General features: G+C 41.4%; 56 protein-coding genes (1 of these 56 running past the window's edge). 48 read left to right on the plus strand and 8 right to left on the minus strand.

The annotated features are described in order from the left end of the window. The first annotated feature begins 111 nt into the window (after window positions 1-111). Window positions 112-615: an aldo/keto reductase gene (locus ACTQXY_RS01290; protein WP_441658030.1), complete on the plus strand. Its 504-nt coding sequence runs from the start codon at window positions 112-114 to the stop codon at window positions 613-615. Here the strand turns inward: ACTQXY_RS01290 and ACTQXY_RS01295 are convergent. Further along, complete coding sequence (locus tag ACTQXY_RS01295) at window positions 612-1994, minus strand: MATE family efflux transporter (RefSeq protein WP_441657949.1); 1383 nt, start codon at window positions 1992-1994, stop codon at window positions 612-614. The two genes, ACTQXY_RS01290 and ACTQXY_RS01295, sit on opposite strands and share 4 nt — an antisense overlap. A 206-nt stretch (window positions 1995-2200) precedes the next feature. On the opposite strand from ACTQXY_RS01295, the gene ACTQXY_RS01300 reads away from it, so the two are divergent. After that, on the plus strand, window positions 2201-2692 hold the full coding sequence (locus tag ACTQXY_RS01300; RefSeq protein WP_441657950.1) for a YbaK/EbsC family protein: 492 nt from the start codon (window positions 2201-2203) through the stop codon (window positions 2690-2692). A gap of 105 nt (window positions 2693-2797) precedes the next feature. Here ACTQXY_RS01300 and ACTQXY_RS01305 read toward each other — a convergent pair whose 3' ends face one another. Further along, window positions 2798-3838: an FAD:protein FMN transferase gene (locus ACTQXY_RS01305; RefSeq protein ID WP_441657951.1), complete on the minus strand. Its 1041-nt coding sequence runs from the start codon at window positions 3836-3838 to the stop codon at window positions 2798-2800. Between the two features lie 59 nt (window positions 3839-3897). On the opposite strand from ACTQXY_RS01305, the gene ACTQXY_RS01310 reads away from it, so the two are divergent. From ACTQXY_RS01310 to ACTQXY_RS01350, 9 genes are all read left to right on the plus strand, one after another. Further along, the gene (locus tag ACTQXY_RS01310; protein WP_071143854.1) at window positions 3898-4329 is read left to right on the plus strand and encodes a putative signal transducing protein; all 432 of its coding nucleotides are present in this window, start codon (window positions 3898-3900) and stop codon (window positions 4327-4329) included. Window positions 4330-4487: 158 nt separating this feature from the next. Next, window positions 4488-5348, plus strand: coding sequence for an ATP-binding cassette domain-containing protein (locus ACTQXY_RS01315; RefSeq protein WP_441657952.1), 861 nt, complete (start codon window positions 4488-4490; stop codon window positions 5346-5348). After that, the gene (locus ACTQXY_RS01320; RefSeq protein WP_441657953.1) at window positions 5341-6111 is read left to right on the plus strand and encodes a hypothetical protein; all 771 of its coding nucleotides are present in this window, start codon (window positions 5341-5343) and stop codon (window positions 6109-6111) included. Before ACTQXY_RS01315 ends, ACTQXY_RS01320 begins: the two co-directional genes overlap by 8 nt. A 20-nt stretch (window positions 6112-6131) precedes the next feature. Further along, a complete protein-coding gene (locus tag ACTQXY_RS01325) occupies window positions 6132-6509 on the plus strand; it encodes a GntR family transcriptional regulator (protein WP_441657954.1) in 378 nt (125 codons plus the stop codon). A gap of 1 nt (window position 6510) precedes the next feature. Next, window positions 6511-7239, plus strand: coding sequence for an ATP-binding cassette domain-containing protein (locus tag ACTQXY_RS01330; RefSeq protein ID WP_441657955.1), 729 nt, complete (start codon window positions 6511-6513; stop codon window positions 7237-7239). 1 nt (window position 7240) lies between these two features. Further along, window positions 7241-7756: a hypothetical protein gene (locus ACTQXY_RS01335; protein ID WP_441657956.1), complete on the plus strand. Its 516-nt coding sequence runs from the start codon at window positions 7241-7243 to the stop codon at window positions 7754-7756. A 105-nt stretch (window positions 7757-7861) separates the two neighbouring features. Next, on the plus strand, window positions 7862-8395 hold the full coding sequence (locus ACTQXY_RS01340) for a hypothetical protein (protein WP_022249909.1): 534 nt from the start codon (window positions 7862-7864) through the stop codon (window positions 8393-8395). 120 nt (window positions 8396-8515) lie between these two features. Further along, window positions 8516-9436, plus strand: coding sequence for a 2-dehydropantoate 2-reductase (locus ACTQXY_RS01345; protein WP_441657957.1), 921 nt, complete (start codon window positions 8516-8518; stop codon window positions 9434-9436). Window positions 9437-9698: 262 nt separating this feature from the next. Then, window positions 9699-10610 carry a hypothetical protein gene (locus tag ACTQXY_RS01350; RefSeq protein ID WP_441657958.1) on the plus strand — a complete coding sequence of 304 codons (912 nt, stop codon included), beginning with the start codon at window positions 9699-9701 and terminating at the stop codon, window positions 10608-10610. Window positions 10611-10657: 47 nt separating this feature from the next. Here ACTQXY_RS01350 and ACTQXY_RS01355 read toward each other — a convergent pair whose 3' ends face one another. Beyond that, the gene (locus tag ACTQXY_RS01355) at window positions 10658-12214 is read right to left on the minus strand and encodes an ATP-binding cassette domain-containing protein (RefSeq protein ID WP_441657959.1); all 1557 of its coding nucleotides are present in this window, start codon (window positions 12212-12214) and stop codon (window positions 10658-10660) included. Between the two features lie 93 nt (window positions 12215-12307). After that, window positions 12308-13267 (minus strand): membrane dipeptidase, encoded by a 960-nt coding sequence (locus ACTQXY_RS01360; RefSeq protein WP_441657960.1) that lies wholly within the window; start codon window positions 13265-13267, stop codon window positions 12308-12310. Between the two features lie 64 nt (window positions 13268-13331). On the opposite strand from ACTQXY_RS01360, the gene ACTQXY_RS01365 reads away from it, so the two are divergent. Then, on the plus strand, window positions 13332-14033 hold the full coding sequence (locus ACTQXY_RS01365) for a gamma-glutamyl-gamma-aminobutyrate hydrolase family protein (protein WP_441657961.1): 702 nt from the start codon (window positions 13332-13334) through the stop codon (window positions 14031-14033). A gap of 10 nt (window positions 14034-14043) precedes the next feature. Here the strand turns inward: ACTQXY_RS01365 and ACTQXY_RS01370 are convergent, their stop codons facing one another. Beyond that, complete coding sequence (locus tag ACTQXY_RS01370) at window positions 14044-14997, minus strand: CPBP family glutamic-type intramembrane protease (protein WP_441657962.1); 954 nt, start codon at window positions 14995-14997, stop codon at window positions 14044-14046. A 116-nt stretch (window positions 14998-15113) separates the two neighbouring features. Here ACTQXY_RS01370 and ACTQXY_RS01375 point away from each other — a divergent pair, with 116 nt between their 5' ends. The 7 genes from ACTQXY_RS01375 to ACTQXY_RS01405 all read left to right on the plus strand — a co-directional run bounded on the left by ACTQXY_RS01375 (window position 15114) and on the right by ACTQXY_RS01405 (window position 20668). Continuing rightward, window positions 15114-15296 carry a hypothetical protein gene (locus tag ACTQXY_RS01375; RefSeq protein WP_004611293.1) on the plus strand — a complete coding sequence of 61 codons (183 nt, stop codon included), beginning with the start codon at window positions 15114-15116 and terminating at the stop codon, window positions 15294-15296. Between the two features lie 15 nt (window positions 15297-15311). Continuing rightward, window positions 15312-15569: a spore coat protein gene (locus ACTQXY_RS01380; protein ID WP_004611292.1), complete on the plus strand. Its 258-nt coding sequence runs from the start codon at window positions 15312-15314 to the stop codon at window positions 15567-15569. Window positions 15570-15657: 88 nt separating this feature from the next. Beyond that, window positions 15658-16146, plus strand: a complete 489-nt coding sequence (locus tag ACTQXY_RS01385) for a DUF6512 family protein (protein ID WP_441657963.1) — start codon at window positions 15658-15660, stop codon at window positions 16144-16146. Between the two features lie 101 nt (window positions 16147-16247). Continuing rightward, window positions 16248-17561 (plus strand): sodium-dependent transporter, encoded by a 1314-nt coding sequence (locus tag ACTQXY_RS01390; protein WP_441657964.1) that lies wholly within the window; start codon window positions 16248-16250, stop codon window positions 17559-17561. A gap of 150 nt (window positions 17562-17711) precedes the next feature. Next, window positions 17712-18566 (plus strand): MerR family transcriptional regulator, encoded by an 855-nt coding sequence (locus tag ACTQXY_RS01395; RefSeq protein ID WP_441657965.1) that lies wholly within the window; start codon window positions 17712-17714, stop codon window positions 18564-18566. Window positions 18567-18640: 74 nt separating this feature from the next. Then, on the plus strand, window positions 18641-18994 hold the full coding sequence (locus ACTQXY_RS01400) for a hypothetical protein (RefSeq protein WP_441657966.1): 354 nt from the start codon (window positions 18641-18643) through the stop codon (window positions 18992-18994). A 42-nt stretch (window positions 18995-19036) separates the two neighbouring features. After that, entirely contained in the window at window positions 19037-20668 is a 1632-nt protein-coding gene (locus ACTQXY_RS01405) for a Na/Pi cotransporter family protein (protein ID WP_118208596.1), read from the plus strand. A 48-nt stretch (window positions 20669-20716) separates the two neighbouring features. On the opposite strand, the gene ACTQXY_RS01410 is transcribed toward ACTQXY_RS01405, so the two are convergent. Further along, entirely contained in the window at window positions 20717-21946 is a 1230-nt protein-coding gene (locus tag ACTQXY_RS01410) for an argininosuccinate synthase (protein WP_441657967.1), read from the minus strand. A gap of 501 nt (window positions 21947-22447) precedes the next feature. On the opposite strand from ACTQXY_RS01410, the gene proB reads away from it, so the two are divergent. The 22 genes from proB to dnaJ all read left to right on the plus strand — a co-directional run bounded on the left by proB (window position 22448) and on the right by dnaJ (window position 47703). Beyond that, on the plus strand, window positions 22448-23278 hold the full coding sequence (proB, locus tag ACTQXY_RS01415; protein WP_441657968.1) for a glutamate 5-kinase: 831 nt from the start codon (window positions 22448-22450) through the stop codon (window positions 23276-23278). Further along, window positions 23275-24519, plus strand: a complete 1245-nt coding sequence (locus ACTQXY_RS01420) for a glutamate-5-semialdehyde dehydrogenase (protein WP_441657969.1) — start codon at window positions 23275-23277, stop codon at window positions 24517-24519. Before proB ends, ACTQXY_RS01420 begins: the two co-directional genes overlap by 4 nt. A gap of 164 nt (window positions 24520-24683) precedes the next feature. Beyond that, window positions 24684-25724: an N-acetyl-gamma-glutamyl-phosphate reductase gene (gene argC / locus ACTQXY_RS01425; protein WP_441657970.1), complete on the plus strand. Its 1041-nt coding sequence runs from the start codon at window positions 24684-24686 to the stop codon at window positions 25722-25724. A gap of 21 nt (window positions 25725-25745) precedes the next feature. Next, complete coding sequence (locus tag ACTQXY_RS01430) at window positions 25746-26189, plus strand: GNAT family N-acetyltransferase (protein WP_004611281.1); 444 nt, start codon at window positions 25746-25748, stop codon at window positions 26187-26189. A 16-nt stretch (window positions 26190-26205) separates the two neighbouring features. Then, complete coding sequence (argJ, locus tag ACTQXY_RS01435) at window positions 26206-27429, plus strand: bifunctional glutamate N-acetyltransferase/amino-acid acetyltransferase ArgJ (RefSeq protein WP_441658031.1); 1224 nt, start codon at window positions 26206-26208, stop codon at window positions 27427-27429. Window positions 27430-27448: 19 nt separating this feature from the next. Further along, window positions 27449-28348: an acetylglutamate kinase gene (gene argB, locus ACTQXY_RS01440; protein ID WP_022249919.1), complete on the plus strand. Its 900-nt coding sequence runs from the start codon at window positions 27449-27451 to the stop codon at window positions 28346-28348. Beyond that, window positions 28338-29522 carry an acetylornithine/succinylornithine family transaminase gene (locus ACTQXY_RS01445; protein WP_441657971.1) on the plus strand — a complete coding sequence of 395 codons (1185 nt, stop codon included), beginning with the start codon at window positions 28338-28340 and terminating at the stop codon, window positions 29520-29522. The genes argB and ACTQXY_RS01445 overlap by 11 nt, the downstream gene beginning before the upstream one ends. Window positions 29523-29594: 72 nt before the next feature. Beyond that, the gene (locus tag ACTQXY_RS01450; RefSeq protein ID WP_441657972.1) at window positions 29595-30029 is read left to right on the plus strand and encodes a DMT family transporter; all 435 of its coding nucleotides are present in this window, start codon (window positions 29595-29597) and stop codon (window positions 30027-30029) included. Window positions 30030-30150: 121 nt separating this feature from the next. Continuing rightward, window positions 30151-30726, plus strand: coding sequence for a helix-hairpin-helix domain-containing protein (locus ACTQXY_RS01455; RefSeq protein WP_441657973.1), 576 nt, complete (start codon window positions 30151-30153; stop codon window positions 30724-30726). Between the two features lie 18 nt (window positions 30727-30744). After that, window positions 30745-31434 carry a response regulator transcription factor gene (locus ACTQXY_RS01460; protein ID WP_441657974.1) on the plus strand — a complete coding sequence of 230 codons (690 nt, stop codon included), beginning with the start codon at window positions 30745-30747 and terminating at the stop codon, window positions 31432-31434. Further along, window positions 31379-32857 (plus strand): sensor histidine kinase, encoded by a 1479-nt coding sequence (locus ACTQXY_RS01465; protein ID WP_441657975.1) that lies wholly within the window; start codon window positions 31379-31381, stop codon window positions 32855-32857. The genes ACTQXY_RS01460 and ACTQXY_RS01465 overlap by 56 nt, the downstream gene beginning before the upstream one ends. 26 nt (window positions 32858-32883) lie before the next feature. Then, a complete protein-coding gene (locus ACTQXY_RS01470; protein ID WP_441657976.1) occupies window positions 32884-33813 on the plus strand; it encodes a GerMN domain-containing protein in 930 nt (309 codons plus the stop codon). Further along, on the plus strand, window positions 33810-36008 hold the full coding sequence (locus ACTQXY_RS01475) for a DNA internalization-related competence protein ComEC/Rec2 (RefSeq protein WP_441657977.1): 2199 nt from the start codon (window positions 33810-33812) through the stop codon (window positions 36006-36008). Before ACTQXY_RS01470 ends, ACTQXY_RS01475 begins: the two co-directional genes overlap by 4 nt. Before the next feature lie 58 nt (window positions 36009-36066). Next, the gene (gene holA, locus ACTQXY_RS01480) at window positions 36067-37047 is read left to right on the plus strand and encodes a DNA polymerase III subunit delta (RefSeq protein WP_441657978.1); all 981 of its coding nucleotides are present in this window, start codon (window positions 36067-36069) and stop codon (window positions 37045-37047) included. Between the two features lie 77 nt (window positions 37048-37124). Then, window positions 37125-38939 (plus strand): translation elongation factor 4, encoded by a 1815-nt coding sequence (lepA, locus tag ACTQXY_RS01485; RefSeq protein ID WP_441657979.1) that lies wholly within the window; start codon window positions 37125-37127, stop codon window positions 38937-38939. A gap of 77 nt (window positions 38940-39016) precedes the next feature. Continuing rightward, the gene (gene hemW / locus ACTQXY_RS01490) at window positions 39017-40168 is read left to right on the plus strand and encodes a radical SAM family heme chaperone HemW (protein WP_441657980.1); all 1152 of its coding nucleotides are present in this window, start codon (window positions 39017-39019) and stop codon (window positions 40166-40168) included. 31 nt (window positions 40169-40199) lie between these two features. Then, window positions 40200-41216, plus strand: a complete 1017-nt coding sequence (locus tag ACTQXY_RS01495) for an alpha-hydroxy-acid oxidizing protein (RefSeq protein ID WP_441657981.1) — start codon at window positions 40200-40202, stop codon at window positions 41214-41216. Continuing rightward, window positions 41213-42553 carry an MATE family efflux transporter gene (locus ACTQXY_RS01500; RefSeq protein WP_441658032.1) on the plus strand — a complete coding sequence of 447 codons (1341 nt, stop codon included), beginning with the start codon at window positions 41213-41215 and terminating at the stop codon, window positions 42551-42553. Before ACTQXY_RS01495 ends, ACTQXY_RS01500 begins: the two co-directional genes overlap by 4 nt. A 242-nt stretch (window positions 42554-42795) precedes the next feature. Further along, on the plus strand, window positions 42796-43839 hold the full coding sequence (gene hrcA / locus ACTQXY_RS01505; protein ID WP_441657982.1) for a heat-inducible transcriptional repressor HrcA: 1044 nt from the start codon (window positions 42796-42798) through the stop codon (window positions 43837-43839). A 44-nt stretch (window positions 43840-43883) separates the two neighbouring features. Beyond that, window positions 43884-44498, plus strand: coding sequence for a nucleotide exchange factor GrpE (grpE, locus tag ACTQXY_RS01510; protein ID WP_441658033.1), 615 nt, complete (start codon window positions 43884-43886; stop codon window positions 44496-44498). 17 nt (window positions 44499-44515) lie between these two features. Continuing rightward, a complete protein-coding gene (dnaK, locus tag ACTQXY_RS01515; RefSeq protein ID WP_441657983.1) occupies window positions 44516-46390 on the plus strand; it encodes a molecular chaperone DnaK in 1875 nt (624 codons plus the stop codon). A 119-nt stretch (window positions 46391-46509) separates the two neighbouring features. Beyond that, window positions 46510-47703: a molecular chaperone DnaJ gene (gene dnaJ, locus ACTQXY_RS01520; protein WP_441657984.1), complete on the plus strand. Its 1194-nt coding sequence runs from the start codon at window positions 46510-46512 to the stop codon at window positions 47701-47703. A 28-nt stretch (window positions 47704-47731) separates the two neighbouring features. On the opposite strand, the gene ACTQXY_RS01525 is transcribed toward dnaJ, so the two are convergent. Then, the gene (locus tag ACTQXY_RS01525) at window positions 47732-49828 is read right to left on the minus strand and encodes an alpha-amylase family glycosyl hydrolase (RefSeq protein ID WP_441657985.1); all 2097 of its coding nucleotides are present in this window, start codon (window positions 49826-49828) and stop codon (window positions 47732-47734) included. Window positions 49829-50024: 196 nt separating this feature from the next. On the opposite strand from ACTQXY_RS01525, the gene ACTQXY_RS01530 reads away from it, so the two are divergent. From ACTQXY_RS01530 to ACTQXY_RS01560, 7 genes are all read left to right on the plus strand, one after another. Then, entirely contained in the window at window positions 50025-50999 is a 975-nt protein-coding gene (locus ACTQXY_RS01530; protein ID WP_441657986.1) for an ornithine cyclodeaminase family protein, read from the plus strand. A 70-nt stretch (window positions 51000-51069) separates the two neighbouring features. Next, the gene (locus tag ACTQXY_RS01535) at window positions 51070-51447 is read left to right on the plus strand and encodes a RidA family protein (RefSeq protein WP_004611256.1); all 378 of its coding nucleotides are present in this window, start codon (window positions 51070-51072) and stop codon (window positions 51445-51447) included. Window positions 51448-51460: 13 nt separating this feature from the next. Continuing rightward, entirely contained in the window at window positions 51461-52300 is an 840-nt protein-coding gene (locus tag ACTQXY_RS01540; protein ID WP_441657987.1) for a P-loop NTPase, read from the plus strand. Window positions 52301-52453: 153 nt separating this feature from the next. Further along, a complete protein-coding gene (locus tag ACTQXY_RS01545; protein WP_441657988.1) occupies window positions 52454-53794 on the plus strand; it encodes a putative DNA modification/repair radical SAM protein in 1341 nt (446 codons plus the stop codon). 13 nt (window positions 53795-53807) lie between these two features. Continuing rightward, window positions 53808-54575: a TIGR03915 family putative DNA repair protein gene (locus ACTQXY_RS01550; protein WP_441657989.1), complete on the plus strand. Its 768-nt coding sequence runs from the start codon at window positions 53808-53810 to the stop codon at window positions 54573-54575. Window positions 54576-54664: 89 nt separating this feature from the next. Then, window positions 54665-54910: an HPr family phosphocarrier protein gene (locus ACTQXY_RS01555; RefSeq protein WP_004611252.1), complete on the plus strand. Its 246-nt coding sequence runs from the start codon at window positions 54665-54667 to the stop codon at window positions 54908-54910. 112 nt (window positions 54911-55022) lie between these two features. Beyond that, on the plus strand, window positions 55023-57395 hold the full coding sequence (locus tag ACTQXY_RS01560; protein ID WP_441657990.1) for a helicase C-terminal domain-containing protein: 2373 nt from the start codon (window positions 55023-55025) through the stop codon (window positions 57393-57395). A 5-nt stretch (window positions 57396-57400) separates the two neighbouring features. Here ACTQXY_RS01560 and ACTQXY_RS01565 read toward each other — a convergent pair whose 3' ends face one another. Beyond that, window positions 57401-57671, minus strand: partial view of a LysR family transcriptional regulator gene (locus ACTQXY_RS01565; RefSeq protein WP_004611250.1) — the 3' end only. 614 nt of this gene lie beyond the right edge of the window; only the last 271 of its 885 coding nucleotides appear in the window; its start codon lies beyond the right edge, outside the window; it ends in the stop codon at window positions 57401-57403.

A 57671-nucleotide genomic window follows, 5' to 3' on the forward strand; every position in this document is an offset into this window, starting at 1 on the left:
CTTTGTAAGATATTCATAAGTCTATTATGCAGGAAAAAGGAAGAAAAAGAAACCCCCTAACCCCTCAAGATTGAGGGGAAGGGGAGCTGAATAGGCGAAGCCTATTTTTTAATACATTGGCCGGGATTGAATAAAGAGAGGACTTTGAGTACATGGAAGGCTTTGGAGGAACTATATAAGGCTGGGCTGATTCGGGCAATCGGTGTCTCAAATTTTGAGATCAGTCAGCTGGAGATTTTGTTAGAGAACTGTGAAATTCCTCCGATGATAAATCAAATCGAGCACACTCCTTTTTTGCATGATGAACAGTTGAATTCTTTTTGTAAAAAGAATAAAATTCAAATTATGGCATGGGGACCATTGCTTCGTGGAAAAATGGAGGATGCTGGAATTAAAGAAATAGCCAGCCGCTACGCAAAAAGTCCGGCTCAATTATTGCTTCGATGGAATATTCAACAGGGAATTATTCCGATTCCAAAAACGAAAAACAGTTCAAGGCTGATAGAAAACATTTCAGTATTTGATTTTCAAATTGAGCCGGAAGATATGGCAAAATTAAATGCAATGAATGAAAATATCAGAACAAGCTATAATCCGTTGGAATATGATTTTTAATTGTGGATATGTTCATTTTCAAGTTGCATTCGTTTCAGTTCAGGCAGTATGAGATAGAGCATTACGATAAAACACAAGCTTCCGCCGATAATGTTTGAGACCGGTTCGGCGAGGAAAACGCCATCAGAGCCTATATGAAGCGCATATGGAAGCAGGTAAGTCAGTGGTATCACGATCAATACTTTTCGAAGAAGTGAAAAGAAAATTGCCTGCTTCTTTTTGTTGAGTGATTTGAAAACGGTCTGTCCGATATACTGCAGGTCCATAAAGATGAATGCAGCGAAATATGTTTTTAGGGCAGGGATGGTATGGCTTGCCAATGATTGATCAGAGCTGAAGATGCTGATGAGAAATCTTGGAGCGAACAGGATAACACTCCAGGCAATCCCAGTATACAAAAGAACCAAAAATGCCATTTCAATACCACATTTTTTAACTTTTTCCGGTCGTTTGGCTCCGTAATTATAACTTAAAATAGGGGAGGAACCTTCCGTAATTGCATAGATGGGGGTCTCCACTATTTGGCGAATGCTGGATATAATTGTCATGACGGATATATATACATCACCTCCGAGGTGTGCCAAAACGCTGTTGCAGCAGATTGTCACAAGACTATTTGTGAGCTGCATAATAAATCCCGCGCTCCCAAGGCTCATAATATCCTTGATATCAGCAATGCAGGAGTGCATTTTGCGGAGTGAAAAAAGCCGGACTTTGATCTCGGCGCGGCGTTTTAGAAAATAAAGCACAAATGCGGCAGATGCAACCTGAGAGATGACGGTTGCAATTGCGGCTCCCGGAACACCGAAGTGAAATACAAAGATAAAAATTGGGTCTAAAATAATGTTTGCAACAGCTCCGATTGTAACGGAATACATACCGGCAGCAGCATACCCCTGAGCGTTGATAAATGGATTCATCCCTGTAGTGATCATGGATGGAAGTGTTCCAATCAGATAGATCATCAGATATGGATAGGCATATTTTAGCGCATCTTTGGAGGTACCGAATAATAAGAGAAGAGGATTTGCAAAGAGCATGCCGACAAGCATCAGGATCAAAGAACAGCCACAGAGCAGCGTGAAAGAAATTCCCATGATTTGTCTGGCGTGTTCGACATCTTTTTTCCCTCTGCAGATTGAAAAAATCGGTGCGCCACCGGTGCCAAGCAGATTGGCAAAGGCGGTGATTATTACAATAATCGGAAAGCATAGACCGACAGCCCCAAGAGCGGTAGTCCCAATATCTGGAATACGAGCGATATAGATGCGGTCGACAATGTTGTATAACAGTGCTAATAATTGAGCAATCAGCATCGGGAAAGCCGCATTTAAAAGATTACTTGTTGTGTTTCCATTTTCAAAATCAATTCGTTTCATCTGTACGTTTCCCCCTTGTGTTTTTCAGTGATATATAATATATAAATTTATTATAATATACCCTAAAATATATGGCAATTGTAGGAATTAACAAGCAGATGTGCAAAAACGGTATAAAAAATATGAAATTTGCTTTCTTTTAGAAAGATATATATGGTATAATTTTCTAAACCGAAAGTCAATCATTCAGAAAAGGGGAGTACGATATGGAGAATCAAAAACAGCGTGTTTATGACGCACTAGATCAACTGAAAATAAAATATGAGGTCGTGGAGCATGAACCGGTACATACAATGGAGGATATGGATCGATTGGGGTTGCCACAAAAAGGTACATTGTGTAAAAATCTCTTTTTAAGAGATGCAAAAGGGAAACGACACTTTCTCGTAACCTGTGATGAGAAGAAGACCGTGGATTTGAAGACGTTGGGAAGACAGTTGGGGGCAGGAAATTTAAGCTTTGCTTCGGAAGACCGTTTAGAAAAATATCTAGGGTTAAAACAGGGAAGTGTATCACCGTTTGGATTGATGAATGACACAGAACATGCAGTGGAATTTTTTATTGACAAGGATTTGAGCCGATGTAAGAGCCTTGGAATCCATCCGTTAGAAAATACAGCAACCGTATTTTTGTCATTCAAAGATTTAGATAAGTTTTTGTGGAATTTGGATGTGGATGCTATGAAGATTAAGCTGTAGAACAGTATGAATATAACAAGTTCAATCGGTTTTGGGACGCTTTGAATGCAATCTAGATGAAAAAGTGTTTTAGAAAAAAGGCCGGAGGCTTAGGTGCTTCCGGCTTTAGTTTACATCTATGACGGCCAGTTCGTCATTAAAATGGTCACTGTAATGCAGTTGATAATCGTCCGTAATAAAGACAGCCTGTACATCCGGCAGGCTGTTGATCAGTTCCATGCCTTTTTCTAATCCAAGTGCAAAGCAAGTTGTGCTCAGACCGTCACCGTCTACGGATTTGTCTGAAATAATCGTGACAGAGATTAAAGAATTATCGTAAGGATATCCGGTCTTTGGATTTAAAATATGATGATAAAAATTTCCATCTTTTTCAAAATAGCGTTCGTAGATACCAGAAGAAACGACAGATTTGTCGTTTATCTCTAAAGCTGCAATTGTCTCGCTGCGTTCGGCAAATGGTTTTTGAATGCCAATGTGAAATGGTGATCCATCTGGTTTTTTGCCGATGCAGAGTGTGTTACCGCCAAGGTCAATGATGGCGCTTTTAACCCCTTTGGAGATCAAAAACTCTTTTATCTGATCTGCGATATATCCTTTGGCAATTGCTCCGAAATCAAGTCCCATACCATCTTTTGCAAATCGGATTTGGTCTCCTTCCAGTGTAACATTTTCATAATTTACCAAAGGAAGCGCATTTTTCAAAGCGGCATCATCCGGAACGATTTTCTCATCTGAAACAAAATCCCACATAGAAGAGATCGGTTCGATGGTAATATCGAATCCGCCACCCGAAAGACGGGAATAATAAAGTCCTTTTGAGACTAAATCTGCAAAATCTGAGGATACTGTAAATGCCCCGTCGTTTTGTGGTAAAGTCTTGTGATTCAGCTTGTAAAGCTCGCTGCTTTCTTTCGTACGGCTGAAGATATTCTCATATTTATCGCAGATTGCAAGTGCATCGTCCAACAGTGTCTCATCTTTTGAATCATAGATTTTTAAGGTGACGACAGTGTTGAGTTTAAATGCAGTTTTAGAAATTGGCTCCGTGCTGTCGGCTTGATCTGGATGGATAAGCACGAAGATAAGAATCAGGAAAAAAATGCAGGCAACACAAAAGGTCAGAATTCTTTTTTTAGTCTGTTCCATAAATATAATAGTCCTCCTTGTCAGTGAGTTTATTATAAGCGTTTCAAAAAGAACTTGCAATGAAAAGTTCTTTTGAAATTTATATTGAAAAAGAGTATATGCTTGGATATACTGAAAAGAAAAAGGGGGCAGTGATTATGAGAGCAATGCATCCGGTAAAGGTGTTTTCAACAGACAATGCGATTAGTGCTGAGATGGCAGCAGGTCTGTTGCAGAAAGAGGAAATCCCATGCTATATAAAGGATTTGGAGACGGGAGATTATCTGAGTATCTATATGGGATATTCTGTATTTGGAAAAGAGATTTATGTAGATGAAGAGGACTATGAACGGGCAAAAAGACTGCTGGATTCGGTCACCCCTGACAAATCCAATGTTGAGGAGGATTTAAAGGTAAAGAAAGCCAGGACGCCGAGAATCGCAGCGTGGTTTGCTTTGGTTATCATAGTGGTGCCGATTATTATTGCCTTGATTAATAGTGTGTGGAATTAAGTGGATGCAGGAGCGAAAGCTCCTGCATTTTTATGTGGTTTCGCAGCCATTTTTTGTAGATATTTGTGAATATGGGTTGACAGATGCGCACTCTGTGCATATACTGTGTATATAAATATAAACAGTATATGCACAGGAATAAACAAGGAGGAGTGGAGATGGAAGCATTACTACATGTGAATCATTTGGAAAAGAATCTGGATGAATTTGTGTTAAAAGATGTGAATCTGACGTTGCAGCCGGGATATATTATGGGATTGATTGGTGTGAATGGCACAGGAAAGACAACACTGATACAGACAATTTTAAATTTGTATAAGAAAGACGCGGGAGATGTTTATGTTAACGGCTATTCAATGGAGGAACAAGAGCGGGAAGCGAAGGATCAGATTGGATTTGTGCTTGATAAAAATGTGTTTGAGGAATCATTGAGTGTGTGGAAGAATGCAAAGCTTTTTGGAAAGTTATATTCTAGATTTGATGAAGAAGTTTTTCGAGAATGCTGCGAACGATTTCAGGTGCCGCTCAATCAGAAGGTTGGAAAACTGTCGACAGGATATCAGGTGCGGTTTCAGCTTGCATTTGCACTTTCTCATGATGCGAAACTTTTTATTCTGGATGAGCCTGCATCAGGATTGGACCCATTATTTCGAAAAGAATTGATGAGATATCTGCAGGAAATTGTGGAAGATGGAACAAGAAGCGTACTTATGTCCACGCATATCACAGAAGATTTGGATCGCATCGGAGATTATATATTGCTGATGAAAGATGGACGGATTGTATGGGACTTACAAATAGAAGAAGTGCGGGAGCGTTATCTGATCGTCTATGGCACAAAAGAAGAGGTAGAACAGTTTCGGCAAGGAAAAGTGATCTACAAGTCTTTTGGAGAATACAAAAATTATGCATTTATCAAAAAAGATAGGAATATCGATTATGGCGGATATAGGACAAAGCAGCCTTCACTGGAAGAAGTGATGTACTGCCTGGAGAAGGGAGGATACGAAGATGTATAGAGTGATGCTGATGGTGATGCTGAAAGATATGTGGAGATATATGAAGAAAGAGAAATTTGCTCTGCTTTGGTATATGTTAATAGTAGCCATTGCTTTTCAAAATATGGCGGTGCTTTTGGGAATAGAGACAGTACAAATCATTAGCATAAATCTACAAATGGCAGATTTGAAAAAAATGATTTTAGTCTGTGCAGTTTTTTCCCTTATATGTATTGTTCAACTGATGCGTGGCATTCCACTTCGTATTTGTAAAGCAATGTATCTATGCCCGGCAGGAGAAAAAGAGAAGGAACGATATTTATTCGGAATGCTTGTTGTGAAAGTTGTCGTCGGAATGATTTTTATTGGAGTATCTTTAAAATGTTTGGTAGGAGTCGCATTTTGGGGCGGAGATATCATGTTTACGGTTATAATGTATGGACTTTGTTTTTTTACGCTGCTAAATGTGAGTCTGACTTTTCGAATGGGTGATACCGGGGAGCGAAGAGTCGATGAAAATGGATATGTGATTCAGACAAAGACAGAGATTGTCGTAAAAGTATACTGGACGTGTATACTTCTGGTACAATGGGTCATTCTCTTTGCGGACACGGTTATCGCAATGACCCCTCTGGTGAGAGGAATCATTTGGGGAGTTTGTTTTTTGATAAATCTGTTTTTTGTCGTGGCGTATGTGGGAGGCTTTTTGAAGGAGATCCTTTTATATGAAAATGTCTATTGTCAGAGACCAAAAAGAGACGATGTGCAGTATGATATTTGTTAATAACGAGAGGAGGAACAGACTTGGAAATTATCATACGGGAAAATGACAGTTTGCCAATCTATGAACAGATTGTGCGGGAAGTAAAAAAGGCGATTATTAAAAAAGAGATTATGCCGGGAGATATGATGCCTTCCATCCGAGCGCTTGCCAGAGAGCTGGAGATTAGTGTTATCACAACAAAACGCGCATATGAGGAGCTTGAAAAAGAGCAGTTGATCTATTCGGTGGCGGGAAAAGGATTTTATGTAAAAGCGAGAAACAGAGAATTGCTGAAAGAAGATCAGATCCGCCAGATAGAAGAAAAGATGATGGATGCGGTGGAACAGGCAAAGGAGATGGGAGTGTCTCTTCGGGAGCTGAAAAAAATGTTGGAAATGTTTTATGAGGGAGGGCGATAGTATGTCTGGAGTATTACAATGTGAGCATGTGGCGCGGTCGTATCAGGGATTTGCATTAAAACCAATGTCATTTGAGATTGAAAAAGGATATCTGACAGGACTTGTGGGTGTAAATGGAGCGGGGAAATCTACGCTTTTGAATATTCTGGCAGGTATTGATGACAGGTATCAGGGAGAGGTCATCATTGCCGGGAAAAATCTGCGGACCGAGTATGAGGAAGCAAAGCAGAAGGTGGCGCTGGTATCCGAGAAGCTTTCATATTTTATGGATAAGACACCTTTGGAAAATGGTGAATTGCTTGGGGTTTATTTTGAACGGTGGAGTATGGAGGAATTGTATCTTTGGCTGGATCGGCTGGAAGTACCGAAAGGACAGCCGATTTATCAGCTTTCTAAAGGAATGTATATGAAATATCAACTCGCCTTTGCAATGTCTTATCAGCCGGAGTTTTTGCTGCTGGATGAGCCGACGGCAGGATTCGACCCGGTATTTCGAAAGGATTTCATCGGAATCATACAGGATATCAGAGATCGGGAAATCGGTGTGCTGATGTCCACTCATATTATCAGTGATATTGATCAGATTGCAGACTATGTAATGCTTATTGATGATGGAGAGTTAAAGTTCTCCAAGACAAGAGAGGAGCTTGGAAATCATTCTATACAGGAACTGATAGGACAATATGGACATAAGAAAGCGACAGTCAGAGATCTTTTGAGGAGGGAATGAGATGAGAGAAATGTATCGAAGAGAGAAGCGGAGAATACGGTTTGAAAGATGGAGTTGGCTTTCAGTTAGTTGGGGGCTGTATGCTATGACATTACTGGGGCAGGCACCGTCGCCGTACTCACCGGATTATAAGGAAATTCAGAATATGATATTAGATTTTGATGCAGGAGCATTGATTTTTCTAGGGATCTTTCTGCTCTTATCTGTAAACGATACTCTCTTTTTTATACGAGAGCAGGGAAAGAAAGTTTATTTGTTAGAAAAATATGTAATTGTACCGATACATAAGAAGAAATTATATGAAGTGTGGGTGAGAATATTTTTGGAAACTATTCTTTATTATATAATCGGTGCAAGTTGCATTTACACAATCATGACAATCGCAAATAACTGTATATTTTCTCCTGCGGTTCTTTGTTTCGGCGCTCTAAAGGTGCTTGGTGTTCTGATTATTCTGATGCTTTTCTTTATTGTGTTTTTGGATTTGTATCAGGAACACCAGCTTCGAAAAAAATAGAGGGACGGAATCTTTCGGAATTCTTAAGATTTTCATGGCGGGAAACTTAAACTTTCTAAGCTACAATACAATTAAATCAAATGAAGTAACGAAAGGATGAGTATTATGATCATGCAAAAGAAAGGATTTTTATTATTTTTATGTTCCCTGATTCCGGGAGCGGGAGAGTTATATATGGGATTTAAGAAACGCGGTGTCAGTATGATGGCAATCTTTTGGGGAATTGTCGCACTGGCATGTGTATCGGGATTAGAATGGTTTGCACTGGCGCTTCCGGTTGTCTGGGCATATAGTTTTTTCCAGGTACACAATTTGAAATCTTTGCCGGAAGAAGTGTTCTACCTGCAAAAAGATGAATATGCATTTCACTTTGGCTATGTCTTGGAACACAAACGAGAGATGCTGAAAAAGTATCGGGTAGTGATTGCAGCAGTATGTATTTTACTTGGAGGTTCGGTGTTGTTCCATACTTTTGGAGATATTTTATATTATTTACTTCCGATGCATTTGGCGGATTCATTTGCTATGGTAAGTGGAATGATAAAAAATGCAGTTGTGGCGGTTGTCTTTTTAGGCGGTGGTATTTACCTTGCCGTAAACAAAGAGAAATGGCAGGATTTTTTTGAAAAAGAAAATTAAGAAAAATTGCGGGCGATAGGAAACTTTCGTCCGTATTTTTATGCACTTCAAAGGTGGAAAAAGGTGAGATTTTGGGATATACTGTAGCAAAATGCAAGTGGAAGGGAAAGTAGAGCAGATATGAGTAAAAAAATTACAGTTGCAGGAATTGGTGGCGTTGGAGGATATCTTGCCGGAATGTTGGCGGATACCTATGATGAAGTTTCATTTATTGCGAGAGGTGAACGAAAGAAAAGTCTCGAAGAGAATGGGCTTGTATTACACAGTGAATATCACGGAGAAGTAATTGCTCATCCAAAGAAAGTGGTGGAGCGAGCAGATGAGCTTGGGATACAAGATTATATTTTTATATGTGTGAAAAATTATTCTTTAAAAGAAGTTTGTAAGTCACTGAAAGGCTGTGTGGGAGAGCGGACGATTCTGATTCCGGTCATGAATGGCGCGGATCCGGGAGAGCGTGTGAGAAAATATATTGGAAAAGGAATGGTTGTGGATTCCTTGATTTATATCTTATCCTATACGAAGGAGGATTTTTCAGTAGTGCAGAAAGGGAATTTTGCTGATATTAAGATTGGAATTTCCAATGCGAATGAGAGGGAGAAAAAGGCAGTAGAAGACGTATACCAGTTGCTGAGAGGGGCGAAGGTGGACTGCGTTGCTGCGGAAGATATTGAGGCAGAGATTTGGAGAAAATACATATTTAACTGTGCGTACAATGTGCTAACCGCTCATTATCGGCAAAATGTCGGAGAACTTCGTGCAGATGCAAAGAAGCGGGAAGAGTTTCGCCGATTATTGCAGGAGGCTTATGAAGTCGGGAAGGCAAAAGGAGTGCATCTGGAGGAAGAAGATATAGTAAGGCACCAGAATCGATTTGAAAATAAACTTGCAGATGATGCGACAAGTTCACTGCAAAGAGATGTGGAGGATGGGAAGCACAATACAGAGCTTGAGACATTTTGCGGATACATTGTCCGTGTGGGGAGAGAGCTTGGGGTAGATGTTTCGCTCACGGAGAAATTTTACAGGATGGATTCGTGAGTGCGTATTTTCTAGAAATCAGGATTGCAAAAAAGGAGCAGGTATGCTAGTATAGATTCATTCCCACAGAGATTCTATCTGTGGGATATTTCAAAAGGCTTTTTGCCGTTCAGGAGGGATTCCCTCATGTTACCAGTTTAAATAATAATAGATAAAGTTTGCATGGAGTCTCTTGCTCAACTTCTCTTTTTTTCGTATACTTAAATAAGGGAGATTTTCTGTTTATCTGAGATTTTTCCATGTGAATGGAAGGGAGAATTTTATGTCAGGAAAAGAAAATCGAGAAATTAAAAATAGTGTATTTGTAGATTTATTTTATGAAGATGAGTCAGCAGAAGCAAATGAGATTGCGCTTTTTAATGCAATTTATGGTGAAACACTGCCAGAGGGAACTGTAATTCGCAAATTTCGGGTAAATAATATTATCTATATGAATTTTCAAAATGATATTTCATTTGATGTAGGTGGGAAAGTAGTTGTATTTGGAGAACATCAGTCTACTATTAATGAAAATATGCCACTTCGAAGTCTTTTGTATATCGGTCGTGCTTATGAGCAGATAGTGCCAATTCGTGATCGGTATAAGAGAAAACTTGTTCCACTTCCAACTCCGGAGTTTTATACTTTTTATAATGGAAAGGGAAAATGGGGAAAAGAAAGAGAGTTGCAACTATCAGATGCATATATTGTAAAGGATTCAGAACCAAGTTTGCAATTGAAAGTGAAAGTCATAAATATCCGTTCTAATGAACATCATGAAATATTAGAGAGATGTCCAATTTTAAAGGAGTACAGTGAGTTTATGGAAACGGTTGAGAAGTATCAGGCGGGTGGTGTGGAGGAGCCTTACAAGAAGGCAATTCAGGAATGCATTGAAAGAGGAATTCTTGCGGACTATTTAAGAAGAAAGGGAAGCGAGGTTTTAAATATGTTAGTGGCTGAATATGATTATGAGATGGATATAGAAGTTCAGAAAGAAGAGGCGTTTGAAAGTGGAAAGGAAGAGGGACAGGCAATTGGAAAAGAGAAAGGGATGGATATGCTTGGAAAACTTGTTCAGTGTTTGTTGGAAGATGGTCGTACTAACGAATTGAAACTTGCAACAGAAGATAAGGAATTTCAGAAAAAGCTTATGGAGGAGTACGGAATCGGAGATGTGAAAGAAACTGAGTAAAAAGAAGGGAAAGCTGCTCCAGTGGCGCAAGCTTCCCCAAATGTAACTTAGATAATTTTTGTTGTCCATTTTGTGCAGTCCCAAACTTCATTTACGACGTCGCGGTAAAATTCCGGTTCGTGACAGATGAGAAGGACACTGCCTTTGTATTCCAGTAAGGCGCGTTTTAATTCGTCTTTGGCATCTACGTCGAGATGGTTGGTTGGCTCATCTAAAAGCAGGATATTTGTCTCGCGGTTGATCAATTTGCAGAGACGTACTTTTGCCTGTTCACCACCGCTTAACACACGCACCTGACTTTCGATATGTTTTGTCGTCAGACCACACTTGGCAAGGGCGGAACGTACTTCATACTGAGTATAGGAAGGGAATTCCTGCCAAATCTCTTCGATACAGGTTGTTTTGTTGTCTGGTGCAGATTCTTGTTCGAAATATCCAATCTGCAGATTTTCACCCAGTTCGACGGAACCGCTCAATGGTTTGATCAGGCCTAAGATACTTTTTAATAAGGTTGTTTTTCCGATTCCGTTTGCGCCGACCAATGCAATTTTATGTCCGCGTTCCATAGATAAAGTCAGAGGTTTGGAAAGTGGTTCGTTGTATCCAATGACTAAATCTTTTGTCTCGAAGATATATTTTCCAGGAGTCCGTCCCTGTTTGAAATGAAATTCCGGCTTTGGACGTTCTGCCGCAAGTTCAATGACATCCATTTTATCCAGTTTTTTCTGGCGGGACATCGCCATATTTCTTGTGGAAACACGAGCTTTATTTCTGGCAACAAAGTCTTTCAGCTCGCTGATTTCCTGCTGTTGGCGTTTGTAGGCCGCTTCAAGCTGGGCTTTCTTTACGGCATACACTTCCTGAAAATGATCATAATCGCCAACATAGCGGTTCACTTCCTGATTCTCCATGTGGTAGATAATGTTGATGACTTCGTTCAGGAATGGGATGTCATGAGAAATCAGGATAAATGCATTCTCGTAGTCAATCAGATAACGTTTCAACCATGCGATGTGTTCTTCATCCAGATAGTTTGTCGGTTCATCTAAAAGCAGGATGTCCGGTTTTTCCAAAAGTAGTTTGGCAAGCAGTACTTTTGTGCGCTGACCGCCACTTAAATCGGTTACGTCTTTCTCAAGACCGATATCCAAAAGACCGAGTGCGCGGGCAACTTCCTCGACCTTTGCATCAATGACATAAAAATCATGCAGCGTGAGTGTGTCCTGAATTGTTCCCAGTTCTTCCATGAGCGTCATCATCTCTTCTTCGTCTGCATCTCCCAGAGAGTCACAGATGGTATTCATTTTTTCTTCCAGTTCAAATAAATATGCAAATGCAGATTTTAGAACGTCCTGAATGGTCATCCCTTTTTCCAATACAGTGTGCTGATCGAGATATCCGACGCGGACATTTTTTGCCCATTCGATCTTGCCCTCGTCAGGCTGTAGTTTTCCGGTTACAATATTTAAAAATGTGGACTTTCCTTCACCGTTTGCTCCGACCAGACCGATATGCTCGCCCTTTAAAAGACGAAACGAGACGTCGCCGAAGATGGCACGGTCACCAAATCCATGTGATAAATGTTCGACATTTAAAATACTCATTTCGAAACTCCTTATTGTTGATAATTTAATTGATGTATATTGTCAATTAAAATTATTTTACACGATAAATAGAGTTTTGTCATCAAACTTCTGCTAAAGAACATCTTTTACAATGCGGAGAATGTTTTTTGACCAGATTTTTTCCAGTTGCCGTTCGGTGAATCCTCTCTTTTGCAATTCTGCGTATAGACGGTCAATCTGACCGATATCTGTCAGTTCTAATTTGCCGTCATCAAATCCATCGAAATCAGTTCCGATTGCCACCGCATCTTCTCCGCCGATATAAAACAGATGGAGAGCGTGTTCTGCCAGAGCTGAAACGGATGCGTGTCCGGCTGGGTTTACAAAATATGGATAAAAATTCAATCCGATTACGCCTCCTTTTTCTGCCAGTGCACGAATCATGTCGTCAGTCAGATTTCTCGGGTGCTCACAGAGTGCTCTTGCATTGGAGTGGGAGGCGACAATCGGTTTGGAGCTGGTGCTTAGCACATCCCAAAAGCCACCGTCTGATAAATGTGACACATCGATTAACATTCCGAGGGAATTCATTTGCTCAACTACCTCAAAGCCAAATGGTTTCAATCCTTTCTGCATGATTTTGCGGTCTTTACTGTTTGGAGAGCCAATGCAGTTTTCTTCGTTCCAAAGGAGCGTAACCAAACGGACTCCTTCCTGATAGAGCGTGTGTAAGCGATTCATTTGGCTATCCAAAATACCGCCTTCCTCGATCGTCAGAAAAGCGGAAAGTTTTCCCTGCGCCTGATTTTTGTCAAATTCCAAAAAATTTCGTGCGATTGCGATTGCATCTTTGTTTTGAACAACCTCTTGCTTTATGCGTGCAAGCATTTGCATAGCATAGTCATAGCCTTTCGTATAACGATCAGTTCCCTCAAATTGCTTTAGATAAATGAAACAGGCAAAAAACTGGGCAGTACTCTCGGCTCGTTTCAATTTTTGTAAATTTACACAAAACGGATTATCGTTTAATGTGGTCCCGTTTGTCTCCATCAATTTCCAAATGGTGTCGCAGTGCATATCAATCAAATTCATATTTTTTTACTCCTTGCATAATCTGTATTGTTATAGTCTACTCTATTATAAAAAGGATGTATATATGAAATCAAAAATTGGAATTGTTATTTGTGGGTTGATGGGGGAAAAGCAGTTTGTGAGTGACGCCTATATAAAGGCGGTGAAGTCGGCAGGAGGTCTCCCGATTATTCTGCCGCTTGTCAAATCAAATGAAGTGATTGCGGACTATGTGAAACTGTGCAGCGGTTTTCTGTTTTGCGGCGGCGGTGACATTACGCCGCTGCTTTTTGGAGAAGAGCCGGCACGTGGAATCGGGGAGACGGACATTGCGTTGGATCTGTTTCAGATTCGACTTATGAAATCGATTCTTAAGAGCAAAAAGCCGGTGCTTGCCATCTGTCGTGGCATGCAGATTTTAAATGTAGCTTGTCATGGTACGATCTGTCAGGATATAGAACTTCGAAAAGAACCTTCAATCAACCATATGCAGACAAGCATTTCGCGAAAGGATATCAGCCATAAAGTGAATACTGTTGCTGGCAGCAGGCTGCACCGGATTATCGGAGAGTTTGCCTACACAAACAGTTTTCACCATCAGGTAATCGGGGAGGTGGGGGAAGCGCTGCAAGTTACCGGAAGAACGGCAGACGGTGTGATTGAGGCAATCGAAATGCCATCGCACCCCTTTGTGTTAGGGGTACAATGGCATCCGGAAAGCATGTATGAAATTTCATCAGACATGCGCTATCTTTTTCGCGCATTTATGCATTTTGCGGAGAAATAAATTCGCAATCTTAGTACATCATACTATTTAATACAGATGGATCAAATAGTAAGGAGAAAATGATGATAAAAAAGCCGACAACCAAAAATGCCCCGGATATCAAGAGCAGTACGACCAGTTTCATCCGTTCTTCTTTCGCAAACAGGCTGTTTTTTGCATGTTTTGTCCCTTTGTGAATCAGATAATTTCCGATTGTGAGTAAAAGCGGAATAGCAGCTCCGTACATCACATACATTCCAATCGAGATCAAAGGGATTCCATTGTCTGTCATGGTCGACATTTGGCTTTGGAACATCTCATTTGAGTACATGGATTTCATTGCGAAAATACTAAGCAGCGGCATGGCGTTGTTGATTGCATGAAACAGCGCTCCGTAAATCATATTGTCGGTCTCATATACAATGTAGCCGAGCATAATGCCAAGCAGTGCCGTCGGAACAAATCTCCAAATACTTCCGTGAAATGCACCGAAAATCAAGCCTGTGACAACGATGGCGATCCATTTGTTTTTTCCATTGTCAAAGCTGTGCATTACAACACCGCGAAATACGGCTTCTTCACAAATTGCAGGTGAGATGGACACAATCACAAAAGAAATTATAAATGTCAAACTTGCAAATTCCATTCCAAGACCCTGACTGACACCGATCACTTCTTCAGGGAAAAAGTATGCGATGATCATGGTGATGATCATAATTGCAAGAAATGATCCAATCCAAAGTAAAATCGTCCCAAAAACAGCCGAAAGTTTTGGCTTGTGAATTGGAAAGACTTGTTTGAAATCACCTCTGACAACAGCAGTAAGAGCGACCGCAAGTACAAGCAGAAGTATTTCGTTTAGCAAAGTACCGTAAAGTCCAAGATTTGCGCCTAAGATTGGACTTACGAAAAATACACAGACAGCTGACAAGATCAGCATGATGATTCCGTGATACACTTTCAGTGTTTTTCTGTTTTCTTCCATATAAAAAATATCCTTCCTAAATTATTTTACTCTCATTATAGCATATTATCTTTCAATACTGACATACTAAACTTGGAAACTTATTATAAATTTTTCATTATGAGGAGGAACCCATTATGTCTGATATTTCTATTTTAGATTTACAGAATCTCCGTCATCTGATCGGCGGGTATGAAACGACACACTGCAAAATGACTGATTATGCAAATCAGGCGCAGGATGCTGAGATTAAAAAACTTTTTCAGGATGCAGCGGATTCTGCAATGAAAAATAAACAAGATCTGATGAAATTTTTGTAAGAGGGAGGAAGTAGAATGAACGAGAAAACAATGGTATCGGATGCACTTGTCGGTGTAAACGGAGAGTTGAAAATGTTTGGAGAGATGATTCCGCAGACAGAGAACAAAGAGTTAAAACAATGCCTGAAACAGATTCGAAGCGAATGTGAAATGTCACAGGAAAAATTATATCAGGTGGCGCGTGAAAAGAGTTATTATGTTCCTGCCGCGAAGGCAACACGTGAAGAAATCGATCATGTAAAAAATATTTTGACACAACCATCTATGAAATAACATTGGTATGAATTTCAGGCATCGTAAAGCAACATTCCACGGTGCCTGAAATAAAAAAATAATCCCGTTCTTTTGGAGGCTTGGAAGGATGAAGAATACATTAAAAAAATCAGAAATATTTGGTGCGATATTTGTTATGGTGTTTGGGACGTTAATGCACTTTTTTTATGATTGGTCCGGGAAGAATCCTGTAGTTGCTTTGTTTGCCCCGTACAACGAATCCACCTGGGAACACTTGAAGCTATTGTTTTTCCCTGTTTTGATTTATTCGGTTTTCCAATATGCATATATCGGGAAACAATATTCGGGCTATCTTACCGGAAGACTTGCAGGAATCGTAAGTGGTGCATTGACGATTGTCATCATTTTCTACACGTATATGGCGGTTTTCAAACATCCAATTCTTTGGATTGATGTTACACTTTTTTATCTTAGTGTGATCGTTTGCTATCGGATCGCTTACTCGATTACACTGCAAGAAAAAATACCAAGGGCAGCAGAAATATTGTCCGGGATTTGCCTGATTGGTATTATGTTGTTGTTTTTTTGTATTTCTGGTTCGTGGGTTAGTTTTTGAAAAAATAGACATTTGCTTAATATTTTTATTGCGCCAATGCGTTAAAGTGTGATAGTATGTAGAAGATACGAATGTATCAAATACATATTTGAGAGGTTATTATGGATAAAAGAGAGAAATTTACAAGCAAGCTTGGCTTTGTTATGGCTTGTATCGGTTCAGCAATTGGACTTGGTAACATATGGATGTTTCCATATCGGTTGGGCGCCTACGGAGGAGCGGCATTTTTGATTCCGTATTTTATCTTTGTATTCATTCTAGGAACAACTGGATTGATTACAGAGTTCGCATTTGGACGACATTTTAGTGGCGGATCGATGACTGGTATTATGACCGTGTTCAAAGAAAAGAAACTAAAAGGCGGGAAATTTGTTGGGATGCTTCCAGCGATCGGACTGCTTGGAATCTTTATGTTTTACAATATTGTTGTGGGATGGATTCTAAAATATTTTGTTTTAAGCGGAATTGGGAAATTAAAGACAATCGATAAAGATACATATTTCAATCAGTTTGCAGGTTCTTCGGCATCTATTCCGTGGGATGCGATTGCGATTGTACTTACGGTAGTGGTAATCTGTGCGGGAGTAATCAAAGGGATCGAGAGAGTCAGCAAGATTATTATGCCGGCGCTGTTTGTGATCTTTATATTACTTGCGATTCGATCTTTATCGCTTCCGGGATCTATGGAAGGGGTAAAATTTTTACTGCAGCCGAAATGGCATCATTTGTTGGAGGTAGATACATGGGTTATGGCACTTGGACAGGCATTTTTTACGGTATCGCTTAATGGATGTGGAATGGTCGTATATGGAAGCTACCTGAAAAAAGATTATAATATTCCCAAACTTGCGATCAGTACAGCAGTGCTTGACACATTGGCAGCAGTGCTTGCGTCGTTTGTGATCATGCCGGCAGTATTTGCATTTGGTTTGGATGTCAATGCGGGACCTCCGCTTCTGTTTATGACGATGCCAATCATCTTTGATAAGATGCCGGGAGGAACGATTATTGCGATTGTATTCTTCTTAAGTTTGTTCTTTGCAGCAATTTCTTCTTCCATCAATATGCTGGAAGGTGTTGTGGAGGCAATTATATCAAACACAAAATTAACGCGTGTAAAAGCGGTCATTCTTGTTGGTGTAGTGACATTTGTACTGTCGATTCCATTAAACTTAAGCATGACAACATTTGACAATTTTACAAACTTGATTACAGTAGTTGTCTCACCGGTCATGGCGTTGCTGGTATTGATTGTATTCTATTATCTCTATGATGCGAAGAAAGCGCTTGCGGGAATCAACGAAGGTGCAGAAAAGCCGCTTGGCAATACATTTTTATACTTTGCAAAATATGTGTTTACGATTGTGACGATTTTGGTTGTTGTTCTTGGAATTGCATATGGAGGAATTGGGTAAACATCCGATTTTTCCAGAAAAAAGAAAATGCGGGTTGTAATAAAAAATTACAATCTGTATTTTTTTGTAGTATTTATGGCAAAAGCTTGACTGTGCCCTAAGGGAACATGATATAAAAAAGATAGAAATAGCATAAAGGAGGTGGGGAAGATGCGAATAAAAGAAGTCGAAGATTTGACGGGACTTACAAGAAAAGCGATTCGCTATTATGAAGAGAATGGACTGATTCAGACTGTCAAGGGGGCAAATGGATATAAAGAGTATGATGAGGAGACTGTAAAATGTCTTTTGGAGATTAAAAAATTACGTCTTTTGGATTTTTCCGTAAGCGACATTGCAGCTTATCAAAATGATCGGAATTGGGAACAGATTGTGAAAGAAAAAATAGCAGAAACAGAGGATGTAATTAAAACCGCCGGAAGGCGAAAAAAACTGTTAGAGCAGGTTCAAAAAGGAAAGACGCTTTCGGAACTTGATGTAGAGCAAGAATTGTGGAAAAAGAAGATGGGAATACAGGAAATTTTGACGAAAAATAGTGTGTTTGGAATCTGTAATCTCATATTGTTTGGCATTGTTCACATTTGGTTAATCGGTGAATGGAATCAGATGAAAGAGATAGAACTTTCGAATACAATTCTGTTCGGGCAGTGTATGCTGACGGCATTTTTCTGTATATGGAACGCACATTTAGAGAAAGAAAGCAGAAAGCGTGGCATATTTCTTCGGCAACAAAAGTGGTATGAAAAAGCACTTATGTTGATTTTGTTTACACTCACCTATATAGTTGCCGGTCAGATAGAACTTTGCTGGATAGGAGTGCTTGGAGTGCGAATCACACAGATCCAGCAAGAAAAAGGACAGTTCTTTATGGCAATGGGAGACTTTTTATGGGAAGTTCCGAGGATGCTGTTTATTATAGGTATGTTTGGAATTGAAATACTACTTTTAATATTGGGATTTTTTGCCTGTGGAAAAAAAGCGGGAGAATTTCTAATTGACAGGTAAATTTTATTATGTTAAGCTTTTGTAAGAATCGTGTAAAAATTTAGAAAAATGATAAGATTTACGGAGGCAATTCTATGGATAGGAAAAATATGGCATTGATATTAAGCATATTTCTATTTGTGGGATTGCTTTTTTCAGTGGATCCCTTAGAGCGAGAGCGGGATTATAATTATGGTGAGACACATCAGATTTATTCTGCCGGTGCAGGTTTGACAAGCGGAGTCAGCACAATCAAGACAGTCAGGCGTATGCAGACAACACTCATTTATTGTCTGTTTCTGACTTGGGAAATTTTATATGGAAAAACTGAAAAATGGATTAAGTTATATTTAAAGAGAATGGAGATGCTCTATTTTCTGAAACAGGTTCGAGTCTCGCAGCGGATGGATGGGAAAAAACGAAAAGAGCAGCTATACGCAACTCAGTGATCAAAATTATTGCAAAAGAAGAGAATAGGAGATAAATAAACAATGGAATTAAATGATATACTATTGTTGCTTGGAGGACTTGCATTGTTCTTGTACGGTATGCAGATGATGGGAAATGGTCTTGAAACAGCAGCAGGAAACAAGATGAAAAGCATCTTGGAAAAATTGACATCAAACAGAATCAAAGGGGTTCTTGTCGGGGCTGCGATCACAGCAGTAATCCAGTCGTCTTCGGCGACAACCGTCATGGTCGTAGGGTTTGTAAACTCTGGATTGATGACATTGAATCAGGCTGTATGGGTAATTATGGGTGCCAATATCGGTACGACGATTACCGGACAGCTGATCGCACTTGATATTGATGTGATTGCACCGCTATTTGCGTTTGCTGGTGTTGCGGTCATTATGTTTGCAAAAAATGAAAAAATCAAACATATCAGTGAGATTTTTGCCGGACTTGGTGTATTATTTATTGGTATGGGTATGATGGGAGATGCGATGGCGCCGCTTCAGCAGTCAGAGACGTTCATCGGCTTTATGGCGAACTTTAACAACCCGCTTGTCGGTATTTTGATTGGTGCGGTATTTACTGCGATTATACAGTCGTCTTCTGCGTCAGTCGGTATTTTACAGGCACTTGCAAGCACAGGTGCGATTCCGCTTTCGAGTGCAGTGTTTATCTTGTTTGGACAAAATATCGGAACCTGTATTACAGCAGTGCTGGCTTCTATCGGAACAAAGGTAAATGCAAAGAGAACGACGGTAATCCACTTGATGTTCAACATTATTGGTACGATTTTATTCTCGGTAATCTGTCTGATCACTCCATTTACAGACTGGATTGCAGCGTTGACACCGGATAATCCGGTAGCACAGATTGCCAATGTACATACGACATTCAATATTGTGACTACTTTAGTACTTCTTCCATTTGGAACACTTATGGCGAAAGCTGCCAAAGTGCTTCTGCCGGATAAAGAAGGGCAGGAAGAGGATGTTAAGCGATTGAAATATATCCGTCCATTTGAAAACAACCATACAGTCGGACATGCTGCAATGGTGATTAGTCAGATTGAAAATGAGGTAGAACGTATGCTTCAGATGGTAAAAAAGAATACAGAAGGTTGTTTTCGTGCTGTAATCAAAAATGACCAAAATATGGTTGCAGATTTGGAGGACAGAGAACAGTATATTGATTATCTGAATAAAGAGATTTCAAAATATATTGTACATCTGATGACAACAGAGATGACGATTCAGGATTCTCAGAAGTTAAACGCCTACTATCGAATCATCGGAGATTTAGAGAGAATTGGCGACCATGCAATCAACTTTGTAGATTATCTGCACAATATGAGTGAGTGGGATATCAAATTTTCGCAGTCAGCAATTGAGTCATTAGAGAAGATGAAAGCTCTTTGCGAAGAGACTTTGGAAGGAATCAGCAAAGAAAATATCAATGGCAGAAAGCATGTATTAGAAGTTGCAGCGAAGAACGAACAGCGTATTGATGATATGCAGGAAAGTCTTTTGAAAGGGCAGATTGAGAGAATGCAGTCTGGAAAATGCAGTGCAGAAGCAGGAGTTATTTTATCAGAGATGCTTACAGACTTTGAGCGAATCGGAGATCATGCGCTCAATATTGCAGAGAAATATCAAGAGATGCAGATGTAATAGAGATAGACAAAGAGGACCGATTTTTGGTCCTCTTTGTCTATCTGATTATTTGTTGTTTTCTTTTTCTACTTCCGCCATTTTCATTGCACGTACTTTGAGAGGAAGTCCGAACAGTGTGATGAATCCGTCAGCATCGTGATGGTCGTATAAGTCGCCTGTTGTAAAGCTTGCCAAAGATTCACTGTACAGTGAGTATGGAGAAGTTGTTCCGGCTTTGATGATATTTCCTTTGTAGAGTTTGAATTTTACTTCTCCGGTTACATATTCCTGTGTGGATTCGATGAAAGCCTGAACTGCTTCGCGAAGTGGTGTGAACCATTTTCCTTCGTATACAATCTGAGCAAGTTTGTTGCCCATATCCTTTTTCACTTCATATGTAGCACGGTCTAATACCAGTTCCTCTAATTGCTGGTGAGCTTCCATAAGGATTGTTCCACCTGGTGTCTCGTATACACCACGAGATTTCATACCTACCACACGGTTTTCTACGATGTCAACGATACCGATACCATGTTTTCCACCGAGTTCATTCAACGTTGTAATGATCTCGGAAACTTTCATCTGTTTGCCGTTTACACTGGTAGGAACACCTTTTTCAAATGTCATTGTCACATATTCCCCGTGATCTGGCGCTTTTTCTGGAGTGACACCAAGCACGAGCAAATTGTCATAATCTGGTTTCTGAGCAGGATCTTCTAATTCCAATCCCTCGTGGCTGATATGCCATAAGTTACGGTCACGGCTGTAGCTGTGGCTTGCGTCAAATGGAAGGTCGATACCATGTGCTTTGCAGTATTCGATCTCTTCCTCACGAGACTGCATTGTCCAGACATCTGTCATTCTCCAAGGAGCAATAATCTTTAAATCAGGAGCAAGTGCTTTGATGCCGAGTTCAAAACGAATTTGGTCATTTCCTTTTCCGGTAGCACCGTGGCAGATGGCTGTAGCGCCTTCTTTTCTTGCAATTTCAACCAATTTTTTTGCGATTCCCGGACGAGCCATAGAAGTTCCAAGTAAATATTTGTTTTCGTAGATGGCATTTGCCTGAACGCAAGGAACGATATAGTCATCACAGAATTCATCGATGATGTTTTCGATATATAATTTAGACGCTCCGGATAATTTTGCACGTTCTTCCAATCCGTCTAATTCTTCGCCCTGCCCGCAGTCAATACAGCAGCAGATGACATCGTAATCAAAATTTTCTTTTAACCAAGGAATGATGGCAGTTGTATCAAGTCCGCCAGAATATGCTAAAACTACTTTTTCTTTCATAATGTAATGCCTCCTAAACTTTTTTTACTGTTCAACTAAGGTTACTATACTCCTATTTTTTGCATAAATCAAGTGTAAATTGCAAAAAATAATAAAATATGCAAAAAATATGAATAAATATTCCTTTAAAGAGATGTGATTTCCTGATTTAGCGTAGAAAACTATTGACAAAAGCCAAAAGAGGTGTAGAATAAAAAAATAAAAATATCATACAGAAAAGGTTGGAGAATAAGTTATGGAAGAAAGACAGTATCATGCAACTTATAATTTCATAAAAAGATCTAATCGAAAGCTGCTTATTACACGCAGTGTTGTTTTTGTGCCGTGCAATCCCCTCGGGGTGTTCAGCGAGGCATAAATTCAATATTGTAGTTGTAGAGAAGTAGATGCTGTGTCTGCCAAGGAATATTCAGGGTAGAAGTATTTGTTGTATACTTCTATCCTGTTTTTGCGTTTAAACGGTATAGGACATAGAAAGAAGCAGAACAAGAGGTGTGTGAAATGGAACAGAGAGAGACAATAAAAAGCAAAAAACGAATCGTGATCAAAGTGGGAACAACGACGATCACACATAAGGAAACGGGAAACATCGATTTGGAAAAGCTTGAGAAATTTGTGAGAATTTTAATCAATTTGAGAAATAAGGGAAAAGAAGTGATTGTTGTATCGTCGGGAGCAGTTGGAATCGGCAGACAGGTGCTTGGAATCTGGGAACGACCAGAAGAAAGTGCAATAAAGCAGGCGTGTGCAGCAGTCGGACAGGGACGAATGATGATGATGTATGAAAAACTGTTGGCAGAGTATGATCAGTTGACGGCACAGGTGTTGCTGACAAAAGAATCAATTATGAGTAAAGAGTGCAGGCAGGATGCGAGAAATACATTTGAGGAGCTGCTGCGTATGAACGTCGTTCCGATTGTAAATGAAAATGATGCGATTTCTGTGGAGGAAGAGGCGTATGGAAATTTTGGAGACAATGATACGATGGCGGCTCATGTTGCCAGACTTGTGGAGGCAGATCTCTTAATCCTGATGTCGGATATCGAGGGACTTTATACAGATGACCCTCGGAAGAATCCAAATGCCAGATTTGTCCATACGGTACGGTATATTGATGAGAAACTAGAGCGGATGGGAAAAGGAGCCGGAAACGCTATGGGAACAGGAGGAATGGCGACGAAGATTGAAGCTGCGAAGGTTGCGACGAAGTCCGGGGCAGATATGGTTATTGCCAATGGAGCCAATATTTGCGCAATCAACGATATCATGGCAGGAAAGAAGATTGGAACATTGTTTATGGCAGAGAGGGAAAACGGGAGGAAAATCATATGAAATACATGGAACAGATCGGAATGAGAAGCAAGGCGGCGAGCAGGAGTATCGGCTTACTGGGACAGAACAGAAGAAACGAGGCACTGAAACAGGCAGCAAAAGAATTGAAGAAACAAGCAGCATTTTTACTGGAAGAGAATCAAAAAGACATTGCGAATGCGAGAGAAAAAGGAATGAAGGAATCACTTATAGACAGATTGATGCTGACCAAGGAACGCATTGCAGGAATTGCAGATGGGCTGTTACAGATTGCGGATCTGGAAGATCCAATCGGAATGGTGACGGATATGAAAGTGAGACCGAATGGACTTCGCATCGGAAAGAAAAGAGTTCCTCTGGGAGTTGTTGGAATTATCTACGAATCCAGACCAAATGTGACAGCAGATGCATTTGGTCTGTGTCTGAAATCAGGAAATGCTGTGATTTTAAGAGGCGGCAGTGATTGTATTTTTTCCAACAAGGCAATTGTGAGTGTGCTTCGAAAAGCACTTAACGCCACACAGATTGAGGAAGATGCGGTAATCCTGATTGAAAATACGGACCGTGCAGTGGCACAGGAGATGATGCGGATGAATACATATATTGATGTGCTCATTCCGAGAGGTGGAGCAGGATTGATCCAAACAGTTGTAAAGAACAGTACCGTTCCGGTTATTGAGACAGGCACGGGCAACTGTCATATATATGTAGATGCGTTTGCAGATCTTCAGATGGCAGTGGAAATCATTGATAACGCCAAGACACAGCGCCTTGGTGTATGCAATGCATGTGAGTCGTTGGTAATTCATGAAGATGTGGCGTGTCAGGTCGTTCCGATGATCTGTGACAGGCTGACGCAAAAGGGAGTTGCAATTCGAGGAGATCAAACTTCGATGGCAATAGACGAAAGAATTACAACAGCATCGGACGATGATTGGGGGATGGAATATTTAGATAAGATGATTTCTCTGAAAGTCGTCTCTTCCATAGATGAAGCAATCGCCCATATCAATACGTATAATACTGGGCATTCGGAATCTATTATCACAGAGAATTATCGAAATGCATTGAAATTTCAGGATGAGATAGATGCAGCGGCAGTGTATGTGAATGCTTCGACGAGATTTACCGATGGATTTGAATTCGGTTTTGGGGCAGAGATTGGAATCAGTACACAGAAACTTCATGCGAGAGGTCCGATGGGATTGGACGCCCTTACGACAACCAAATATATTATTTTCGGAGATGGTCAGATTCGATAAAATGAAAAGAAATACTTGCATAATATACAAAAATGATGTATACTTATGCAAGTATTTCTTTTGCATATCGCAAAACGTTACTCTGGTAACGTACGAAAGGTTTGTGTTGCATTTTGCAATGCAAGTGCTAAAATAGGAAAAAAGGCAGAAAGGATGTTGGTTGTATGATAAAAGTGGGAATTATTGGTGCCACCGGTTATGCGGGGGGAGAACTGGTCCGTATTTTAATGGGACATAAACATGCAGAAATCAAGTGGTATGGCTCCAGGAGTTATATTGATAAAAAGTATTGCGAAGTGTATCAGAACATGTTTCAGATTGTTGATGCAGTCTGTATGGATGACAACATGAAAGCACTGGCAGATGAGGTGGATGTCATATTTACGGCGACACCGCAGGGGCTTTGTGCATCACTGCTCGATGAGGAAATCTTATCCAAAGTAAAAGTCATAGATCTGAGCGCGGATTTCCGTATTAAGGACGTGGAGACGTATGAAAAATGGTATGGGATCGAGCATAAAAGTCCTCAGTTTATCGAGGAAGCAGTGTATGGACTTTGTGAGATTAACCGTGAGGATGTAAAACATGCAAGACTTGTGGCAAATCCGGGATGTTATCCGACATGCTCAACACTGTCAGTTTATCCGCTGGCAAAAGAAGGACTGATTGACATGAGTACGGTTATTATTGATGCAAAATCAGGAACTTCTGGAGCCGGAAGAGGGGCGAAAGTGGATAATCTTTACTGTGAAGTGAATGAGAATATCAAAGCGTATGGGGTGGCTGTTCACCGACATACACCAGAGATTGAAGAACAGCTTGGCTATGCCGCAGGCGAGAACGTACTTTTGAATTTTACGCCACATCTTGTTCCGATGAATCGGGGAATTTTGGTGACGGCATATGCAGCCTTAAAGAAAACAGTGACCTATGAGGAAGTAAAGGCGATTTATGATAAGTATTATCAGAAAGAAAAATTTGTGCGTGTATTGGAAAAAGATGTCTGCCCGCAGACAAAATGGGTGGAGGGCAGCAACTATGTAGATGTGAATTTTAAAATCGATGAGCGGACGAACAGAATCATTATGATGGGAGCGATGGACAATCTTGTAAAAGGTGCGGCAGGTCAGGCGGTACAGAACATGAATCTGATGTTTGGACTGCCGGAGACGACAGGACTTGAGCTTGTTCCGATGTTTCCATAAAACAGTCAGGAGAAGGGTAACATGATTAGACAAATGACGATAGAAGATTATGAAGGTGTTTATGCACTTTGGATGAAGATTCATGGGTTTGGAATCAGGAGTATTGACGATTCGAAAGAAGGGGTCGAACGTTTTTTGAAACGGAATCCAACAACAAGTATTGTCGCAGTGGAGGATGAAAAGATTGTCGGAAGCATCCTGTGTGGACATGATGGAAGAAGGGGATGCCTCTATCATGTATGTGTGGACGAAGCGTATCGGATGCACGGAATCGGACGGAGTATGGTAGTGAAAGCGATGGAGGCATTAAAAGAAGAGAAGATTAATAAAGTATCATTGATTGCGTTTATGGAAAACGATATTGGAAATGCATTTTGGAATGAGATCGGATGGACGAAGAGAGAAGATTTAAATTATTATGAATTTACGTTGAATGAAGCAAATATTACTGCGTTTAATAAATAAAAAGGAGATGGGCATGATGAAGATTGTAAAAGGTGGAGTGACGAAAGCAAAAGGATTTGAGGCGGCAGGTGTCGAGGCAAATATCAAGTATCAGGGACGTACAGATATGGCGATCATTTTCAGCAAAGAGCCATGTGTGGCGGCAGGAACATTTACGACGAATGTGGCAAAAGCGGCGCCGGTTACATGGGATCAGAAAATTGTAAAGGAAGGCAAAGCGGCACAGGCGATCATTGTGAATTCGGGGATTGCTAATGCCTGCACAGGGGCTGAAGGATACGGATACTGCAAAGATACTGCGGCTGCGGCTGCGAAAGAGTTGGGGATTTCGGCAGACAGTGTTCTTCTTGGATCGACAGGAGTCATCGGAAAACAGCTTCCGATTGACCGCATCCAGGCAGGAGTAAAAATGCTTGCAGAGGCGAAAAGTAATACTGTTCAGGCTGGGACAGAGGCGGCAAAAGCAATTATGACGACAGATACCTGTGAGAAAGAGATTGCAGTGGAGATTGAGATTGGCAGCAAGACAGTCACGATTGGCGGAATGGCGAAAGGTTCCGGCATGATTCACCCGAATATGTGTACGATGCTGAGCTTTATCACGACAGATGCTGCGATTTCCAAAACAGCGCTTCAAAAAGCATTGAGTGAGGATGTCAACGATACTTATAACATGATTTCTGTGGATGGAGACACATCTACAAACGATACGGTGCTTGTCATAGCAAATGGAATGGCAGAAAACGAAGAGATTGTGGAAGGAACGAAAGAATACGAGGTGTTTGCAGAGGCGCTTCATGAGATTAATGAATATCTGGCAAAGAAGATTGCAGGAGATGGAGAAGGGGCGACTGCATTATTCGAAGTAAATATTGTCGGAGCACAGACAAAGGAGCAGGCTGTCTTATTAAGTAAAGCAATTGCATGCTCGAATCTGACAAAGACAGCGATTGCGGGACACGATGCGAACTGGGGTCGTATTATCTGTGCGATGGGATACTCAGGAGCACAATTTGATCCAGAGAAAGTGGATCTGTTTTTTGAGAGTGCGGCAGGAAAGATCCAGATTGCAGAAAATGGAACTGCTGTAGATTACAGTGAGGAGAAAGCAACTGAAATTTTATCACAGCCGATTGTGATAGCAACAGCTGACGTTAAGATGGGTGATGCAAAAGCAACGGCATGGGGATGTGATCTGACACACGGATACATTGAAATTAACGCAGATTACAGAAGCTAATAAAGGGAGGAAAACGAAGATGAGTCCAAATATGCAAAAATTCTTAAGCAAAGCGGAGGTACTGATTGAGGCGCTTCCATATATACAGAGATTTAACCGGAAAATTATCGTCGTAAAATATGGCGGAAGCGCTATGGTGGATGAAGACCTGAAAAGACGTGTCATAGAGGATGTAACCTTATTAAAACTTGTTGGGTTTAAGCCGATTATTGTGCACGGTGGTGGAAAAGAGATCAGCAAGTGGGTGGAAAAAGCAGGGATGAAGCCACAGTTTATCAACGGTCTGCGTGTGACTGATGCCGATACGATGGAAGTTGCTGAGATGGTTCTTGGAAAAGTAAATAAAAGTCTGGTACAACTTGTGGAATCTCTTGGGGTTCGTGCAATCGGAATCAGCGGAAAAGACGGTGGATTGTTGAAAGTGGAAAAGAAACTGTCAGACGGCGCAGACATCGGATATGTGGGGGAAGTGACGCAGGTAAACGCTGAGATTTTGTACGATCTTTTGGAAAAAGACTTTTTGCCGATTGTATGTCCGGTTGGTCTGGATGATAATTTTGAGACTTATAACATCAATGCAGATGATGCGGCATGTGCGATCGCGCGTGCGATGGAGGCGGAGAAGCTTGCATTTTTGACAGATATCGAAGGAGTTTACAAAGATCCGAAAGATCCTAAGACGTTGATTTCGGAGCTGACGGTAGAACAAGCAGAAACGCTTATGAAAGAAGGCTACATCGGCGGAGGCATGCTTCCAAAGCTGCAAAACTGTATTGATGCGATTGAGAATGGTGTATCCAGAGTGCATATTTTGGACGGCAGAATCCCACATTGTCTGTTGTTGGAAATCTTTACAAACAAAGGGATTGGAACTGCGATTTTAAAGGATGAAGAAAGTAGGTTTTACCATGAAAAATAATTATATTGAGACAGCAGAACAATCACTTCTTCATACATATAACCGTTATCAGATTGTTCTGGAAAAAGGAGAAGGTGTCTATCTGTATGACACAGAAGGAAAGAAATATTTAGATTTTGCAGCCGGAATTGCGGTATGTTCCCTTGGATATGGTCATCCTAAATATACAGAAGGTCTGAAACAACAGATGGAGAAGTTGTTACATACGTCCAATCTGTTCTACAGCGTGCCGTCAGCAAAAGCGGCAGAACATTTAAGACAAGTGTCTTGCATGGATCGTGTATTTTTTACAAACAGCGGAACAGAGGCGATTGAAGGGGCGCTGAAAGCTGCCAGAAAGTATGCTTATACGAAACAGAGTGGCCGGTATGAGTTTATTGCGATGAACCATTCCTTTCATGGAAGAAGTATGGGGGCGCTTTCCGTGACAGGTACAGAACAATATCGAAAACCATTTGAACCATTGGTGGAAGGTGTAAAATTTGCCGATTATAATGATTTGGAAAGTGTGAAAGCACTTCTGTCTGACAAGACCTGTGCGATTATTTTGGAGACAGTGCAGGGGGAAGGCGGGATCTACCCGGCGGAAACCTCTTTTTTGGAAGGGCTTCGAGCGCTTTGTGACGAGCAGGATATTTTACTTATCTTTGATGAGATTCAGTGCGGTATGGGAAGGACCGGATCTATGTTTGCATGGCAGGGATACGGAGTCAAACCAGATATTATGACGATGGCAAAGGCGATTGGAAACGGTGTGCCGGTAGGGGCATTTGCGATGACGGAGAAGGTTGCAAAGGCTTCGCTGCTCCCGGGAGACCACGGAACGACATACGGAGGCAATCCGTTTGTGTGTGCGGCGGTTGATATGGTGCTTCAGATTTTTGAAGAGGAACATCTGCTGGAGCATGTAAAGGAAGTGAGTGTCTATCTGGAAGAACAGTTAGATCAGTTTGTGAAAGAAAGCAGTACTGTGAAAGAAAGACGCGGAAAAGGGCTTATGCAGGGGCTTGTTTTGGAAAAACCGGTCACAGAAGTGATTCGAAAAGGAATGGAGCATGGGCTTATCACAATCTCAGCAGGAGGTAATGTGCTGCGCCTTGTACCACCGCTAGTGATCACAAAAGAACATGTGGATGAGATGATTGAGAAATTGACAAAAGCGCTGGAAGAATAAAATTCAGAAGAATAAATAAAAACCCGATTCGTTGGACAGACTAAAAGTGAAAAATTTTTAGGAGGGATCTCAATGATTGGGTTTTTTATTGCGTTAGTATCAGGTGCGCTGATGAGTGTACAGGGGGTGTTTAATACACAGGTGACGAAGACGACAGGAATGTGGGTGTCAAATGGATGGGTGCAGCTCAGTGCATTCGCAGTATGCCTTGTGGCATGGCTCATCGCCGGAAGAGACGATGTCATGACGATTGCAAAAGTAGAGCCGAAATATATGTTGCTTGGAGGTGTGATCGGAGCTGGAATTACATGGACGGTTATCAAGAGCATGGAGCAGTTAGGACCTGCAAAGGCGGCTCTTTTGATCGTGATTTCGCAGCTTATCATTGCATATGTCATTGAATTGCTGGGGCTGTTCGGTGTCGATAAACAGCCAATTGACTGGAGAAAAATCGGTGGTATGATCATCGCGTTAATCGGCGTTGCAATTTTTCAGTGGGAACGATAAAAGATTTCACGGAAATGTAACAAGACTGTAAAATTTTGTTGTAATTTAAAAGGAAATTCGTTACAATAAGAATGTCTAAGCATAGAGGGGTATCTGTAGTATTCTATACTATGGAGGATTTATGCAAAGAAAAATAAAAACATGTATAATATTGATTATTTTTATGCTGAGCTGTTGTGGATGCCAAAAGAAACATCAGGCGATGCAGGAATTGGAGGAGATCGCTCCGAAGCAATCAGAAATAGCTGAAAAAGAAGAACGAAAGGAAGAAAAGATGATATATGTCTATGTCTGTGGAGCCGTTACACAGACAGGTGTATATGAACTTCCACAGGACAGCAGGGTATATGAGGTGATTGAAAAAGCAGGAGGATTCGCAGAGAATGCGGATATTTCTGGGATTAATCAGGCTGCACTTTTGCAGGATGAGGAGCAGATTTACGTACCAGCAGTAGGCGAATTGGAGCAGACCTCACAAAATGAAGGCGAAGAAGGGGAAAAAAGCGGGAAGATTAACCTGAACACTTCCACAAAAGAGGAGTTGATGACCCTTCCGGGGATTGGCGAATCCAAGGCAGACAGTATTATAAAATATCGGGAAGAACAGGGGAAATTCCAATCGATAGAAGATATTAAGCAGATCGAAGGAATTAAAGATGGTGTCTTTCAAAAAATAAAAGATCTTATTACAGTTTAATATAGAGGGAGATAAACAATGGGAAAACGGGTATTAGTTGTAGATGATGAAAAATTGATCGTGAAAGGGATTCGTTTCAGCCTGTTACAGGATGGTATGGAAGTGGACTGTGCCTATGATGGGGAAGAGGCATTGGAGCTTGCAAAGAATAACGAATATGATCTACTCCTTTTGGATGTCATGTTGCCAAAGATGGATGGGTTTACAGTGTGCCAGCAGATTCGTGATTTTTCTGATGTGCCGATTGTCATGCTGACTGCAAAGGGAGATGACATGGATAAGATTTTAGGGCTTGAATATGGTGCCGACGATTATATTACGAAACCATTTAATATCTTGGAAGTAAAGGCAAGAATCAAAGCGATTATGCGAAGAACCGGAAGAAAAGAAGAAAAAATGATAGAAAGTAATGTTTTGGTCAAACATGATATGAAGATCGACTGTGAGAGTAGAAGAGTGTTTATTCAGGATCGAGAGATTAATTTGACAGCGAAAGAATTTGATCTTTTGGAGTTGCTCGCAAAAAATCCAGATAAAGTATACAGCAGAGAAAAACTGTTGAATCTGGTATGGGGATATGAGTACCCGGGAGATGCAAGAACGGTAGATGTACATATCAGACGTTTGAGAGAAAAAATAGAGAAACATCCAAGTGATCCGAAATACGTATATACAAAGTGGGGAGTTGGTTACTATTTTAGGGGTTAAATGGCAGATTAAAAGCAAACTCATCAAAAGTCTGCGTTCAAGGATTGTTTTGCTGATTATGCTGACGAGTCTGCTCCCATGTATCGTTTTAAAAGAGACACTTCTAAAACAGTATGAGGAAAACGCAGTGTCGCTTCGAAGTGCAGAGGTGCAGAATCAAGGGACTATCCTATGTAATCAGTTGAGCAGTTCCAATTATATGGAAGGGACAATTTCCGAAGCAATCAACTCAGAGATACTGCAGTTATCTAATATTTACAATGGGCGTGTGATGGTGATTGATTCCGAATACCGCATTGTGAAGGATACGTTCGGAACGGAAGAGGGAAAGACGATTATCTCATCTGAGGTAGTGCAGTGTTTTGGTGGAAAATCGACGAATCATTATGATGCCAAGGAGCGTTATATTGAAGTGGCATCTCCCATTATGTCGGGAAATGGCAAAGAGATTATCGGTGCTGTACTAATCAGTATTTCAGCAGATAATATATTGGATACGCTGGAGATGTTGGAGTCGAATGCGAACATTATTCTTGGAATGACGGTGTTGTTGTTGATTGTTATCGTTTCTTTTCTTTCAAACAAAATGGTGAAACCGTTTGCAAGAATTACACAAGCGATTGAGGATGTGACCGAAGGATATGACAACGACTATTTGAAAGAGAATGCTTATACGGAGACGAAACAAATTTCCGATGCGTTTAACAAGATGTTGGGGCGCTTGAAGGTGCTGGATGATTCCAGACAGGAGTTTGTATCCAATGTGTCGCATGAATTGAAGACACCGCTTACATCTATGAAAGTGCTTGCAGATTCACTTCTTGCACAGGAGGATGTACCGGTGGAACTATATCAGGAATTTATGGGAGACATTACAGAGGAGATTGAGAGAGAGAACAAGATTATTAACGATTTACTGTCTCTTGTAAAGATGGATAAGACAGCCTCTGATTTGAATGTAAAACCAGAGAATATCAACGAGTTGGTAGAGCGGATATTGAAGCGGGTGCGCCCGATTGCGGCAGTGCGCAATATAGAAGTTGTGTTTGAAAGTTTTCGCCCAGTAACAGCAGAGGTTGATGAAGTGAAGCTTTCTCTTGCTATATCGAATTTAGTGGAGAATGCAATCAAATACAATAAAGAAGAGGGATGGGTGCATGTGTCCCTCAACGCAGATCACAAATATTTTTATGTGAAGGTTGCAGATTCTGGAATTGGAATACCGGAGGAGTCGATTGAACATATTTTTGAGAGATTTTATCGTGTGGATAAATCCCACTCCAGAGAGATTGGCGGAACGGGACTTGGTTTGGCGATTGCGAGAAATGCGATTGTCATGCACCGGGGAGCTGTGAAGGTATACAGTGAAGAAGGGACAGGAACGACCTTTACCGTGCGTGTTCCACTGAACTATATTGTGTAAATGCAGGTGGAGAAAAGGGGAATGACATGAAAAAAAGAATGTATGCAGCGATTTTGTTTCTGTGCATGATATTTGCAAGTGGCTGTACATCCGGGAAGCATATGGAAGATGCGGGAATGTACATCTACTATCTGAATACCGATGATGACGCGTTGGAAAAGCAAGAGTATGAAAACAACTCAGAAAAGACGGAGACTGTCGTGAAAGATATGCTTAAGGAACTGAAGAAAGCGCCGGAGTCGATTGAGATGAAGTCGGTATTCCCAAAAGAAGTCAAGGTGGAATCATTCGAGATCAAAGATAATTGTCTGGAACTGCATTTTAATAAGGCATATGCAAAGATGAAAAAGGCAAGGGAAGTACTCTGTCGGGCTGCGGTTGTGCAGACACTTGTGCAGATTGACGGTATTGATTTTGTATCTTTTTATGTTGGTGATGACGTGCTGAAAGATCGAGAAGGTGTACCGATCGGATTGATGAGCGCGGATGATTTTGTACAAAATACAGGATCTTCTTTGAGCAGTTATCAGGTGACGTCATTGAATCTTTATTTCTCAAATGAAGATGGGACAAAACTTGTGAGTGAAAAGATCAACGATGTACATTACAGCAACAATACATCTATCGAGAAGCTGATTATGGAACAGTTAATGCGAGGGCCTACAACGAGCAAAGCGCAGGCAACTATACCGGCAGAGACAAAACTTTTGGGGGTGTCTGTAAAAGATGGTATTTGTTATGTGAATCTGGATTCCACATTTTTGACAGAAGGATATAATCAAAAGCCCGAGGTGGCAATTTATTCGATTGTGAACTCCATCATCGAAAGTGGAAATGCAAGCCGTGTGCAGATATTGATCAACGGCGCAAGTGACGAGGCATATAAGGGAAGTATCCAACTGGATCGTCCCTTGGAATGGAATTCAGCATTAATTGAGGAGAAAAAAGAAGAATGAAAAAAAGACCATTATGTTACATGTGTCTGGTCTTTTTATTGATAAAAAGCGTGCTCCTGTTTCTGACAGGTGGGCAGTCGGGAAGGCTGCCTGCCGATTCTATTTTTCGGGAAGGGAAAGAAAAAGAAGTCATCTTGCAGGGGCAGGTATATCAAAAGACGAGCACATCAAAGATGCAGATCTTATATCTAAAAAACAATTCTATGAAAAGTCAAAATGAATCATTTTATGAATCCAAGATAATAGTATATGATAAGACATTTCAAAATATTGCGATTGGGAAAACGGTCAAATTGTGTGGAAAAGCCAATGTGTTTGAAGCAGCACATAATCCAGGGAATTTTGATCAGAGGCAATACTATGCAAAACAAAATATTTATGGTATGGTCTGGAGTGAAAAGATCATGGAAGTGAGTGGAAAGGCCAATCGACTTATGAATTCTCTTTGCGGTCTGAAGCAGGCATGGAAGGGGAAGCTGACAGAGACGATGGGTGAAAAAAATGGCGCTATTTTAAGTGCGATTTTATTGAGTGAGAAGAAGGAGATGGATGCAGAGATTAAGGAGCTGTATCAGAAAAATGGGATCGGACATGTTTTGGCAATCTCAGGACTTCATATATCTTTTATCGGACTGAGTGTGTATCAAATTTTCCGAAAAGTCGGAAGTCCTTATTTTGTCGCTGGAATCGGATCTGGTACACTGCTTTTTCTGTATGTCTTAATGATTGGTTTTTCTGTGTCAGTGATACGTGCTGCGATTATGCTTTTACTTCGCATTGGCGCAGATATGACAGGAAGAGTCTATGATATGGCTACCGCATTATTTTTCGCAGGGGCAGTGACTGTCCTTTGGCAGCCATTATACCTTGCAGACGCGGGATTTTTACTGTCATATGGAGCGATACTTGGAATCTTAACCATTCTTCCGGCAATAGAAAAACTGTTCCCGTGCAAATATCAGGTTGTGAAAGGGATGTATGCGAGTATCAGCATTAATCTAATACTGTTTCCAGTGCTTTTGTACTTTTATTTTGAGTTCCCAATTTATTCACTTTTATTGAATATGGCAGTGATACCGATGATGTCATGGGTTCTGGGGCTTGGACTTATCGGCAGCCTGTTTTTGCCAATCTGTCAGCCGATAGGTATAGTTTTGGTAAAAGTGTGTGGAATACTTTTGGAACTGTTTGAGTGGATGAGCCGCTTCACAAGCCGATTGCCGGGGGCGAGAATGGTGTTTGGACAGCCGTCGTGGTGGCAGATCAGTGTTTATTACCTTTTGGTATTTGGAAGTGTTATTTTTGTTTTGAAATGTAACAAAAAAGAAGCACTTCGGCTTCTTAGAAAGAGTGTGTGGGGTGTGTTTCCAATGATTCTGTTTGGGTTTTCTATCGGGCATGGGACAGGAGGAAAGCTTTTCGTGACAGTAATCGATGTGGGACAGGGAGATGGTATTCTGATTCGGGGACCGAAAAATGGGACTTACCTGATTGACGGGGGAAGCAGTGATGTCAAAGAAGTAGGAAAATATAGGATAGAACCTTTTTTGAAATCACAGGGGATTGGAACTTTAGACTATGTCCTGATCTCGCATGGAGACAGTGATCACTACAGTGGCGTTGAGGAGATGATCACAAGACAGGATGTGGGGGTAAGCATGAAAAACCTTGTGCTTCCGGCAACTTATCAACAAGATGAGGCATTAACAAAACTCGCGGCACTTGCAAAAAAAGCGGGAATAAGGGTGTTGGTAATTCGTCCCGGCATGAGACTCCAGGAAGGGGATCTTCAGGTGACCTGCATTCAACCGGAGGAGGAGTTCCCAGGGGAAATCGGAAATGCTTCCTCTATGGTACTTGATATCTGTTATCAGAAGTTTGGTATGCTTTGTACAGGTGATGTTGAGGAAAAAGGGGAGGAAATTTTGCTGGAGCAGGTGAAAAAAAAGGTGTATTCGGTGCTGAAAGTGGCACATCACGGGTCAAAAAATTCGACCAAGGAAGAGCTTTTAAAGATAATCCAGCCCAATATTTCGCTAATCTCGGCTGGGAAAGGAAACCGATACGGGCATCCGCATAAAGAGACACTGGAGAGACTGAACGCTATAGACAGTGCGGTTTACAGTACAATCGAAAATGGGGCGATCACATTGAAAAGTGATGGAAATACGCTTTCGATTGTCGGATTTCATTGACATTTCAGAAGCTTGCATTTAGACTAAGAGAAGATAAAGTAGATGGAGTGTAGTGAATATGAAAAGTCTGAATGAAGATTTGAAAACCGGACAATTGAAACAGATATATCTTTTGTATGGCGAAGAGGCATATTTAAAAAAACAGTATAAAGACAAGCTGCACTATGCGATTGTTCCACCGGATGATACGATGAATTACGCATACTATGAAGGAAAAGGAATTAACGCGAAAGAAGTCATTGATCTTGCTGAGACGCTGCCGTTTTTTGCAGAGCGCAGATTGATTATTTTGGAAAACAGCGGATTTTTTAAGAATGCGTCTCCGGAACTTTCGGATTATATCAAGGAACTTCCGGAGACCACTTCTATGATTTTTGTCGAGAGTGAGATTGATAAGCGAGGAAAGCTTTATAAGGCGGTAAAAGACAAAGGAAGGATCGTGGAACTCGGACGGCAGGATGAGGCGACACTTCTTCGGTGGATTGCGGGGAGTGTGAGGCGCGAGAATAAGCAGATTACGGAGCAGGTAATTCGGTTCTTTTTGACAAAGGTTGGAACTGATATGGAGAATATCCAAAAGGAACTGGAAAAATTATTCTGCTATACACTAGACAAGTCGGAGATTACCGCACAGGATGTGGAAGAGATCTGTACGACACAGATTACAAATCAGATCTTTGATATGGTCAATGCAGTTGCAGAAAAGCAGCAGAGAAAGGCGCTTGATTATTATTATGATCTAGTAGCGCTGAAAGAGCCGCCGATGCGGATTTTGTTCTTGTTGACCAGACAGTTTCGACTGCTTTTGGAAGTTAAGGACATGGACAAAAGAGGATATCCACGAAAAGAGATTGCATCAAAAGTGGGACTGCATCCATTTGTAGTGGGAAAATATCAGGAGCAGGCAAGGGCATTTTCAAGCAAGGCACTTCGTGAAATTATTGAAGACAGCGTGGATATGGAAGAGGCTGTCAAGACGGGGCGGCTGAGTGATATGCTTGGGGTAGAGCTGTTTATAATGAAGTATTCCGCAAAATAATGTTTTTATAGTGGAATCCCGTTTGAAATTACGTTATAATAAAAAACTGTGAGAAAGTAATAGTTGGAGGAATAACAGTGGCAGGAATAGATCAGAGTAAAATACGAAATTTTTGTATTATTGCGCATATTGACCATGGAAAGTCAACATTGGCAGACCGGATCATTGAGAAGACCGGATTATTGACAAGCCGTGAGATGCAGTCTCAGGTGCTTGATAACATGGAATTGGAACGTGAGCGTGGAATTACGATCAAAGCACAGACGGTTCGTATTGTATATAAGGCAAAAGATAGTGAAGAATATATATTTAATTTAATTGATACTCCGGGGCATGTGGATTTCAATTACGAAGTTTCCCGAAGCCTTGCGGCGTGTGATGGGGCGATTCTTGTCGTGGATGCGGCACAGGGAGTAGAGGCGCAGACATTGGCAAATGTATATCTGGCATTGGATCATGATTTGGATGTTGTGCCGGTGATTAATAAGATCGACCTTCCAAGTGCGGATCCGGAACGGGTGATAGAAGAGATTGAGGATGTCATCGGAATCGAGGCGGAAGATGCACCGCGTATTTCTGCAAAAACAGGATTGAATATCGAAGATGTACTAGAGCAGATTGTGGCAAAGATTCCGGCGCCGACGGGAGATCCGAAGGCTCCGCTTCAGGCGTTGATTTTTGATTCTCTGTATGATTCCTATAAGGGAGTGATTGTGTTTTGCCGTATCAAAGAAGGAACGGTGAAAAAAGGGACATCGATTCAGATGATGGCGACAGGGGCGAAGGCAGAAGTCGTGGAAGTTGGATATTTTGGAGCGGGACAGTTCATTCCTTGCGAGGAATTAAGTGCGGGAATGGTTGGATATATTACCGCCAGTTTGAAAAATGTGAAAGATACTCGTGTTGGTGATACCGTGACAGATGCGAACAGACCTTGCAAAGAACCACTTCCGGGATATAAAAAGGTGCAGCCGATGGTATATTGCGGACTCTATCCGGCAGATGGAGCAAAATATCAGGATCTGAGAGATGCGCTGGAAAAACTGCAGCTCAATGACGCCGCACTTCAGTTTGAGCCGGAGACATCGATTGCACTTGGATTTGGTTTCCGATGTGGTTTTTTAGGGTTGTTGCATTTGGAAATTATTCAGGAGCGTTTGGAGAGAGAGTACAATCTGGATCTTGTGACAACCGCGCCGGGCGTTATTTACAAAGTTTATAAGACAAATGGAGAAGTGATTGAACTGACAAATCCGTCGAATCTTCCGGATCCGGCTGAAATCGATTATATGGAAGAACCGGTTGTGAAAGCTGAGATTATGGTTACGTCTGAATTTATCGGAGCGATCATGGATCTTTGCCAGGAACGTCGAGGAATTTATCAGGGAATGGAGTATATCGAAGAGACAAGAGCAGTGCTTCGCTATATTCTTCCTTTGAATGAGATTATTTATGATTTCTTCGATGCGTTAAAATCGCGTTCCAGAGGATATGCGTCATTTGACTATGAGATGGCAGGATATGAACGGTCAGAACTTGTGAAATTGGATATTCTTATTAATAAAGAAGAAGTCGATGCATTATCTTTTATTGTCCATAGTGGGACTGCATACGAACGTGGACGTAAGATGTGTGAAAAATTAAAAGAAGAGATTCCAAGACAGCTGTTTGAGATTCCGATTCAGGCGGCAATCGGAAGCAAAGTCATCGCGCGGGAGACAGTGAAGGCGATGCGTAAAGACGTGCTGGCAAAATGCTACGGTGGTGATATTTCCCGTAAGAGAAAGCTTTTGGAAAAGCAAAAAGAAGGGAAGAAGAGAATGCGTCAGGTTGGAAACGTAGAGATTCCGCAGAAAGCATTCATGAGCGTGTTGAAACTAGACGATAAATAGTAATTGGGGACGTAGTAAAATTGAATTTTACTACGTCCCCAATTAAATGTAGCCCTGTCCCTTTTTGGAGGTGGATAATGAAAAACGAACTGGAATTATATCTTCATATTCCGTTTTGTGTAAGGAAATGCGCCTACTGTGATTTCCTTTCAAGTCCGGAAAATGGGGAAACAATAGAAAATTATGTGGAGGCACTGATAAGTGAGATCAAAGCTTACCAAGCCCTGTCCCTAAATGACACAGTAGTGACTATTTTTCTTGGCGGAGGTACGCCGTCTGTTTTAGAAGGAAATCAAATGGAGCGAATTTTTGAGGCATTACATGAGGTGTTTGAGATTGCAGAAGATGCAGAGATTACAGTGGAGGCAAATCCTGGAACAGTGACACCAGAGAAGCTGTCTGCCTATCGAAAACTTGGTATCAATCGTATCAGTTTTGGTTTACAGTCGGCAGACAATGGAGAATTGAAGCTGCTTGGAAGAATCCATACATATGAGCAATTTTTGGAAAGCTATGAGATGGCAAGAAAGACAGGATTCACGAATATTAACATAGATTTGATTTCGGCAATTCCAAAGCAGACAGTAAGAAGCTGGGAAGAGACACTAAAGCGAATTATACGCCTCAAGCCGGAGCATATTTCGGCGTATAGTTTGATTATTGAAGAGGGCACGTCATTCGCAAAACTGTATGGAGAAGGCAGTCCACTGGAGCGAGATCTTCCAAGTGAGGAGGAGGAGCGTCTCATGTATGAAAAGACCGAAGAAATATTAGACCAAAACGGATATCATCGTTATGAGATTTCCAATTATGCAAAAGAGGGAATGGAATGTCGGCATAATTTGGGATACTGGGAACGGAAAAATTATCTAGGACTCGGACTTGGAGCGTCGTCTTTATTAGATAACAGACGCTATAGTAATACTGAGAATCTAAGAGAATATACAGAGTGCGCAGGACAGCCAGAGAAGATCAGAAAAAACACAGAGCATCTGACGGAGGAAGAGCAGATGGAAGAATTTATTTTTTTAGGACTTCGGAAGATGAATGGCATTTCAGAACAGGCTTTTTGGAATTGTTTCCAAAAAACAATCTGGGACTGCTACGGAGAAAATATCAGGAAAGTCATGGAAAAAGGTTTGTTAAAGCAACGGGAAGGCTGTTTGAGTCTGACAAAAAAAGGAATCGATGTGAGTAACTATGTGTTTGCAGAAATACTATATCAATAAAAATGTTGATTACATGAGGGAGGAAGCAAAAATGACATACGAAGAATTATTAGAAAACGCAAGACCAGAGATGGGAAAATATTGTAAGGCATGTTCGGTATGTAACGGAAAAGCATGTGGGAACCAGATGCCGGGACCGGGAGCGAAAGGTGTGGGAGATACGGCAATTCGCAATTATGAAAAATGGAAGGATATCCGTATTAATATGGATACACTCTGCGCAAATAAGAAGGTAGATACAAGTCTCAATATTTTTGGAAAATCATTCAGATATCCGTTTTTTGCGGGGCCGGTCGGAGCGGTAAATCTACACTATGGAGAAAAATATAATGATGCATCTTACAATGAGGTGCTGGTTTCGGCTTGTGCTAAGGCGGGGATTGCTGCTATGACAGGTGATGGAGTCAATGCAGATGTGATGAAATGTGCGACAGAGGCAATCAAAAAAGCCACAGGTGTTGGAATTCCGACTGTAAAACCTTGGAATTTGGAAACGGTTAAAGAAAAAATGAGATTAGTAGAAGATTCCGGGGCATTTGCTGTTGCAATGGACGTGGATGCGGCAGGACTTCCATTTTTGAAAAATATGACTCCGCCGGCAGGAAGAAAATCCGTGGAAGAGTTACATAAAATTGCGGCATCAACCCGCGCCCCGTTTATTGTGAAAGGGATCATGACTGTGAGGGGAGCACTGAAAGCAGAGGCAGCAGGAGCAGATGCGATTGTCGTGTCGAATCATGGAGGGCGTGTGCTGGATCAATGTCCGGCTACCGCAGAAGTTCTGGAAGAGATTGCAAAAGCAGTAAAGGGGAAAATGAAGATTTTCGTGGATGGAGGAATCCGCTCCGGTGTGGATGTGTTTAAAGCATTGGCACTTGGTGCAGACGGTGTGATCATCTGTCGTCCATTTGTAACGGCTGCGTACGGAGGAGGCACAGACGGAGTGCAACTATATATAGAAAGAATCGGTTCAGAGCTTGCCGATACGATGGCAATGTGTGGAGCAAATAGTTTAAAAGAAATTACAAAGGATATGATATGGCGATGAAAAAGACAACATTAATGACGGAGGGAAATATTTGGAAACAGATTCTGTTCTTTTCCATTCCTCTGATTTTGGGAAATCTGCTTCAGCAGCTTTACAATACGGCAGATTCCATTATTGTAGGAAATTTCGTGGGAAGTGAGGCGTTGGCGGCAGTCGGCTCCAGTGGCTCGCTGATCAATCTTTTGATATCGTTCTGCATGGGAGCGTCTGCGGGGGCCGGAGTAGTCATTGCCCAGTATTATGGTGCGAACGACAAAAAGAGAGTGCAGGATGCAGTGCATACAACATTGGCGATTGCAGTGGTGACAGGAGCAATCCTGTCTATTGTAGGAATAGTGGCAAGTCCGCTGCTTTTGCAGTGGATGGGAACTCCGAAGGAGGTTATGCCGAATTCTGTTCTGTATCTGAGGATCTTTTTCGGAGGACTTGTGTTCAATGTGATTTACAATATGGCAGCTGGAATTTTAAATGCAGTGGGCAATTCCAAACGTTCCTTGATTTATCTGGCAATCGCATCTGTTTCCAATATCGTATTGGATCTTGTGTTTGTCATGGGACTGCATATGGGTGTGGCAGGTGTTGCCATTGCAACAGATATCAGTCAGGTGTTGTCAAGTATTTTCATCCTACGTTTTTTGACGCGTGTAGATGAGCCATATCGTGCGGAACTGAAAAAGATAAGGTGGGATGTCCCGATGGCAAACCGTATCATCAAAATCGGTTTGCCGACCGGAATTCAGAACATGGTCATTTCATTCTCAAATGTGCTGATTCAGTCTAGCGTGAATGGATTTGGAGCGAAAGCAATGGCTGGATTTGCGGCTTATATAAAAGTAGACGGATTTAATATTCTTCCGGTGATGAGCTTTAGTATGGCTGCAACTACATTTACTGGACAAAATATCGGTGCTGGCAAGATTGACCGTGTAAAGAAAGGAATGTGGGTGACCCTTTGCATGGGGATTGTTTATACAATCGTGACAGGAGTGCTGCTGCTTAGTTTCTCGCACCAGATCATTGGCATATTTACAAAAGATGCGGATGTAATTTATTTTGGGACATTGGCAATGTGGTATTTCTGTCCGTTCTATTCACTGCTGAGCATCATGCATGAGATGGCGGGAACCATTCGTGGAACCGGAAAAACAATTCCGCCGATGGCAATCATTTTATTCTCGCTCTGCATTTACAGGGTGTTGTGGGTACAGCTTGTAGTTCCGCACTTTGACAGTATCCGTGGAGTTTACATTGCATATCCGATTTCGTGGGCAATCGGGGCGGCTTTGATGGCACTGTATGCGTGGAAAGGGAAATGGATTCCGAGAAAAGAAGAATAGTATAGAAAGAAAAATTTTATGAAAAAACGATATAATTTTAAAGTGATTTTTGGTATCTGGTATGTCTGAAAGGGAGTATTTTTCTGTCTAAAAATGTAACAGTTCAGCCATATACAAAAAAATGTAAAAAATATATAAACTAGGTTGACAAACGAAAATCAGAGTGTTATCTTAATAATCGTAAGGTGTTAGCACTCGAAAGAATAGAGTGCTAATAGAAAAAACCGAGAAGGAGGGTGAACATGAAATCGAATCATGAATTAGATGATCGTAAGATGAAGATTTTACAGACGATCATCAAGACATATTTGGAGACAGGTGATCCGGTTGGTTCCAGAACAATTTCTAAATATACAGATCTGAATTTAAGTTCAGCGACCATTCGTAATGAGATGGCAGATTTGGAAGAGTTGGGATATATCATGCAGCCTCATACATCGGCAGGTCGTATTCCGTCAGACAAAGGATATCGGTTATATGTAGATATGCTGATGGAAGAAAAAGAGCAGGAAGTTACAGAGATGAAGGAACAGATGCTTGTGAAGGCAGACAAGATGGATCAGCTTTTAAAGCAGGCAGCGAAGGTTCTGGCAACGAACACGAATTACGCAACGATGATTTCTGCTCCGACATATAACAGGAACAAATTAAAATTCATTCAGTTATCTCAGGTTGATGAGAAGCAGATTATTGCGGTCATTGTCATGGAGGGGAACATCATTAAGAATAAGATTGTGACTGTTTCAGAACCACTGAGCAATGAGACTCTATTAAAGCTTAACATGCTTCTGAATACGAACCTTAATGGAATGGAGATTGAGGAGATCAACTTAGGGATGATTGCCAGATTAAAAGAGCAGGCCGGAATTCACAGTGAAGTGATCAGCGATGTTCTTGATGCGGTGGCAAATACCATTCAGCTTGACAACGATTTGGAAATCTATACAAGCGGTGCAACGAATATTTTTAAATATCCGGAACTGAGCGATAATCAAAGTGCACAGGAGATTATCAGTGCCTTCGAGGAAAAGCAACAGCTCGCAGAGCTTGTGACACAGACACTTTCCAGTCAGGAGAACAAAGGAATTCAAGTTTATATCGGCAATGAGACACCGGTACAGACAATGAAGGATTGCAGTGTCGTGACAGCAACGTATGAATTGGGAGAGGGAATGCAGGGAACGATAGGAATTATCGGACCAAAGAGAATGGATTATGAAAATGTAATGACAACGTTGAAGACTCTGATGGTAGAGTTGGATGCAATATTCCATAAAGAACATTAGAAAGGTGGAACGATCCATTGGAAAAAGAATTTAGCAAAGAAGAGATGGTAAAAGAAGCCGTGGAGGAAGCAAAAAAAGCGGCTAAAGAGCAGCAGACAGAGATGGAAGAGACAGCAGAAGAGGTAACTGACGAAGAACTTGCGGAAGAGAAAGATTCAGAAGCAGGGGAAGACGGGGCAGAAAAGAAAGACAAGAAGTTATTCAAACGCAAACCGAAAAAAGATAAAAAGGATGAGCAGATTGAAGAACTTACTGATAGACTGACAAGACAGATGGCAGAATTTGATAATTTCCGCAAGCGTACAGAGAAAGAAAAATCAGCGATGTATGAAGTGGGAGCAAAGGATATTATCGAAAAGATATTGCCGGTGATTGACAATTTTGAAAGAGGTCTTAGCGCAGTGACAGAAGAACAAAAGGATGATTCTTTTGTGACAGGTATGGAGATGATCTATAAACAGATCATGACAACGCTCGACGGAGTCGGGGTAAAAGTAATTGAGGCAGTAGGACAGGAATTCAATCCGGATCTACACAATGCAGTGATGCATGTGGAAGACGAGGAAGCAGGTGAGAATATCATCGTAGAAGAATTCCAAAAAGGATACACCTATAGAGACAGTGTCGTAAGACACAGTATGGTAAAAGTAGCAAACTAATTTAGGAGGACAAAATCATGGGAAAAATTATTGGTATTGACTTAGGAACAACAAACAGCTGTGTAGCAGTTATGGAAGGTGGACAGCCAACTGTTATCGCCAACACAGAAGGTGCAAGAACAACACCATCGGTAGTAGCATTTACAAAGACAGGAGAACGTCTCGTAGGGGAACCTGCAAAACGTCAGGCAGTTACAAACGCTGACAAGACAATCTCTTCTATTAAAAGAGAGATGGGTACAGATCACAAAGTATCTATCGATGATAAAAAATACTCTCCACAGGAAATTTCAGCAATGATTCTTCAGAAACTGAAAGCAGATGCAGAAGGGTATCTTGGAGAAAAAGTATCAGAAGCAGTTATCACAGTACCGGCTTACTTTAATGATGCTCAGCGTCAGGCAACAAAAGATGCTGGTAAAATTGCAGGTCTTGATGTAAAACGTATCATCAACGAACCAACAGCAGCAGCACTTGCATATGGTCTTGACAACGAAAAAGAACAGAAGATTATGGTATATGACCTTGGTGGTGGTACATTCGACGTATCTATCATTGAGATTGGTGACGGTGTTATCGAAGTATTATCTACAGCCGGAGACAACAGACTTGGTGGAGATGACTTTGACCAGAAGATCACAGATTACATGTTAGCAGAGTTCAAACGCATGGAAGGTGTGGATCTCTCTACAGATAAGATGGCGCTTCAGAGATTAAAAGAAGCAGCAGAAAAAGCGAAAAAAGAACTTTCATCTGCAACTACAACAAATATCAACCTGCCATTTATCACAGCGACAGCAGAAGGTCCAAAACATTTTGATATGAACCTTACAAGAGCAAAATTTGATGAATTGACACATGACTTGGTAGAGAGAACAGCAGAACCTGTTACAAGAGCATTGTCAGATGCAGGTCTTACAGCTTCTGAATTAGGTCAGGTATTGTTAGTCGGTGGTTCTACACGTATTCCGGCAGTACAGGATAAAGTAAAACAGCTTACAGGAAAAGAGCCAAGCAAATCCTTAAACCCAGATGAATGCGTTGCTTTAGGAGCTTCTGTTCAGGGGGGAAAATTAGCAGGAGATGCAGGTGCAGGCGACATTCTTTTACTTGATGTAACTCCACTTTCATTATCTATTGAGACAATGGGTGGTATTGCTACAAGATTGATTGAGAGAAATACAACAATTCCTACAAAGAAGAGTCAGATTTTCTCTACAGCAGCAGACAATCAGTCAGCAGTAGATATCAATGTCGTACAAGGTGAAAGACAGTTTGCAAGAGATAACAAATCTCTCGGCCAGTTCAGACTTGACGGTATTGCTCCGGCTCCACGCGGAATTCCTCAGATTGAAGTTACATTTGATATCGATGCAAACGGTATTGTAAATGTATCTGCAAAAGATTTGGGAACAGGAAAAGAGCAGCACATTACAATCACAGCAGGATCCAACATGTCAGATTCAGATATCGACAGAGCTGTAAAAGAAGCTGCTGAGTTTGAAGCACAGGATAAAAAACGTAAAGAAGCAATCGACGCAAGAAACGATGCAGATGCAATGATCTTCCAGACAGAGAAAGCACTTTCAGAAGTTGGAGATAAAATTGATGCAACAGAAAAGGCAACTGTAGAAGCGGATATTCAGGCATTGAAAGATACTTTGGCAAAATCAAATCCAGAAGAGATGACAGATGCTCAGGTAGAGGAGATTAAAGCTGGTAAAGAAAAACTGATGGCAAGTGCACAGCAGTTATTTACAAAGATGTATGAACAGGCTGGAGCCGCAGCAGGTGCAGCAGGAGCTCAAGGAGGACCAACACCAGAAGCAGGTCCGGCACCGGAAGGATTTAACGGAGACGATGTTGTAGACGGCGATTACAAAGAAGTCTAGAGCGCTTAGTGCGAAGACTGTTCGAGCGAGCTTAGCGAGATGAATAGGGTTCTGCGGAATTTGAGTAAAATCAGGTTTCGCAGAACTTCCTTATGAAAAAATAGAAAGGTTAAAAAGTTATGGCTGAAACGAAGAGAGATTATTATGAAGTGCTTGGCGTTGACAGGAATGCAGATGATGCAGCATTGAAAAAAGCGTATCGGGCATTGGCCAAAAAATACCATCCGGATATGAACCCGGGAGATAAGGAAGCAGAAAAGAAATTCAAAGAGGCATCAGAAGCGTATGCCGTACTTAGTGATGCCGAAAAACGTCGTCAATATGATCAGTTTGGTCATGCAGCATTTGAAGGCGGGGCAGGCGGAGCTGGTGGCGGCTTCGGCGGTTTCGATTTCAACGGTGCGGATTTTGGAGACATTTTCGGAGATATTTTCGGAGATTTGTTTGGAGGAGGTCGCCGTGGAGGTCGTGCTGGCAATGGACCGATGCAGGGGGCAAATATCCGAAAAGGTGTAAGGATTACATTTGAAGAAGCTGTATTCGGATGTGAAAAAGAATTGGAAGTGGTCATCAAGGACCCATGTACAACATGTAACGGAACAGGTGCAAAACCCGGAACTTCTCCGGCGACTTGCCCAAAATGTGGTGGAAAAGGTCAGGTTGTATATACTTCTCAGTCCTTCTTTGGAACCGTACAGAATGTACAGACTTGTCCGGATTGTCATGGCACAGGGAAAATTATCAAAGAGAAATGTTCTGATTGTGCTGGAACAGGTTATGTGGCAAGCAAGAAGACGATACAGGTATCCATTCCGGCAGGTATCGATAATGGACAAAGTATCCGAATCCGTGGAAAAGGAGAACCGGGAACAAACGGTGGTCCAAGAGGCGATCTGCTGGTAGAAGTAACGGTGTCGAGACATCCTGTTTTTGGACGTCAGGATATGCATATTTTCTCGACAGCACCGATTTCATTTGCACAGGCGGCACTCGGTGGAGATGTGCGTATTAAGACGGTGGATGGAGATGTTCTATATAATGTAAAACCAGGAACAAAGACAGACACAAAAGTACGTCTCAAAGGAAAAGGTGTACCATCGCTTCGCAACAAACAGGTTCGAGGAGATCACTATGTGACACTTGTCATCCAGACACCGGAGAAACTGAGTGCGGAAGCGAAAGAAGCGCTTCGTAAATTCGATGCACTGACTGGAAACACATTGAATCAGGATATCGATTTCGAGAAGACGGATAAGAAAAAAGGAAAGAAAAAAGGATTTATGGATAAATTAAAAGAGTCCTTTGAAGATTAGTGAGGAGGTACATAAGTACCTCCTTGTTTTAGTGGGCGGTCAGGACGACGACAGTACGTGCTCCGATCAGATAATCATTGCCGACATGGGACATCTGTTCTTTTTCAAACGTGCATCCGCTAGTGTCTGACAGGGAGGTGTCCACAGCAAGATGCCATTGCAGCGGTTTTGGAAGCTTTGGCAAATGGATGAGAATGGACTCCCAATAGGGATTGACAGCGAGGTAGACAATGTCTTCCGAGTCCTGTTTTTCATCGTGACCGGCGAACATGGTGCATACTATTTTGGAATCTTGAGTGAAATTATCATCCCACGGCGTGACACCGTGCTGGCTGATCGGTGGAAATCCGCAATGGCTTTGTGCGATGCTTTTTCGTATCGCCGGGTGATTGTGGCGAAAATGAATCATATATTTACAAAATTCAAAGATATCTCGATGAGTATCAATTAATTTCCAGTCAAGCCAAGAGGTCAAATTGTCTTGACAATAGGGATTGTTGTTGCCAAACCGGGTGTCACAGAATTCATCGCCGGATAAGAACATTGGAGTCCCACGGCTGCACATCAATACAGAGAACGCGTTTTTGATCATACGGTAGCGGAGCTTTAAAATCAAAGCATCTTTTGTGTCGCCCTCTGCGCCGCAGTTCCAGCTCCGGTTGTCGTCACTACCGTCTGTGTTGTTCCAGCCGTTCGCTTCGTTGTGCTTGTGATTGTATGAGTACAAATCATATAATGAAAAACCATCATGACAGGTGATAAAGTTGATAGAAGCATTTGTTCCACGTTCAAATGGATTGTATAAATCACTGGATCCGGAAATCCGAAGCGCGGCTTCTGGCGCTTTCCAGTACCCTCCTTTTAGAAAGTCGCGCAGATCGTCCCGGTACTTTCCGTTCCATTCCGACCAACGCTTCCAGGAAGGAAAATTTCCTACCTGATAGAGACCGCCTGCATCCCATGCTTCCGCAATCAATTTCACATCACCGAGAATCGGATCAAAAGCTAGTGTCTGCAAAAGAGGAGGCTTATCCATCGGAGTTCCATCTTCATTGCGACCAAGGATTGAGGCAAGATCAAAACGAAAACCATCCACCCGGTATGTCGTAACCCAGTATCGTAGACATTCCACAATCATCTGTTGGACAACCGGATGATTGCAGTTGACGGTATTTCCACAACCACTGAAATTATAATAGTTTCCATCCGGAGTGAGCATGTAATACACATTATTGTCAATCCCCTTGAAGGAGAAAAACGGTCCATCTTCATTGCCCTCGGCAGTATGATTGAATACGACATCCAGGATGACTTCAATACCGTTTTCTTTGAGTGTCTTTATCAGTTGCTTTAATTCTGTACCGACATGATTGTATTCTCTGTCAGATGCGTAGCTTGTATTTGGTGCAAAAAAGCTGACGGTGTTGTAGCCCCAGTAATCAAGCAGTTCCCTTCCATCAATCACACGGTGATCCCGCATCTCATCAAATTCAAAAATGGGCATTAGCTCGACTGCATTGATTCCAAGTTCTTTCAAATATGGGATTTTCTCCATAATTCCGTGAAATGTGCCGGGATGCGCAACACCGGAAGAAGCATCTTTTGTAAAACCGCGTACATGCATTTCGTAAATGACCAGATCTTCCATGGGGATAATCGAAGGTTTGGTAATCCCCCAGTCAAAATTGTTTTTCACAACCCTGCCCCGGTATCCAAGAAATGCATCCGGTTTTTGTCCCCATTCACTTTGTCCGACGACAGCTTTGGCATACGGATCCAGAAGTGGTTTGTGTTTATCAAATAGAAGACCCTTTTTCTTATCATAAGGACCGTCAAGACGAAAAGCATATTGAAAATCTTCCACATCAAGGTCAAATACAATCATGGAAAAAACATTTCCGATGCGGTAGTTGTCAGGGTATTTTAAAATAGCAAATGGTTCTTTTGCATAAGGCTCATAAAGCAGAAGTTCGCAAGAAGTGGCACCTTGTGAGTGGATGGTAAAACATACGCCGTCAGAAAGTGCGGTTGCTCCATTTATATCAAAGAATCCGGGGCGAATTCGAAACCCCTCTAAAGTATCAAGAGGAACCATGTGGTCTGAGTGTATCATTGATTTTTGCATAAGTCGTCCTCCTTTGTCTGGAATTGAGTTGTCTAACAATATGACTATATTGTAGCATAATTTTAGAGAATAAACAAAATAAAAATAAATAGTACAAGAGTGCTGTTTGTGTTAAAATAGAACGCAAAGAAAGCGTGGCACTGAAGATGTGTATCACGATTTCAAGGTGCAAATTATAGAAATAAGGAGAATAGAGATGTTACTATTAAATAAGAAAGATATTGAAAAGTCAGTTGATTTGGACGGAATGATGGATCAGATCGAGGAGGCATATAAGATCTTTGAATCGGGAGCTTACTATATGCCGCCAAGACCGACAGTGGAGCATGATAATAAGACACTGATTTACATGCCGTGTTATACCAAAGACAGTTTGGGGACAAAAATGCTTACGATTTTTCCGGAAAATGCAAGTCTTGGACTTCCGTCAATTGATGGACTGGTGTTGATGAATGATCCAAAGACAGGAAAACCGCTGGCAATTTTGGATGGACAGACAGTGACGGCATACCGAACAGGAGCTGTCGGCGGAGTCGGTATCCGGCATTTGTCGAGAAAAGATTGCCACACGGTGGGAATTGTAGGCGCAGGCGTACAGGGATTTCATCTGGCGCTGTATGCATGCAAGGCGAGAGAGATCCACACTGTCTATGTGTTCAATCACAGTGGACGGGACTTGACAGATTATCTGGCACGTTTAGAAAAAGCGATTGATAATCCGGGGACAAAAGTGGTACAATGTAATACGGTGGAGGAACTGGTACGAAGCAGCGAAATTATCTGTACTGCAACACCATCTGAGACAGCAGTGCTGCCAAATGATAAAGAGCTGTTAAGTGGAAAATGCATTATTGCAATCGGTTCTTATACACCGACAATGCGCGAGATTCCAGATGTTGTATTTGAGCTGGTGGATGACGTTTATGTGGAACTGGAATATGCCTGTGAAGAGAGCGGGGACTTAAGTCAGCCGCTGGCAGACGGGATTCTGACAAAAGACAGAGTTCGGTATATGCATGAACTGATCGATTCAGACATAGATGAAGATGCACTTACTCAAAAGACAACATATTTCAAGTCAGTCGGTATGGGGCTGTTTGATGTGTGTATAGCACAGAGATTAATGGACGATGCCAATCAAAAAGGAATCGGGCAGCAGATTGAGTTTTAAGTAACAGTTCGGCTGATTTGAGTTTTAGCAGTTGAACGGTTGCAAATGATGAGATAAAGGAGACAGGATTATGAAAGTAGTAGCAACAGAAAAAGCACCAAAAGCATTGGGACCATATTCACAGGGATATGTACATAACGGTATTTTTTATTCAGCGGGGCAGATTCCAATCAATCCTGAGACAGACACTGTGGAGGCAACAGATATTGCAGGACAGACAGAGCAGGTGTGCAAAAACTTTGCAGCTGTGTTGGAAGCAGCTGGAACTTCATTTGACAAAGTTTTAAAGACAACATGTTTCTTGAGCGACATGGGCGACTTTGCAGCATTCAATGAAGTGTATGCAAAATATTTTACATCAAAGCCTGCGAGAAGCTGTGTGGCAGTTAAGACATTACCAAAAAATGTACTTTGTGAAGTGGAACTAATCGCGGTTGTAGAAGAATAGGAAGGAAATCAAGATGGCAGAACAGGAAAATAACGGAGCATGCTCTTCTGAGAGCTGTTCTAGCTGTGCACACTCAGATTCTTGTGCGAGCAAGAAAGTAGATATGACAGTGCCGGCAAATGAATACACACATGTTAAAAAAGTAATCGGTGTGATCAGTGGAAAAGGCGGAGTTGGAAAATCGATGGTTACAGCCTCGCTTGCAAGACTTATGAGAGAGCAAGGTTATTCGGTGGGAATTTTAGATGCAGATATCACAGGTCCATCTATTCCGAAGATGTACGGAATCCATGAGCACGCGATGGGAACAGAAGTTGGAATGTTTCCGTGTATTGCAAAAGATGAGACAAGAATTATGTCTGTCAATCTTTTGTTGGACAGTGAGGACACACCGGTGATTTGGAGAGGCCCGGTCATTGCAGGTGTTGTAAAACAGTTCTGGAATGAAGTACTCTGGGGAGATTTGGATTACTTATTCGTAGATATGCCACCGGGAACAGGGGATGTGCCATTGACAGTGTTCCAGTCTTTGCCGGTAGATGGAGTGGTCATCGTGACATCGCCGCAGGATCTTGTTCAGATGATTGTGAAAAAGACCTACTATATGGCAAAACAGATGAATATTCCGATTATCGGAGTTGTTGAGAATTACAGTTATTTGGAATGTCCGGATTGCGGAAAGAAAATCTCTGTATTCGGAGAAAGCCATATTGATGAGATTGCAAAAGAACTTGGCATGAGTGTACTTGGGAAAATGCCAATCGATCCGAAGCTTGCCGAGATGGTGGAAGCAGAGAAATTCTATGAAGTGAAAAATGAATATTTGAAAGATGCAGTGGAAAGACTGCAGTAGCAAAGAAGACGTATGAGAGAGAATCTTGTGCGTCTTTTTTTTCGCAAGCGAAGATCTTAAAACTGCAGAAAATTTGAAATCGCTATTGCAAACGTTTGTTCTGTATGGTAGTATAAAAACAGAACATATATTCGTGCGAAGAGGAGCGAAAAGATGAAAATCACAGAACAGATGTCTCTTTTAGAAAAACTGAATATTTTATCAGATGCGGCGAAATACGATGTGGCATGTACATCGAGCGGAGTTGACAGACAGAACGATGGCAATGGAATAGGGAACTGTGCGAAGGCTGGAATTTGTCATAGTTTTTCAGCAGATGTAAGATGTATTTCATTATTGAAGATTTTGTTTACAAATGAATGTATTTATGATTGTAAATATTGCATTAACCGTTCTTCAAATGATGTGAGAAGAGCATCTTTCACTCCGGATGAAGTATGTACTCTGACAATTGAATTTTACCGCCGGAATTATATAGAAGGATTGTTTTTGAGTTCCGGAATTCTGCATAGTCCGAATTATACGATGCAATTGATTTATGAGACGCTTTATAAGTTAAGGACAGAGTTCCATTTTCAGGGATACATTCATGTAAAGGCAATTCCAGGAGCGGATCAGGAACTGATACAAAGAACAGGATTTTTGGCAGACAGGATGAGCGTGAATTTGGAGCTTCCGACAGCAGAAGGACTTAAAAAGCTTGCTCCACATAAGAATAGAAAAAATATATTGGCGCCGATGCGTCTTGTGCAGAGCAAGATGGCTGAGAATCAGAATGAGGTAGCAGTCTATCGGAATGCGCCGCGGTTTGTTCCGGCAGGACAGAGTACGCAGATGATCATCGGAGCTACTCCGGAGACGGATTTTCAGATTATCAATGTTGCAGAATCTCTTTATAAAAAGTTTGAATTGAAACGCGTGTTTTATTCTGCATTTATCCATGTGAATGAGGATGAACATCTTCCGGCAAGAACAGGAGACGGTCCTCCATTGTTGCGGGAACATCGCTTGTATCAGGCTGACTGGTTGCTGCGATATTATGGATTTGAGGCGAAAGAATTGCTGTCTGAAAAGAACCCGAATTTCAATGTGTTGGTAGATCCCAAATGCAATTGGGCACTGGAACATCTGGAATGTTTTCCGGTGGAAGTCAATCGAGCTGATTATCATATGCTTTTGCGGGTTCCGGGAATCGGGTATAAATCTGCTGGAAGAATTGTCAAAGCAAGAAGAATGGGAACATTGGATTTTCCGGATTTAAAGAAGATGGGGGTTGTGTTAAAGAGAGCGTTATATTTTCTGACCTGTAATGGAAAGATGATGTATCCGACGAAGATAGAACAAGATTATATTTTGCGCAATCTACTTCATGTAGGGGAAAAACTGCCGCTTACAGTAGAACAGATGAACTACAGACAATTGTCGTTATTTGATGATGTAAGCTTTGGGAGCGAACGGGCAAAACAAAACAGAGTGGATAAAGTTTTTAGGTAATGGAGAAGATGATATGAAGCAGATTTTTGTATGCAATGATACGATTACAGGAATTTTTTCGGCAATTTACGATGCGTGGAAGATTGTACTCTCTTTTGGAGAGACTGGGATTGCACTGAAAGGGATGATGAACCAGGAACTTTTTTGTGAATACACTGAAAGTGTGGAGAGTGAGAAAAAGGCAATTGCAGTGGAGAATATGATAAAAAAGAATCTGGGGATGGAGGTGTACCGGAATATTTATTATGCAATATTGGCAGAGGATGCAAAGAAGGCGAATGCAGTTCTTGGAATGATGCAGGAGGCGAGGCGAATACACGATAAAAGGAAGATTATGGAGCATTTGTCGCACGAGCAGGTTAGAAAAGTGTTCGAGCTAAAGAGAACAGTGGAGAATGAAGCGCACTGTTTTCAGGAATTTATCCGTTTTTCTGAGTTGGAGAGTGGAGTGCTTTTTTCGAAAATTGCACCTAAAAATCAAGTGCTTACATGCATCGCAGATCATTTTGCAAATCGTTTGCCGTTAGAGAACTGGATGATCTATGATGAGACCCACCAGATGTTTCTGATACATCGCAAACAGCAGAATTGGTTTCTTGTTTGGAATGAAAAATTGAATAAAGAAAAGATAAACAGGGTATCCTATGCAGAGAACACGTACTCCGAACTTTGGAAGGGCTTCTTTGAAAATATATCAATAGAAGAAAGAGAGAGTTACCAGAGACAGAGACAACATTTACCGATTCGGTTTCGTGGAAATATGGTTGAATTTGTACGATAATCGACAAAAAATGAGTTCTAATTATACAATTCGACGATTGACGACAAGCGATTGAATTGGTATAATAAAAAAATGTGTTTAGCAATACCATGAAAGGAGTGATCACAGTGGACAAGAAGTTTCAAATAAGACTATCTGCTACCGAAGACGTAAAAGAATTTGTAAGAGCAGCTGGGCAGTGCGACTTTGACATCGATGTATTTTATAACCGTGTGGTAATTGATGCTAAATCTATTCTAGGAGTTCTAAGCTTAGATTTGACTCAGCCTCTGACTGTTCAGTATGGTGGACAGAATGATAATTTTGAAAAGACATTAAGAAAATTTGCAGCATAGATATGTGATGGAAGGAAGCTCTGAATCTTTTGCGGTGTAAGCCGAAGATTTGGGGCTTTTCTTTTACACATGGATAAATAAACATGCTATAATGAGGCGGGAGGAAATACAGATGGAAGAGAAGATAATTCGTATTTCTGTTCGCAATTTGGTAGAGTTTATATTGCGGGAAGGCGATATTGATAATAGAAAAGCGGGGCTGCCAGATAAGGAGGCAATGCAGCTTGGTGGAAGAATTCACCAGAAGATTCAAAGACAGATGGGATCTGACTATCATGCGGAGGTTCCGTTAAAGATTACGGTTCCCTGTGATGGATTTGCGATTCAAATAGAGGGAAGAGCAGATGGAATTCAGAAGACAGCAGATGGAGTTGTGGTTGATGAGATCAAAGGAGTCTTGCGTGAGCTGGAATATATTGAGAAGCCCGTCAGCGTGCACCTTGCACAGGCAAAATGTTATGGGTATATCTATGGAAAACAGCAGGAACTGGATAGCATTACAGTACAGATGACATATTGTCAGATGGAGACAGAGGAAGTGAAGCGTTTTCAGGAGATATTTTTGATTGAGGAATTGGAGAGATGGTTTTTCAATATTGTGATGCAATATGAGAAGTGGGCACGCTTTCAAGTCGAGTGGAGGCAGACAAGGGATGCGACAATAAAGGAGGCAGAATTTCCATATCCTTACAGAGAGGGGCAAAGAGAGCTTGTGACATCTGTCTACCGGACAATTCTGAGGAAGAAAAAATTATTTATTCAGGCGCCTACCGGTGTAGGAAAGACGATGGCAACTATATTCCCAGCGGTGAAAGCGGTAGGAGAAGGACTGGGGGATAAGATTTTTTACCTGACGGCGAAGACCATTACAAGAACCGTGGCAGAGCAGGCATTTCAGATTCTAAAAAAGAATGGTCTGCAGTATAAAGTTGCCACATTGACCGCGAAAGAGAAAATCTGTTTTTGTGAAAAGGCGGAATGCAATCCAGATGTATGTCCATATGCAAAGGGGCATTTTGACCGGGTGAATGATGCAGTTTATGAAATGATCACTACGATGGAGGAGATGAGCCGGGAGAATATAGAGACTCAGGCGAAAAAGCATAAGGTATGTCCGTTTGAGATGGGACTGGATGTGTCGTTGTGGGTGGATGCCATTATCTGTGACTATAATTATGTGTTTGATCCGAATGCACATTTGAAGAGGTTTTTCTCAGAGGGGAAAAAGGGAGAATACTTATTCTTGATTGATGAGGCACATAACCTTGTGGAGCGTGGCAGGGAGATGTACAGTGCGGTTCTCTATAAAGAAGAGTTTTTACAGATGAAAAAAGCAGTCAGATATGAGAGTGTGAAACTGACACGGCAATTAGCGGGATGCAATCAAATGTTGCTGGAGATGAAAAGAGAGTGCCAGACATATAAAGAATATAATAGTATTTCCCATTTTGCGTTGAAATTGTTGAATGTAATGAATGGTCTGCAAAAGCTTTTGGAAGAGAAGGAGCAGGTAGATGAGGAAGTTTTAGAGTTCTACTTTCATGTTCGGAACTTTCTTAACATATATGAAGAAGTGGATGAAAATTATGTGATTTATACAGAATTGGAGGAAGACGGAGACTTTAAGTTGAAATTATTCTGTGTGAATCCGGCAGTAAAATTACAAAATTTTTTAAGTCAGGGCAACAGTACTGTGTTCTTTTCGGCAACACTTTTGCCCATCCGGTATTATAAAAAGTTGTTGAGCGTAGAGACGGATGACTATGCGGTGTACGCACATTCGCCGTTTAAAGAAGCGAATCGCCTTTTAGTGTTGGGACAGGACGTCAGTACAAAGTACACAAGGCGCGGATATGAGATGTATGAGCTATTTGCAATTTATATCAAGAATGTCATGCAGGCAAAACCAGGCAATTATCTTGTGTTTTTCCCATCGTACCGATTTATGGAAGAAGTGCGGGAGACATTTGAGAGATACAGGACAGAAGAGATGTGTTGTATGATGCAGGAACAGAATATGAATGAACAGGACAGAGAAGCATTTTTACAGGAATTCGAAGCAGAAAGAGAAGGAAGTCTGGCAGGATTTTGTGTGATGGGAGGTATTTTTTCAGAGGGAATTGATTTGACAAAGGAGCGTCTGATTGGGGCGATGGTTGTAGGAACCGGACTGCCGCAGGTATGCAATGAACGTGAGATTTTAAAACAATATTTTGACAGGCATGGAGAAAATGGGTTCGACTATGCATATTTGTATCCGGGGATGAACAAGGTGCTTCAGGCGGCGGGGCGTGTTATACGAACGGAGGAAGACAAAGGGGTAATTGCACTTTTGGACGATCGCTTTGCAGGAAGAAGATATTTGGAGATTTTTCCAAGAGAGTGGAGAGAACTTACTTATTGTAATGTAAAGACAATCGGAGAGAAAGTAGAACGGTTTTGGAAAAACGCTTATATCGAACCGGAGTCTGATATAAGCGTCTGAAAAGGTTATTCAATAGGTTGGAAATAGTTTAAAAATTCCAAGGTTGCTTTCGATACCGGGACATGCTCATTGTGAACGACAACGAGTTGTCTTGTAGGAAGAACCTCATCAGTGTGAACCACAAACAGATCGTCGGAATCTTTCGGGACACAGTAATCCGGAATAAAGGCGATTCCCAATCCAATTTTAGCAAGGTCGATCAAAAGATCATTGCTGCTGAGTTCGATCTCAGGGACGAGATCCAGCTGATGTTTTTGGAAAAGACTGTGTAAAAAT

Source organism: Faecalimonas sp. LCP19S3_D12 (assembly GCF_052121495.1).
Lineage (GTDB): Bacteria > Bacillota > Clostridia > Lachnospirales > Lachnospiraceae > Faecalimonas.

Coding starts and splice junctions, on each gene's coding strand:
- ACTQXY_RS01295 (WP_441657949.1), bottom strand. CDS start 1,994: ATGAAACGAATTGATTTTGAAAATGGAAACACAACAAGTAATCTTTTA.
- ACTQXY_RS01300 (WP_441657950.1), top strand. CDS start 2,201: ATGGAGAATCAAAAACAGCGTGTTTATGACGCACTAGATCAACTGAAA.
- ACTQXY_RS01305 (WP_441657951.1), bottom strand. CDS start 3,838: ATGGAACAGACTAAAAAAAGAATTCTGACCTTTTGTGTTGCCTGCATT.
- ACTQXY_RS01310 (WP_071143854.1), top strand. CDS start 3,898: ATGAAAAGTTCTTTTGAAATTTATATTGAAAAAGAGTATATGCTTGGA.
- ACTQXY_RS01315 (WP_441657952.1), top strand. CDS start 4,488: ATGGAAGCATTACTACATGTGAATCATTTGGAAAAGAATCTGGATGAA.
- ACTQXY_RS01320 (WP_441657953.1), top strand. CDS start 5,341: ATGTATAGAGTGATGCTGATGGTGATGCTGAAAGATATGTGGAGATAT.
- ACTQXY_RS01330 (WP_441657955.1), top strand. CDS start 6,511: ATGTCTGGAGTATTACAATGTGAGCATGTGGCGCGGTCGTATCAGGGA.
- ACTQXY_RS01335 (WP_441657956.1), top strand. CDS start 7,241: ATGAGAGAAATGTATCGAAGAGAGAAGCGGAGAATACGGTTTGAAAGA.
- ACTQXY_RS01340 (WP_022249909.1), top strand. CDS start 7,862: ATGATCATGCAAAAGAAAGGATTTTTATTATTTTTATGTTCCCTGATT.
- ACTQXY_RS01345 (WP_441657957.1), top strand. CDS start 8,516: ATGAGTAAAAAAATTACAGTTGCAGGAATTGGTGGCGTTGGAGGATAT.
- ACTQXY_RS01350 (WP_441657958.1), top strand. CDS start 9,699: ATGTCAGGAAAAGAAAATCGAGAAATTAAAAATAGTGTATTTGTAGAT.
- ACTQXY_RS01355 (WP_441657959.1), bottom strand. CDS start 12,214: ATGAGTATTTTAAATGTCGAACATTTATCACATGGATTTGGTGACCGT.
- ACTQXY_RS01360 (WP_441657960.1), bottom strand. CDS start 13,267: ATGAATTTGATTGATATGCACTGCGACACCATTTGGAAATTGATGGAG.
- ACTQXY_RS01365 (WP_441657961.1), top strand. CDS start 13,332: ATGAAATCAAAAATTGGAATTGTTATTTGTGGGTTGATGGGGGAAAAG.
- ACTQXY_RS01370 (WP_441657962.1), bottom strand. CDS start 14,997: ATGGAAGAAAACAGAAAAACACTGAAAGTGTATCACGGAATCATCATG.
- ACTQXY_RS01375 (WP_004611293.1), top strand. CDS start 15,114: ATGTCTGATATTTCTATTTTAGATTTACAGAATCTCCGTCATCTGATC.
- ACTQXY_RS01380 (WP_004611292.1), top strand. CDS start 15,312: ATGAACGAGAAAACAATGGTATCGGATGCACTTGTCGGTGTAAACGGA.
- ACTQXY_RS01385 (WP_441657963.1), top strand. CDS start 15,658: ATGAAGAATACATTAAAAAAATCAGAAATATTTGGTGCGATATTTGTT.
- ACTQXY_RS01390 (WP_441657964.1), top strand. CDS start 16,248: ATGGATAAAAGAGAGAAATTTACAAGCAAGCTTGGCTTTGTTATGGCT.
- ACTQXY_RS01395 (WP_441657965.1), top strand. CDS start 17,712: ATGCGAATAAAAGAAGTCGAAGATTTGACGGGACTTACAAGAAAAGCG.
- ACTQXY_RS01400 (WP_441657966.1), top strand. CDS start 18,641: ATGGATAGGAAAAATATGGCATTGATATTAAGCATATTTCTATTTGTG.
- ACTQXY_RS01405 (WP_118208596.1), top strand. CDS start 19,037: ATGGAATTAAATGATATACTATTGTTGCTTGGAGGACTTGCATTGTTC.
- ACTQXY_RS01410 (WP_441657967.1), bottom strand. CDS start 21,946: ATGAAAGAAAAAGTAGTTTTAGCATATTCTGGCGGACTTGATACAACT.
- proB (WP_441657968.1), top strand. CDS start 22,448: ATGGAACAGAGAGAGACAATAAAAAGCAAAAAACGAATCGTGATCAAA.
- ACTQXY_RS01420 (WP_441657969.1), top strand. CDS start 23,275: ATGAAATACATGGAACAGATCGGAATGAGAAGCAAGGCGGCGAGCAGG.
- argC (WP_441657970.1), top strand. CDS start 24,684: ATGATAAAAGTGGGAATTATTGGTGCCACCGGTTATGCGGGGGGAGAA.
- ACTQXY_RS01430 (WP_004611281.1), top strand. CDS start 25,746: ATGATTAGACAAATGACGATAGAAGATTATGAAGGTGTTTATGCACTT.
- argJ (WP_441658031.1), top strand. CDS start 26,206: ATGAAGATTGTAAAAGGTGGAGTGACGAAAGCAAAAGGATTTGAGGCG.
- argB (WP_022249919.1), top strand. CDS start 27,449: ATGAGTCCAAATATGCAAAAATTCTTAAGCAAAGCGGAGGTACTGATT.
- ACTQXY_RS01445 (WP_441657971.1), top strand. CDS start 28,338: ATGAAAAATAATTATATTGAGACAGCAGAACAATCACTTCTTCATACA.
- ACTQXY_RS01450 (WP_441657972.1), top strand. CDS start 29,595: ATGATTGGGTTTTTTATTGCGTTAGTATCAGGTGCGCTGATGAGTGTA.
- ACTQXY_RS01455 (WP_441657973.1), top strand. CDS start 30,151: ATGCAAAGAAAAATAAAAACATGTATAATATTGATTATTTTTATGCTG.
- ACTQXY_RS01460 (WP_441657974.1), top strand. CDS start 30,745: ATGGGAAAACGGGTATTAGTTGTAGATGATGAAAAATTGATCGTGAAA.
- ACTQXY_RS01470 (WP_441657976.1), top strand. CDS start 32,884: ATGAAAAAAAGAATGTATGCAGCGATTTTGTTTCTGTGCATGATATTT.
- ACTQXY_RS01475 (WP_441657977.1), top strand. CDS start 33,810: ATGAAAAAAAGACCATTATGTTACATGTGTCTGGTCTTTTTATTGATA.
- holA (WP_441657978.1), top strand. CDS start 36,067: ATGAAAAGTCTGAATGAAGATTTGAAAACCGGACAATTGAAACAGATA.
- hemW (WP_441657980.1), top strand. CDS start 39,017: ATGAAAAACGAACTGGAATTATATCTTCATATTCCGTTTTGTGTAAGG.
- ACTQXY_RS01495 (WP_441657981.1), top strand. CDS start 40,200: ATGACATACGAAGAATTATTAGAAAACGCAAGACCAGAGATGGGAAAA.
- ACTQXY_RS01500 (WP_441658032.1), top strand. CDS start 41,213: ATGAAAAAGACAACATTAATGACGGAGGGAAATATTTGGAAACAGATT.
- hrcA (WP_441657982.1), top strand. CDS start 42,796: ATGAAATCGAATCATGAATTAGATGATCGTAAGATGAAGATTTTACAG.
- grpE (WP_441658033.1), top strand. CDS start 43,884: ATGGTAAAAGAAGCCGTGGAGGAAGCAAAAAAAGCGGCTAAAGAGCAG.
- dnaK (WP_441657983.1), top strand. CDS start 44,516: ATGGGAAAAATTATTGGTATTGACTTAGGAACAACAAACAGCTGTGTA.
- dnaJ (WP_441657984.1), top strand. CDS start 46,510: ATGGCTGAAACGAAGAGAGATTATTATGAAGTGCTTGGCGTTGACAGG.
- ACTQXY_RS01525 (WP_441657985.1), bottom strand. CDS start 49,828: ATGCAAAAATCAATGATACACTCAGACCACATGGTTCCTCTTGATACT.
- ACTQXY_RS01530 (WP_441657986.1), top strand. CDS start 50,025: ATGTTACTATTAAATAAGAAAGATATTGAAAAGTCAGTTGATTTGGAC.
- ACTQXY_RS01535 (WP_004611256.1), top strand. CDS start 51,070: ATGAAAGTAGTAGCAACAGAAAAAGCACCAAAAGCATTGGGACCATAT.
- ACTQXY_RS01540 (WP_441657987.1), top strand. CDS start 51,461: ATGGCAGAACAGGAAAATAACGGAGCATGCTCTTCTGAGAGCTGTTCT.
- ACTQXY_RS01545 (WP_441657988.1), top strand. CDS start 52,454: ATGAAAATCACAGAACAGATGTCTCTTTTAGAAAAACTGAATATTTTA.
- ACTQXY_RS01550 (WP_441657989.1), top strand. CDS start 53,808: ATGAAGCAGATTTTTGTATGCAATGATACGATTACAGGAATTTTTTCG.
- ACTQXY_RS01555 (WP_004611252.1), top strand. CDS start 54,665: ATGAAAGGAGTGATCACAGTGGACAAGAAGTTTCAAATAAGACTATCT.
- ACTQXY_RS01560 (WP_441657990.1), top strand. CDS start 55,023: ATGGAAGAGAAGATAATTCGTATTTCTGTTCGCAATTTGGTAGAGTTT.